Origin of the sequence: Arcicella gelida (genome assembly GCF_034931025.1) — a bacterium.
Classification (GTDB): Bacteria; Bacteroidota; Bacteroidia; order Cytophagales; family Spirosomataceae; genus Arcicella; species Arcicella gelida.
Window position 1 is genome coordinate 115343 of sequence record NZ_JAYGIL010000010.1, and the last position, 57671, is coordinate 173013.

General features: G+C 34.2%; 38 protein-coding genes and 2 pseudogenes (2 of these 40 running past the window's edge). 24 read left to right on the top strand and 16 right to left on the bottom strand.

The annotated features are described in order from the left end of the window. The 3 genes from VB776_RS10170 to VB776_RS10180 all read right to left on the bottom strand — a co-directional run. Positions 1–1240, bottom strand: partial view of a glycoside hydrolase family 43 protein gene (locus VB776_RS10170; protein WP_323328745.1) — the 5' portion only. It extends 371 nt beyond the left edge of the window; 1240 of the gene's 1611 nt are visible here — the first part of the coding sequence; it begins with the start codon at positions 1238–1240; the stop codon falls past the left edge of the window. A gap of 182 nt (positions 1241–1422) precedes the next feature. Further along, entirely contained in the window at positions 1423–2439 is a 1017-nt protein-coding gene (locus VB776_RS10175; RefSeq protein WP_323328634.1) for a pectinesterase family protein, read from the bottom strand. Between the two features lie 25 nt (positions 2440–2464). Then, positions 2465–4120: a glycoside hydrolase family 28 protein gene (locus tag VB776_RS10180; RefSeq protein WP_323328636.1), complete on the bottom strand. Its 1656-nt coding sequence runs from the start codon at positions 4118–4120 to the stop codon at positions 2465–2467. A gap of 456 nt (positions 4121–4576) precedes the next feature. Here VB776_RS10180 and VB776_RS10185 point away from each other — a divergent pair, with 456 nt between their 5' ends. From VB776_RS10185 to VB776_RS10215, 7 genes and pseudogenes are all read left to right on the top strand, one after another. Beyond that, entirely contained in the window at positions 4577–5605 is a 1029-nt protein-coding gene (locus VB776_RS10185; protein ID WP_323328638.1) for an alpha/beta hydrolase, read from the top strand. Positions 5606–5620: 15 nt separating this feature from the next. Continuing rightward, positions 5621–6916: a CitMHS family transporter gene (locus VB776_RS10190; RefSeq protein WP_323328747.1), complete on the top strand. Its 1296-nt coding sequence runs from the start codon at positions 5621–5623 to the stop codon at positions 6914–6916. A 2-nt stretch (positions 6917–6918) separates the two neighbouring features. Next, positions 6919–8184, top strand: a pseudogene (locus VB776_RS10195) (acyclic terpene utilization AtuA family protein); the annotation flags it as partial. A 62-nt stretch (positions 8185–8246) separates the two neighbouring features. Continuing rightward, positions 8247–8545: pseudogene (locus tag VB776_RS10200) on the top strand (AtuA-related protein). A gap of 329 nt (positions 8546–8874) precedes the next feature. Continuing rightward, the gene (locus tag VB776_RS10205; RefSeq protein ID WP_323328642.1) at positions 8875–11916 is read left to right on the top strand and encodes a SusC/RagA family TonB-linked outer membrane protein; all 3042 of its coding nucleotides are present in this window, start codon (positions 8875–8877) and stop codon (positions 11914–11916) included. An 11-nt stretch (positions 11917–11927) separates the two neighbouring features. Beyond that, positions 11928–13430, top strand: coding sequence for a SusD/RagB family nutrient-binding outer membrane lipoprotein (locus VB776_RS10210; RefSeq protein ID WP_323328644.1), 1503 nt, complete (start codon positions 11928–11930; stop codon positions 13428–13430). A 126-nt stretch (positions 13431–13556) separates the two neighbouring features. Next, entirely contained in the window at positions 13557–14546 is a 990-nt protein-coding gene (locus tag VB776_RS10215; RefSeq protein WP_323328646.1) for an FAD:protein FMN transferase, read from the top strand. An 86-nt stretch (positions 14547–14632) separates the two neighbouring features. Here VB776_RS10215 and VB776_RS10220 read toward each other — a convergent pair whose 3' ends face one another. The 4 genes from VB776_RS10220 to VB776_RS10235 all read right to left on the bottom strand — a co-directional run bounded on the left by VB776_RS10220 (position 14633) and on the right by VB776_RS10235 (position 18954). Next, positions 14633–15433 (bottom strand): lipid II flippase Amj family protein, encoded by an 801-nt coding sequence (locus VB776_RS10220; protein ID WP_323328648.1) that lies wholly within the window; start codon positions 15431–15433, stop codon positions 14633–14635. A 78-nt stretch (positions 15434–15511) separates the two neighbouring features. Continuing rightward, entirely contained in the window at positions 15512–16147 is a 636-nt protein-coding gene (locus tag VB776_RS10225) for a cupin domain-containing protein (protein WP_323328650.1), read from the bottom strand. A gap of 361 nt (positions 16148–16508) precedes the next feature. Continuing rightward, positions 16509–17540, bottom strand: a complete 1032-nt coding sequence (locus tag VB776_RS10230) for a DUF1593 domain-containing protein (protein ID WP_323328652.1) — start codon at positions 17538–17540, stop codon at positions 16509–16511. Between the two features lie 10 nt (positions 17541–17550). After that, entirely contained in the window at positions 17551–18954 is a 1404-nt protein-coding gene (locus tag VB776_RS10235; protein WP_323328654.1) for a DUF1593 domain-containing protein, read from the bottom strand. A gap of 77 nt (positions 18955–19031) precedes the next feature. Between VB776_RS10235 and VB776_RS10240 the strand changes: the two genes are divergently transcribed. The 8 genes from VB776_RS10240 to VB776_RS10275 all read left to right on the top strand — a co-directional run bounded on the left by VB776_RS10240 (position 19032) and on the right by VB776_RS10275 (position 31230). After that, positions 19032–19883 (top strand): helix-turn-helix domain-containing protein, encoded by an 852-nt coding sequence (locus VB776_RS10240; RefSeq protein WP_323328656.1) that lies wholly within the window; start codon positions 19032–19034, stop codon positions 19881–19883. A gap of 465 nt (positions 19884–20348) precedes the next feature. Beyond that, positions 20349–21389, top strand: coding sequence for a serine hydrolase domain-containing protein (locus tag VB776_RS10245; protein WP_323328658.1), 1041 nt, complete (start codon positions 20349–20351; stop codon positions 21387–21389). Positions 21390–22347: 958 nt separating this feature from the next. Next, positions 22348–22983, top strand: coding sequence for a response regulator transcription factor (locus tag VB776_RS10250; RefSeq protein WP_323328660.1), 636 nt, complete (start codon positions 22348–22350; stop codon positions 22981–22983). A gap of 9 nt (positions 22984–22992) precedes the next feature. Then, positions 22993–23400 (top strand): response regulator, encoded by a 408-nt coding sequence (locus VB776_RS10255; RefSeq protein ID WP_323328662.1) that lies wholly within the window; start codon positions 22993–22995, stop codon positions 23398–23400. Beyond that, positions 23390–25306, top strand: a complete 1917-nt coding sequence (locus tag VB776_RS10260) for a sensor histidine kinase (RefSeq protein WP_323328664.1) — start codon at positions 23390–23392, stop codon at positions 25304–25306. Before VB776_RS10255 ends, VB776_RS10260 begins: the two co-directional genes overlap by 11 nt. Next, positions 25284–26372 carry an ATP-binding response regulator gene (locus tag VB776_RS10265; protein WP_323328666.1) on the top strand — a complete coding sequence of 363 codons (1089 nt, stop codon included), beginning with the start codon at positions 25284–25286 and terminating at the stop codon, positions 26370–26372. The genes VB776_RS10260 and VB776_RS10265 overlap by 23 nt, the downstream gene beginning before the upstream one ends. A gap of 977 nt (positions 26373–27349) precedes the next feature. After that, a complete protein-coding gene (locus tag VB776_RS10270) occupies positions 27350–29164 on the top strand; it encodes a sensor histidine kinase (protein WP_323328668.1) in 1815 nt (604 codons plus the stop codon). 227 nt (positions 29165–29391) lie between these two features. Continuing rightward, entirely contained in the window at positions 29392–31230 is a 1839-nt protein-coding gene (locus VB776_RS10275; RefSeq protein ID WP_323328670.1) for a sensor histidine kinase, read from the top strand. Between the two features lie 279 nt (positions 31231–31509). Here VB776_RS10275 and VB776_RS10280 read toward each other — a convergent pair whose 3' ends face one another. Genes VB776_RS10280 through VB776_RS10295 form a run of 4 tightly spaced genes read right to left on the bottom strand, consistent with a single transcriptional unit; the run spans position 31510 to position 37484 of the window. Then, positions 31510–32862, bottom strand: coding sequence for a DUF3526 domain-containing protein (locus VB776_RS10280; RefSeq protein WP_323328672.1), 1353 nt, complete (start codon positions 32860–32862; stop codon positions 31510–31512). A gap of 1 nt (position 32863) precedes the next feature. Beyond that, complete coding sequence (locus VB776_RS10285; protein WP_323328674.1) at positions 32864–34312, bottom strand: ABC transporter permease; 1449 nt, start codon at positions 34310–34312, stop codon at positions 32864–32866. A 4-nt stretch (positions 34313–34316) separates the two neighbouring features. Continuing rightward, on the bottom strand, positions 34317–36767 hold the full coding sequence (locus VB776_RS10290) for a TonB-dependent receptor (protein ID WP_323328676.1): 2451 nt from the start codon (positions 36765–36767) through the stop codon (positions 34317–34319). A gap of 21 nt (positions 36768–36788) precedes the next feature. Then, positions 36789–37484, bottom strand: coding sequence for an ABC transporter ATP-binding protein (locus VB776_RS10295; RefSeq protein ID WP_323328678.1), 696 nt, complete (start codon positions 37482–37484; stop codon positions 36789–36791). Between the two features lie 420 nt (positions 37485–37904). Here VB776_RS10295 and VB776_RS10300 point away from each other — a divergent pair, with 420 nt between their 5' ends. The 5 genes from VB776_RS10300 to VB776_RS24565 all read left to right on the top strand — a co-directional run bounded on the left by VB776_RS10300 (position 37905) and on the right by VB776_RS24565 (position 44197). Further along, the gene (locus VB776_RS10300; protein ID WP_323328680.1) at positions 37905–39404 is read left to right on the top strand and encodes an ankyrin repeat domain-containing protein; all 1500 of its coding nucleotides are present in this window, start codon (positions 37905–37907) and stop codon (positions 39402–39404) included. Between the two features lie 228 nt (positions 39405–39632). Continuing rightward, on the top strand, positions 39633–40124 hold the full coding sequence (locus VB776_RS10305; protein WP_323328682.1) for a DUF2271 domain-containing protein: 492 nt from the start codon (positions 39633–39635) through the stop codon (positions 40122–40124). Positions 40125–40138: 14 nt separating this feature from the next. Then, positions 40139–42328: a PepSY domain-containing protein gene (locus tag VB776_RS10310; protein ID WP_323328684.1), complete on the top strand. Its 2190-nt coding sequence runs from the start codon at positions 40139–40141 to the stop codon at positions 42326–42328. A gap of 470 nt (positions 42329–42798) precedes the next feature. After that, entirely contained in the window at positions 42799–43689 is an 891-nt protein-coding gene (locus tag VB776_RS10315; protein ID WP_323328686.1) for a DUF5677 domain-containing protein, read from the top strand. A 358-nt stretch (positions 43690–44047) separates the two neighbouring features. Then, a complete protein-coding gene (locus VB776_RS24565; RefSeq protein WP_407653815.1) occupies positions 44048–44197 on the top strand; it encodes a PD-(D/E)XK nuclease family transposase in 150 nt (49 codons plus the stop codon). A 120-nt stretch (positions 44198–44317) separates the two neighbouring features. On the opposite strand, the gene VB776_RS10320 is transcribed toward VB776_RS24565, so the two are convergent. From VB776_RS10320 to VB776_RS10340, 5 genes are all read right to left on the bottom strand, one after another. Beyond that, positions 44318–45541, bottom strand: a complete 1224-nt coding sequence (locus VB776_RS10320) for a cation:proton antiporter (protein WP_323328688.1) — start codon at positions 45539–45541, stop codon at positions 44318–44320. Position 45542: 1 nt separating this feature from the next. After that, the gene (locus tag VB776_RS10325; protein ID WP_323328690.1) at positions 45543–46853 is read right to left on the bottom strand and encodes a TIGR00341 family protein; all 1311 of its coding nucleotides are present in this window, start codon (positions 46851–46853) and stop codon (positions 45543–45545) included. A 379-nt stretch (positions 46854–47232) separates the two neighbouring features. After that, positions 47233–47553 (bottom strand): hypothetical protein, encoded by a 321-nt coding sequence (locus VB776_RS10330; protein WP_323328692.1) that lies wholly within the window; start codon positions 47551–47553, stop codon positions 47233–47235. A 316-nt stretch (positions 47554–47869) separates the two neighbouring features. Further along, positions 47870–48082, bottom strand: a complete 213-nt coding sequence (locus VB776_RS10335) for a transposase (RefSeq protein ID WP_323328694.1) — start codon at positions 48080–48082, stop codon at positions 47870–47872. A gap of 174 nt (positions 48083–48256) precedes the next feature. Further along, the gene (locus VB776_RS10340) at positions 48257–48994 is read right to left on the bottom strand and encodes an NUDIX hydrolase (protein WP_323328696.1); all 738 of its coding nucleotides are present in this window, start codon (positions 48992–48994) and stop codon (positions 48257–48259) included. An 843-nt stretch (positions 48995–49837) separates the two neighbouring features. Between VB776_RS10340 and VB776_RS10345 the strand changes: the two genes are divergently transcribed. The 4 genes from VB776_RS10345 to VB776_RS10360 form a co-directional block, all read left to right on the top strand. Beyond that, on the top strand, positions 49838–50257 hold the full coding sequence (locus VB776_RS10345) for a hypothetical protein (protein ID WP_323328698.1): 420 nt from the start codon (positions 49838–49840) through the stop codon (positions 50255–50257). Positions 50258–50388: 131 nt separating this feature from the next. Beyond that, the gene (locus tag VB776_RS10350) at positions 50389–53319 is read left to right on the top strand and encodes a TonB-dependent receptor (protein WP_323328700.1); all 2931 of its coding nucleotides are present in this window, start codon (positions 50389–50391) and stop codon (positions 53317–53319) included. Between the two features lie 145 nt (positions 53320–53464). Beyond that, on the top strand, positions 53465–55915 hold the full coding sequence (locus VB776_RS10355; protein ID WP_323328702.1) for a glycoside hydrolase family 2 TIM barrel-domain containing protein: 2451 nt from the start codon (positions 53465–53467) through the stop codon (positions 55913–55915). Between the two features lie 68 nt (positions 55916–55983). Next, positions 55984–57671, top strand: partial view of a TolB-like translocation protein gene (locus tag VB776_RS10360; protein WP_323328704.1) — the 5' portion only. 55 nt of this gene lie beyond the right edge of the window; the window shows 1688 of its 1743 coding nt (coding positions 1–1688); the start codon lies at positions 55984–55986; its stop codon lies off the right edge, out of view.

The following is a 57671-nucleotide window of genomic DNA, read 5'->3' on the forward strand; positions in this document are numbered from 1 at the left end:
AGGCTACTTTTTCAGAATCTATTTTGGGATTAGGCTTGAACGTTAGCTTTGTTGTTACCATGAATTCTTCTGTCGGGAATTTTTGCAATAGAATATTAGGAATTTCCCAACAGTTTTTTGCTTCGCTAGGTGCTTGATAAGAATACAATCTTAAAAAGCCTTGTTTACTTGTGGTATGCCAAATGCCTTTTGGATTAGCCTGCCATTGCCATTGCAAACCCAAAGTAGATTCGTCAAATTCATCTGATTCTGCGGGAGTACTTATTGGATAGTTTTTTCCAACATTGGGTTTTTGATACGTTAAAACTGGCTCCCCTGTTCCATCGCCATCTTTGTCGATGCCAATTACTGGCCAGTCGTTCAGCCATTTCATCGGTTGTAAATGAACTACTCTGCCATAAACGCCTTTGTCTTGAAAATGAAGAAACCAATCTTCGCCTTGCGGAGTATTTACCCATGCACCTTGATGTGGGCCATTGATTGGCGACGAGCCTTGGTTCATCACTACTTTACGTTCATAAGGGCCATAGACATTTTTTGAACGCAATACCAATTGCCAACCTGTAGAAACGCCACCTGCTGGAGCAAAAATGTAGTAAAATCCATTGCGTTTGTACATTTTTGGTCCTTCAATGGTTGGATCAGTTTCGTGTCCGTCATAAACGATTACGCCTTCATCTAATACTTTTGTGCCATCTGCACTTAATTTTTTGATGGTTAAAATACTTTTGATACCCGCACGACTTCCAGCCCAGCCGTGTGCCAAATAAGCTTCGCCATTATCATCCCAAAATGGACATGGATCGATAAGTCCTTTTCCTCCTTCAATTAAAAGAGGTTCAGACCAAGGGCCAGTTGGATTTTTACTTTTGGTTAAATAAATACCAAAATCTGGGTCTGGGTAATAAATCATAAATTCGCCATTACGATAACGAATGGCAGGTGCCCATACGCCATTACCGTGTTGGGTTTTAGAAAAGTGTTCGTAAGGCGGTTGGCGTTTTAGGGCATGACCGATAATCGTCCAATTGACTAAATCTTTAGAATGTAAAATCGGTAAACCCGGCACCGCATCAAAACTTGAGGCTGTCATATAAAAATCTGAACCAACCCGACAAGCGTCTGGGTCGGAGTAATCGGCATCAATAACAGGATTTTTGTATTTGCCATTTCCTAAATCAGCTACCCAAACTTTAGAAATCGCATTTTTCGTTTGTGCATTAATATGGCTGATGCTCATTCCCAGATTTAATACTAGGATTGTTACAATTTTTAGATTCATAGTTTTTTTAATTTTGAGAGATAAGTATGAGTACTGAATTGCGATTTTTAATTTAAAGTGCTTAATTTAAGTATGTTATAATGTTTTAAAATCTAAGATGATTAAGCATCAATACTTTAGAATAATAAAAATTAATTGATTTATTCAATGATAAACCAATTGGCTGATTTAGCATTATCGCTCGCAAAAATGTTTGCCAGAGAATATTGTTTTAAGATTTTATTAGTAAGTTGTTTAGACCAAGTAACTCTTTTTTCTGGGTTCGCTCCTTCGCCAGTAGATTGATATTCAGCATAAATAACTGTTTTTTCATTTTCGCTATTCCCCCAATTATCCCATCCAGCGGGAGTAATATGTTTCTCCATCGTAGTTCTGATAAAAACAGTTTTAGCGTATGGTCGCCACGGACGCCCAAGATATACTTTTTGGGCAGTTGAATCAGCAATCAGTTTACAATCAAAAAATACAAAACCAAAAGCTTGATAGGGCGGAGTAGCCGCTGCCGTTAAATAGGAATTTGATAAACTTTTTAGGGTACAGGATTGAAATACAGCAGTTGATTTGCCAAAAATAAAATCTACAGTTCCTTCAATGTGACAATTTTGGAAATACTGATTTGTACCTTCTCTGGCAACGTAAAGGGTATCTTGATTTCCTAACAAAATACAATTTTTACAAACAAATCGGTCGCCTTCTATATGAAGTGCTACCGCTTGCCCTACACGTCCAGCCGTATTTTGAATCGTCAAGTTTTCAATAATAACATCCGGTGCGTCAACCAGTACAGTGTACGAAGTATAAGTACTGAATTTATCTTTTCCTGTAGCGTCTTTTAAACTATTTGGATATGACTTTCCAGAAAAATCATTTCCCGTAATCATTACGCCATCTTTGCTTTCGCCAATGATATGAATATTGGGTTTCCATGATGGAATGACCACTTTTTCTTCATAAATACCATTTTTGATATACAATTTTACTCGTACTTGCGAATGATCTCGGAAGCTATTAACAGCCTCTTGAATACTTTTAAAATCGCCGCTGCCATCTTTGGCAACAGTAAAAGAAGTTGGATACTTAGGAGTATTTGCCGTTTTATTTTGGGCAAATACTCCGATAGTACTCAACAGAAAACCTAAATAAATAAGGATTTTCATAAGGATAGATTAAAGACAACTTTTATTATTTTCCTGTGGTTGCAGTGATAGCTTCCTTGGTAGCACCTTCTGTAAATTCAATTTGTTTTTGAGCTTTACTGCTATCAGTTTGTAGGATTTGGATAGCCTTGCTACGCTCGCCAGCGATAGCAAAAAGTAATGCTGCATTGGCTTTATATTGTATCGTATTGAAGGTTAAGCCATTACTATTATTAACAGAAATAACAGGATTTGTATTTTCTGAAATAAGTGTAACTTTTTCAAGAGTAATATTACTTGCATCGGTGAATTCTGCTCCAATTTTAGTGTCTAAAACAATGTTACTCATTTGAATATTCTGAATAGGCATTTCAGATAATCCACGTACAAAAATGCCTTTATTCGCTCCTTTGCAAACAATGTTTTCAAATTTCATATTTCTGAAAATTGGCGTTCCTTCATTTACGACAGGGCGTTCGTCACGTGGACTATCGGTAGCAAATTTTACAAAATAGTACATATCAAAGAAAATAGCTTCTTGTGCGATGTCTTTCATAAAGATATTTTTGGCATAAATATTCTCAACAATTCCACCTCTTCCTCTAACAGATTTGAAACGTAAACCCTTGTCAGTACCAGCAAAAGTACAGTCATATACAAAAATATTTCTTGCTCCGCCACTCATTTCGCTTCCTACCACAAAGCCACCGTGACCATTGTAAACGATACAATTTCTGATGATTCCGTTTTCTGTAGGCATGCCTCTTTTACGACCTTCTTCGTCTTTACCAGATTTAATACAAATGGCATCGTCGCCAACATCAATGGTACAGCCATCCACTAAAAAGTTTTTACAAGATTCAATATCCATACCGTCGCCATTATGGGCATATTCTGGATTTTTAATCGTCAAATTGCGAAGGGTAAGGTTTTCGGACATCAATGGATGTAAACACCAAGCAGGCGAATTTTGGAAAGTAACGCCTTCAAGCAATACCTTTTTGCATTTAGTGATTACCAACAAATTAGGACGAAGAAAATCTTTTATATCAACAAAGCTTTGAAGAGATACACCTTCTTTCAATAACATGCTTTTGTTTTCTACACTAGCTTTCATAAATTGTTCGCTAGGATACCAAGTAAGCCCATTTGCTTTTAAAACGCCTCCCGATGCTATCTTTTCTTTCCATTGAGATTCCGTTAATTGAGCTTTATTTACTGCTCGCCAAACATCGCCACTTCCATCAATAATTCCTTGACCAGTAATGGCTATATTTTCTTGATTGGTTGCAGAAATTGGCGATTGATTTCTTGCCGCACTTTTACCTTCATAGCTTCCTTCAACCAATGGATATTGATTTTTATCTTCCGTAAATAAAAGCGTAGCGGCTTTTTTAATGTGCAGGTTTACATTACTTTTTAGCACAATTGGTCCCGTTAGCCACATGCCATTTGGCACAAGTACTACGCCACCACCTTTTTTGTTGCAAGCGATAATGGCATCATTAATTGCCTGAGTATTTAAAGTAATACCATCGGGTTTTGCCCCAAATTTGGTGACATTGAAAGTATCTTTTGCAAAAGTAGGTTGGATTATTTTCGGAAGATTTTTCCAGCTATAAGTTGTTGTTTTTTGTGCAATAATATTATTACAAAACATTGCCGATGAAATGGCAATTAACAAAGAGACTCTTTTTTTCATGATGTTATATTTTACGATACTTATGCAAATAATCAAAATTTCAGGAAGTGGAAAGGTGAAAATATACAGATTTTTAGCTTAGCAAACTTCAATATTCAGTCGGTATATTGGATTTAGCAAACAAAGTTTTATCTTTTTTTGTGCAATCGTTGCCGGCAACGTTGCCGAAACGAAATATTTCAAATGAGGAATAAGCCAAATTGACACATTCTAGCAATTTTTGATTTCTTTATAAAGAGAAAACCAATTAAAGGATAATCTCCAATTTTATTTTTATGATTTTCAAGTGATGTAAATCCTTGTAGGTTTAATTAAAAACTTCTGAATACTTAGCTTCAAATATTTCCTAATACTTTCTTTTATTTTCGATGGCTTTGTTTCACTTTTGTGAGAATTATTTGTATAATACAAATATTGATACAGGAGTATTCAGCATATTATCCAAACTATGAATAGATGAAAAAACTCATTTTTTTAATTATCATTTTTCTTTCATGCCATTTATCCAATGCACAAAACAGTGTAGGAAAAATCGTCAGTCATGTTATTGAATCTAAAGCTTTGCAAAATACTGGTGGCGAAAATCCCAATCGAAAGATTTCGGTTTACCTTCCTCCAAATTATGAAAGTACGAAGGAACGTTTCCCAGTCATTTATTATTTGCATGGCTTTATGGGAAAAGATAGCATTTTCGTCAATATGAAAAACATTTTGGACGAAGGCATTCGTAAGCATAAAATTCGTCCGTTTATTTTGGTACAAGCCGATAATTATACACTTTATGAAGGCAGTTTTTATAGTAACTCTTCTTTAATAGGAAATTGGGATGAGTTCACAGCAAAAGAGTTAGTTGGTTTCATGGATAAAAATTTTAGGACTTTAGCCAACCGTGAAAACAGAGGAATTGCAGGACATTCGATGGGTGGTTATGGTGCTTTTAAAATAGGAATGCTTCATCCAGAAGTTTTTAGCAGTATTTATGCCATGAGTCCTGGTTTGTTGGCAATGGTCAAAGAATTTGGTGCAAATAGTACTTCATTTAAAGAGGTTCAAAAAATTAAAACGCAAGAAGAATTAAAGAAGACTTATTATCCAAAAGTATTAGTGGCAGTGGCAAGAGCATGGTCGCCAAACCCGAATAATCCGCCATTTTTCTGTGATTTTCCATTTAGTTACGATGGCGATAAAATGATTATTAATCAAGCTGTTTTAGAAAAATGGGAAGCCAATATGCCAGTATATATGGTTGATAAATATGCAGATAATCTTAGAAAAATAAAGGCGATAAAATTGGATTGGGGTAGAAATGATTCTCCACGTTTTCCAATTCAAATAGGAATGCTGAGCCAGCGATTAGAAAATTTAGGCATTAATCATTTTGCAGAAGAGTACATTGGCGACCACGGGAATAAAATTTGGTCAAGCGATGGGCGAGTACTGAATGATTTACTGCCATTTTTTAATGATTATTTGAAATTTGACTAACTCTGCATATTTATGATACTCGCACTTTTAGGATTTTCAACGATTGCGGTTTTTCTTGTTTTAATCATGACCAAACGCATGTCGGTAATGACAGCTTTGGTTTTAACACCAATTATATTTGGATTGATAGCAGGTTTCAATCCTACCGAATTAGGAAAATTTGGTTTAGATGGCATCAAACAAGTAGCACCCACAGGTATTTTATTGATGTTTGCCGTATTGTATTTTGCCACAATGCTCGATACTGGTTTATTCGACCCTGTAATTGCCTTTATCATCAAATCCGTAAAAGGCGACCCGCTAAAAGTAATTATTGGCACTGCCATTTTAACGATGATTGTACATTTGGATGGCGACGGAACCGCCACTTTCATGATTGTACTTTCGGCATTTTTACCTATTTATAAACAATTAAAAATCAATCGTTTAATACTTACAACCATTGTAGCTTTGAGTGTTGGTCTTTTGCATTTAGTACCTTGGTCTGGCACTTCAGCAAGAGCAATTTCCACCCTTAAAAGCGACGCTGTTCATATTTTCAATCCTAATATTCCTGCCATTATTGGGGGAATTATTTGGGTACTTTTTGTGGCTTATCACTTCGGGAAAAAAGAACGAAATCGACTTGGAATTATTGATTTTGAATATAATCATCAAGATGAATTGAATGAGGAACAACGCCATCTAAGAAGACCCAAATTGCTGATATTCAATGCAATATTAACGATTTCGTTGATTACGATTCTTATCAAAGGTTGGGTTCCAGCTTCAGCATTGTTTGTTACAACAAGTATGATTGCGCTGCTGATTAATTATCCTAAAATTGCCGACCAACAAAAAGTATTGAAAGGACATGGCACAAACATTTTCTTGGTATCAAGTATGATTTTTGCCGCAGGGATTTTTTCAGGAATTTTGACGGGTTCAAAAATGATTGATGCAATGGCGAATAGTTTGGTCAGTTTAATTCCTGAACAACATGCCAATTTATTGCCAACTTTAACCGCTTTAACCAGCTTGCCAGCTAGTATCCTTTTCACACCAGATGCCTTTTATTTTGGCGTTGTGCCAATTTTAAGTCAAACAGCAAACCAGTTTGGTATTGATTCACTAGAAATTGGAAGAGCGGCTTTACTTGGACAAATGACTGTTGGTTTTCCGATAAGTCCGCTGACGGCCTCTACTTTTTTGTTGGTAGGTTTAGCCGAGGTTGATTTAGGCGAACATCAACGTTTTACTTTCAAATGGGCTTTTGGAACGACGATTGTAATGACGATTGTGGCACTTTTAACGGGTTCAATCCATATTTAATGATGAAACAAAAAATTAGAATTGGTTGTGGTGCAGGCTTTTCGGGCGATAGAATTGAACCCGCCATTGTACTTTCCGAAAAAGGAAATTTAGATTATTTAGTACTTGAATGCTTGGCAGAAAGAACGATTGCTTTAGCCCAAAAACGCAAATTACAAGACCCAAGCAAAGGTTATGACCCGCTTTTGGTGCGTAGAATTACATCACTTTTACCCATTCTAGTAAAAAACAAGATTTGTTTAATTACAAATATGGGAGCAGCTAATCCTGTAGAAGCTTCCAAAAAAGTAAGTGAAATTGCTCAACAATTAGGTTTAAAAGTAAAAGTGGCGGCTGTAAGTGGCGATGATGTTTTTGACAAAATTGATAAAAATGCCTTAGCGATAGAAACAAATGAACCTTTGACTACTTCGGGGGAATTGATTTCTGCCAATGCTTATTTAGGCGTAGAAGGCATTTTAGAAGCCTTGAAAAACGATGCCAATATCATCATTACAGGCAGAGTAGCCGATCCATCGTTGTTTCTCGCACCGATAATTCATGAATTTAATTGGGCAACAGACAATTATGATTTGATGGGAAAAGGAACGGTAATTGGACATTTGATGGAATATGCAGGACATATTACTGGCGGATATTTTGCCGACCCGATTAAAAAACCCGTTGAAAATATGGACATCCTCGGTCATCCATTTGTAGATGTTTTTCAAGATGGTTCAGCCATTATTAGTAAAATTGACGGCACGGGAGGTATGGTGAATTTACAAACTGCCAAAGAACAATTATTATACGAAGTAATTAATCCTTATGAATATTTTACACCCAATGTAATTGCAGATTTTACGACGGTGAAATTGCAAGAAATCGCTAAAAATCAAGTACAAGTAAGTGGTGGAACTGGGAAACAAAGACCTAATACATACAAAGTAAGTGTTGGTTATAAGGCATTTTTCTTAGGAGAAGGAGAAATTTCTTATGCTGGATTAGGTGCTTTTGAAAGGGCAGAATTAGCAGGAAAGACACTTGAAAAACGCTTGAAAAATCAATTTGATGATTTTAGAGTAGATTATATCGGTTTAAATGCTGTTCATCGTCAAAGTATTGATACTATTTCTATTCCCAAAACAATTCCTGAAATTCGTTTGCGAGTGGCTGGAAAAGCAAAAACAATTGATGACGCAACTTCAATTGGAGAAGAAGTAGAAGCCCTTTATACCAATGGTCCAGCAGGTGGTGGTGGCGTACGAAAGTATGTGAATGAAGTAATATGAATTATTTCTGTTTTAATAAATCGAGAAAATATTTTACCCAAAATAAGCATTTTTGAAGTATGAAATTATACAAAATAGCCCACAGCCGAGCGGGAGATAAAGGCAATATCTCTACTTTATCGCTAATTCCTTTTGACGAAAAAACTTCGAAATGTTATGCCAAGAAGTAACCGTTGAAAAAGTAAAGAGTCATTTACATGAAATTGTTTCAGGCGAAATTATTCGCTATGAAATGCCTAATGTCTCCTCTTTACTTTTTGTTTGTTACGGTGCTTTAATGAGTGGGGTCACGACCTCGCTGGCAATGGATACACATGGCAAAGCTTTGAGCTATGCTTTACTTGAAATGGAGATTTAGAGTAATTTGTTAAAAGTTAAAAAGGGTCAAATGAGCTTTTAAAGGCAATTTTGACCTTTTTTTATTTCCTGAGATGCGTCTTCAATTTTGAAAAAAATTACCTCAAAAATACTATTCAGCAACAATTCAATATGCAGTATTTGAGTGCGTAAAACTTTTGTGGGTTTTTGATAAAAATTGACAAAAGTACAAAGATGTGTCAAAAAAAGGGTGTTAAATTTTCTTAAAAAACCTTTGGTATTTTAAAACTTCCAACACTACCTTTGTTCTTTATTTAAACTTAGTCCAAATAAGATTAAATAAACAATCACATACAAAACTCATACATTATGAAAGTACAAGTATATTTATTTAGCTTGTTACTGTTGCTCTTATCCATTCAATCTACACTAGCACAAGATAGAATATTAAAGGGGAACATTGTAATAGCAGAAACAGGAGAAGCACTTGCAGGTGCGAACATCAAAATCAAAGGTAAGGATAGAGGAGTAAGCTCTCATAAAGATGGTAGCTTTAGGATTGATGCTAAAGTTGGCGAGGTAATCGTTGTTTCATTTGTTGGGTATCAGAAGAAAGAAGTTGAAGTTGAGAACAAGCATTTTACTCAAAAATTGACTATTCAGTTACTTAGTGAAGTCAATCAACTTGAAGAAGTTGTTGTAACAGGAGCTTTAGGTATCAAACGTGCATCCAGAGAATTTGGTGGTGGTGCGCAAGTGGTAAGTAATGAGTATTTGAATCAAGGGAAAACGGTTAATCCACTTAGTGGGCTAAACAGTAAAGTTGCAGGATTACGTATAAATACATACGACAGCAAAGTTGACCCTCAATTACAAATTGTGATGCGAGGAAGTCGTTCGCTAAATAGAAGTAAAAATGCACCGATTTATGTTGTTGACGGTGTGCCAGTTCCAGAAATTGGGCGACTTAATCCAAACGATGTTGAGAGTATCACCATCTTGAAAGGAGCAAATGCGGCGGCTTTGTATGGTTCGGAAGGAGTAAATGGGGCAATTATGATTACCACCAAAACAGGTTCTAAAGAAAAAGGCAGAGTTACTTTTGGGCATACAACTACTTTCTCGCAAGTATTTATGTTGCCGCCAGCACAAACCAAATTTGGACAAGGCGTTAATGGTGTTTACAGCCCAACACAATATGAATCATGGGGACCAAGTTTTGATGGTACTTTAAAGCCGATTGGAACAGCCCTTCCCGACGGAACAATTCCACAAATTACTTATGGTGCTCCTTCAAGAGACAACAGACTTGATTTATTCCAGACTGGCGTAAATATGCAAAATGATGTTTCTTTTTCTGGTGGAGACGATAAATCTACCTACTTTTTTTCATTGCAAAATGTTGATATTAAAGGAATTATACCCGAAGATGTAAGCAGAAGAACGAATGGGAGATTTAACGGAACACGTAGTTTTGGAAAACTTAAAACGTCATATAACGTCAGCTATTCAGATTTTTCTAGTGAAACTACTCCTGATGGACCTTGGATTACTGCTTACCAACTTCCTGCCAACATAGACTTTAATAGTTTGGTAAACTGGCAAGAAACAAATAGTATGGCGAACCCGCTTTACTTCTTTACCGACCTTCAAAAAAATCCATATCATCAAATAGATGCTTATCGTAATAGTGTAAAACAAAAGACTTTCAATGGTAAATTAGAGTTTGAATACCCAATTATGCCTTGGTTGTCGATTATTGAAAGAGTTGGTTTATATACTCGTAATGCTGAAACAAGAAATACTGTAGCGAAGTTTGAAGCATCAGGCAGAAGAAATGTGAATGGTTCGGTAACAGATGGAAATGAAAATTTTAGTCGTGTTAATAATGATTTAATTCTTTCTTTTCAAAAAGAAATTGGTGATTTTTCTACAAGAATGATTGTTGGGCAGAACCTAAGAGCAGACGAAACTAAAAGTACTTCTGTGGGTTCAAGCAATTTAACTTTACCAGATTTGTTCAATCCTGGAAGCCGTATTGGGGAACTCACGGGAAGTGTTGGCATTACCCAATATCGTTCGATGGCTGCTTATGGGGAATTGACAACAGGGTACAAAAATTACTTGTTTCTTACCCTTACGGGAAGAAACGAATGGGTTTCTGTTTTAAGCAAAGAAAATAGATCTTACTTTTATCCGGGCGTAAGTACTTCATTTGTCTTCACAGACGCTATTCCGGCTTTAAAAGAACAATCAACATTGAGTTTTGGGAAACTCTTTGCTTCGTATAACCGAACAGGAAACGTAACTTTAGACCCTTACTCTTTAAACAATGCTTATAGCCAAATCAATGGTTTTCCTTTTGGAAACCTTGTAGGCTTTACGCCAAGTTCACGGTATCCAAATCCAAATATTCAACCAGAATTTGTAAAATCTATTGAAGTAGGTGCTCAGTTAGCATTTTTCAATAATCGTCTTAATATTGAAGGTAGTTATATCTATTCGGATTCAAGAGGACAAATCTTTAATGCTACTACTTCTAGGGCTACAGGTTATAGCAGTGCCCTTGTAAATGCAGGACGTTTAACCAATAATATTGTCGAATTAACGATAAGTGGAGATATTATCCGAACTAAAAATTTACGTTGGAATACAGGATTTACTTTTGCCCATATCAACAATCAGGTAAAAGAATTATACGAAGGACTTACCTCATTTAATATCTTCCGCCAATCTTATGCCAATATTGGGCAATCGTACCCAAGTCTTCAAGTAAGTGATTATCAGCGTGACCCACAAGGACGTGTCGTAATCAATGCGTCAACAGGAGAACCTTTGATTGCATCAGACCCTGTACACCTTGGCACAATGGTACCACCTTACCAAATGGGTATCAATTCAATGCTTAAATTCAAAAACTTTACTTTGAATGCTCAGTTCGACTGGAGAATGGGAGGCTGGTTGTATTCTGAGATTGTACCACGTATGTACACAGCAGGTACAGATCCAAGAACAGCAGAATTTGACAGACAACCATTTATTTATCCTAACTCTGTGATTCAAAATGCAGATGGTTCTTATTCAGAAAATACCAGTGTGTATTCAAAAGGAGATAAGGCATATTGGACAAAACAAGGTGAAGTTCAAAGTAATACAGCTGCTAAATCTGATTACTTTAAACTGAGAGAATTGAATATTAGTTACTCTATTCCATCTAAAATATTAGGAACTAGACGCTTCTTCAAAGAAGCAACAATTGGTTTTGTGGCGAATAATTTATTCATTATCAGACACAAAGATAATAATTATGGTGACCCTGAATACTTATACAATACTACGGATGGTTACATTAGTTTCAGACAAGTACCTCCATACAGAACGTACGGGTTCACATTTAACATTGGATTCTAATTAAAAGGAAAATGAAAAATATACTTAAATTATTTTTAATAGTTATCTCCGTATCACTATCTGGATGCAGTGATTTCTTGGATGTGAATGATAATCCAAATTCTCCTGTTTCGGAAAATTTAAGCTTGAGTGCAAAATTACCTGCTGCTTTAGTAAGTTCTGTTAATCAGGAAACCATTCAAATAAACCAAATTGGTGCTTTTTGGGGTGGATATTGGGGTACAAGTAGCGAAGGTGTAAACCTTTTCCCTGATATGAAAAATTATAATGGTCCCGCTATTCGTCACCAAAGAGACGGGATTCCTGTTTGGGAAAATGCCTACACGAATATCCTTTATTACCAACTTATCAGAGAACAAGCAATAACTGAAAGAGCATCATTTTATGCAGGAATTGCTAAAATAATGCAAGCTTGGCATTTTTTGAGATTGGTCGATTTCTATAATAATATTCCATTTGACGAAGGACTTCAAGGTACAAAATTCCCAACGCCCAAATACGAAACAGGAAAAAGTGTATATGAAAAGTCTATTGCTTTAATTTCAGAGGGAATGACAGATATAAAGTCGTCAGCGGCTGGTAGTCAGCCCAATGCAGATGATATACTTTTCAAAGGCAATAAAGTATCTTGGTTGAAATTTGCCAATACGATTAAATTACGAGCATTATTACGTCAGAGCGAAGCGAATAATTCGGCATACATCACTACTGAAATGCAAAAAATTACGCAAGAAGGAAGTGGATTTTTGGGTGTTGGAGAATCAGCAACAATTCAACCTGGTTATTTATTAACTGCTGGGAAAATGAATCCTTTCTGGGAAAATTATTATCGTAATGTACAAGGTGTTACTACGGCTAATTACACAGATATTAGACCGACAAGCTTTGTTATCCAACAATATCAATTGCGAAATGACCCTAGACTAGCACAATTGTATGTAGCCGTAAATGGTGAATACAAAGGAGTATTGTTTGGAAACCCAAATGCTGAAAGTCAATATAACAGAAATGTTACATCTGCTTTTAAAGGGCCACAAGAAAATACAAATCGTGCTGCGGGCCTTTTCAAAAGTGCAACTCAGGCTTCCGTGATGTTAAGTTCTTTTGAAAGTTTGTTTCTTCAAGCAGAGGCAGCACAGCGAGGATGGTTAAACCAATCGGCTAAATCATTATATGAACAAGCCATCTCAGAATCATTTGTTTATATGGGTGTTGCTACCGCACAATTACCTGCTTATTTTGCCCAAACAAATGTTGCATTCAATGAAACCATTTCAAGAATTATTGAACAAAAATGGCTTGCTATCAACAGTATAAGCAGTATTGAAGCTTGGAATGATTTCAGACGTTTAGGGATTCCAGCCATTCCAAATTCGTTGGATGCAGCGTCTCCAAATGACCGCCCTTTGCGTTTTATGTATCCTGAAACAGAGCGACAAACCAATAATGTTGAAGCATCAAAACAAGGAAGTGACGATATGATTTCTGCTCGTGTTTGGTGGGATGTTAATTAAAATAATACTTTAAAATAGGTTAAAAGGGTCTCTATAAATGGTATTTTATAGAAACCCTTTTTAAGTTTTATAGATAGGCAAGTAAAAATTAACTGCTTAACTTTGCTATCAAACATTCTTTTTACAATGAAAAAAATATTTATCCTTTTACTCCTGATTATTGGCTTCAATACTTCTGCTCAAGTACTTCGTAAAAGAGCCGTTAAACTAATGGGAAGTCGCTTTGATATTACGATTGTTGCCAACGACGCATTATCTGCCGAGAATAATATTGATAGTGTCATTGCCGAAGTTACAAGAATAGAAAATCTAATTTCTGATTGGAAAAGCGATACGCAAGTATCGGAAGTAAACCGAAATGCAGGCATAAAACCTGTACGAGTTGATGCAGAAGTTTTTGCCCTGACTGAAAGAGCCATTAATTTATCTAAAATAACAGGTGGAGCTTTTGACATTAGTTTTGCGGCAATGGATAGAATTTGGAAATTCGATGGCTCAATGAAACAGATGCCAAGTCCCGAAGCCATCAAAAAATCGGTGGAAAAAGTAGGCTACGAAAACATAGAATTGAACAAGGAAAATTCTACCATTTTCTTAAAACGTAAAGGTATGAAAATTGGCTTTGGAGCATTGGGCGAAGGCTATGCTACAGACAGATGCCGAGATATGATGTTGGCAAAAGGTATTAAAGCGGGCATCGTAAACGGTTCGGGCGATATGAGTACTTGGGGGAAAAATCCAAACGGCAATACGTGGTCGGTCGGCATTACAAATCCAATGAAAAAAGATACACTTTTTGCTATCATTCCATTGGTACAAAGTGCGGTAGTAACGTCGGGAAGTTATGAGAAATTTGTGGTTTTCAATGGTAAACGATATGCACATATCATCAACCCCGTAACGGGCTATCCCGCCACGGGACTTTGTAGCGTAACCGTATTAGGCCCAAGTGCCGAAGTTGCCAACGGTTTTAGTACTTCTATCATGGTTTTGGGAAAAAAGGCAGGCTTGAAACTCCTAAAAAAATATCCAGAATACCAAGCCATTTTAATTTCAGACAACGGCACGATTTTTTCGACACCCAATATTGATGTTTCAAAATATCATGTGAAGTAGGAGTAATACTATTTGCAGAAAGGGGTTGCATTTGATTTGTAGTTCAAAGTTCAAAAATTTGGAGTAGCGAGTGTAGTCTCTTTTATCTAAATGTGTGTCGCAGTCCATGCTAATAATTGGGCACTTGGTAAAAATAATAATTGAGCTAAAATTGTCCCTAAAAGTCGAGCGATGGTCATATATACAATGTATTTTCTGAAAGTGTTTTCTGAACATTTTCCTAACGTTACATCATCGGTCATTGCAGATAAATGAGGGTCGATAAAGGCAAACATTAATATTGTTGCAAAACCATTGATAAAAGCTGATAAATTACTCGCTGTTGTCCTGTATTCTGGATTTAAATATGATGCGTAAACAGCAGATAATACACCAATTGTCAGGATGGCAACTGCAAAAATGTTTAGCAGAAATATTCTCCAAGGAAATTCACTGTCAAGTTTAATTTGAGAAATATTGTCCTTGTGAGGAATCGTCAAATTATCTCTGAAATAAAGAATACCTGCCTTAGAAAAACCATGAAGAATTAGTTTCCCCATTGATTTATGAATGCTGAAATTGATAACAGCTTTTGACAAAACTCTCTGAAAGGAAGGAATGAGCAATGCCCCAAAAATTGTCGCAATTGAACATGACAAAATAATGAGTCGAAATACTCCAATATTCTCGAATACACCATTTTTTATATCATTCTCAACTGTCTTTGCTAAAAGTGGGGCTTGAAAACCATTTGCTGTTCTTGAAACTAAAACAAGAATATTGAACAATGCAAATGAAATGGCAACTCGCCCTGTACGAATACCGACAATTCTCACTGAATAAGAAAGTGTAGTAATAAGGTTTATTATAAATGTCAGAATTAAAACGATTAATATTTGTGTTGTCATTGTTTGACTTGCTGGAAACGAACAAGTAATTATGAAATAAGACCCTTTTCATAATTACTCTGTTGGGCTGTAGATTTTCTATTTCGGTCTGTAGTCTTCATTGTAATTTTTGTAGCCAATTAGCCGTGCAGTCGGTGCCAGTAAAAATTTCAATGTCTTTAAAACTGCTTTTGGTGGTGCATCTGCTGTTGGATAAGAATCGAATTTGTTGCCTAATACTGCAAGTTGAAAAAGAACTTTTGGGGGCTTAGAATTAGCTTCATTTTCATCCCAAAATGGATAAATCTGAGAGAGACAAAAAGCAAAATCCAGTGGCATTACACTTGTTACTACAACAACAGAATCTGTTTCATTAAATGGTTTATGTGGTGTGTCTTTGGGGATGACAATTGTTTGTCCAGTTGTAAATCTTTTTATGTCGCTGCCATATAGCATTGAAAGTGTCCCACTTTTTACAACGAAAGTCTCCTCGAAGTTTTCGTGTACATGTGGCACAGGTCCATTTGATTGGGCTTGAATAGTTATGTCTGTGGTAAGTAGCCCATTCTCAACTTTTACGATTGTTTGGGTAAGTCCTTCTAGTTTTGAATGAAACGATTGTCCCACTTTGAAATAGTCGGTTAAATCTGGGGTTTTAATTGGAAATATCCAATAGTGTATTACAAGTCCACCGATGAAATAACCTGCAATAACAGAAACTGTCCATACTACCATTTTTCGTACTTTTATTTTCATTGTATCGATTGATTTTACATTCTGAATCGTTTTAAACTTACAGCCAACACGCTAATATTCAAATGTATTGTAGTATTTTTTGTGTTGTTGAAATGGTTAATATTTCAAATGCTAAAGTATCAAATTAAAAACTAACATTACTCTTTCAACCCAAGCTTTCTTCCAAAAAATTATCAAACGGTATTTTTTGCGGATTTCATCTAAAACGTAAGTAGCATGGAATCTGCTGTATAAGGGATAAATATTCCTTTTGCCTTGCAACATTTAATATATTCAATAAGCCCTTTCAAGCGTGATGCTCTTCATTGTTTTAGGTCTTAGGAAACCCTAAGATCTAAAACTAAGGAAGCATCCACGTTGCCCTAGTTGCAAAATCTTCCTGAACTTGGCTTCGCCATTTCCAAACAGATTGAGCTCCAACAGGGTCATCAAACCAATGGTTCTTCTTCGAATCAATTTGTATAAATTTTCCACCCCAACTATCTTGATTGGGTTTTTCAGGATTATTGATGCCTTTGATGGCGCTTACTAGATACAAGAATGACGGTGAATCACCTTCCCATACGCCAGGTGTTTCTGGGTAAAAACCACTTTCTGGATATATCGCACCGAGTAATCCATGTCCTTTACGGATATGCTTATTAATCCAATTTAAGTCTGATAACTTAATATCTGCTCCTTGTGCATTATTAAACATACCCATATAATTTCGACTCGACATAATGATAAATAATTCTGGAAATGTATCAAGTAACCACTGCCCAGATCCATCTTGAAGTCCAACCATATAAATACGTATTTTTTGTACGATTCTTCTTAAATCTGAAGCGCTCTTTGTCTCTTTTATAGTCCATAATGCTTGAGATAAGTCTGAAGACCCCCCCCAAATACAGAACCAAATCGGGGTATCGTCTTCTTTTTCTAATAGCTTTATTAATTGCTCTGAAGCTTCGCTTTCTCTACCTTTTCCAATTACTTCTGACGCTGGACGTCCATACGTTCCAGAAAGCCCTTGCCATGTGACAGCACGTAATTGTTTGGCTGTTGGATAGCGACTATCCTTTTTTTGAAGATTGCTACGAACATAATCATACAGGTATAGCATATCGAAAATATGCTGTTTGTTAGCTACATTGGCAAACGTTGCCGATGTGGCCACAAGAGCTTCTACTTTAAATTCGTTTGCATATAGTAAAAACCTAACCATAGACTGTAGGTCATCTGAATCACTTCTTTTTTCAGGCACGCCAAAGCCCATTCCTCCTGGTATTACATCTATAGGAGGAAAATCTGACATGATAACTACTCTTGGTTGGGAATAACCATCCCAAATTCCTACTACAATTAAAAGCAATGTTATGTATATTTTCATGATTGTAATGTTATTTGATTGGCTCCAAAATAATTCTTCTATAACTTGTTAAATGGGGTTCACCGTTGTCTTTTACCTCACAGATAATGTGAATACTTGTCCCAATAGCATTGGAAGGAACATTTACGCTAGCTTTTGCATCATTAGCTCCAGTAATGTTAAGGTTACCCGTATAAGTACTTGCCTCTGATAAAAACCACCACTTATAATTAAGTTGATTATTATCTAAATCTTTTGATTTTGAAGCATCAAGCGTTAGTGTAGTTCCACTTTTGGGTTTTAATTTTATTATATCTGTTCCTTCAGATTTATTGATAATGACAGTTGGATTACTGTTCCCACGACCATCTTTTGCCCAGTCCATTCTTGCTGCAAAGTCGTTAAAAATGGCGGGATAGAAATATGAAGCATACTTCGATGCAATTTCTTTCGCTTTTCCTTCATGATTTGTGTATGAATAGCTTGTATTATCAGGACCAACTCCCCAATTAAAATATCCTCCCCAACCAACATCGCTAGGGTTGCTTGGAACATTTAGACCATTCGGAAGTAAATACAAGAATGAAGGAGTATCGCCCTCTACACCATATTTATATTTGGGATATACTTTTCCTAGATTTCCATGACTTTGAATATTTTTTTCATATTCTTCCCAATTTTTCTTCCCTGTACCATTTTGGTATAACCATGCGCTTTCATCCCACAAGTAAACAAGGCTTTTCTCAAAGTCTTTCCGTAACCATTGCTGAGCACTGATTTCAAAAGGTGTTCCTTTCTCATAAGACCTATCTTGGTCTGTAATTGCATAAGTTGGAATTTTTTGTAAGAAAGTTCGTAAGTCTTCTGTACTTCGTTCGTTTTTTACTTTCCAAATAGCTTGTGCCAAGGTATTACCACCGCCCCATAAACAAATCCACAAAGGTCGCTTGTCGTCTGAGTCAGCCTGCTTAATTATTAAATTGCTACCATCAGAATCATAGCCTTGACCAATATTAGCGATGCCTCTTTTTTTACTCCCAAATACGGTACGCTCCCGTAGGTAGTTTGCACTTGGCCAATAACCAACTGTTTGCTTATTTTCATTGGATAGGTGACCATTTTGATTTGAACGCTTCATCAAATTAGGTAAATCCTTTTCATAAGCATCAATAGTATTATGGATTAAGCCGAAAAAATCATCTCTTGTTTCGTCTAAACTCCAACCTGTAGTATAGACAATACCTTCTATTTCGAACATATCTGCATAAGCAAACAATCTCACTAAGGATTCGCTGTCATCGGTTTCCCATGTTGAAACATCTGTCAGTACAATTATTCGAGGTTTTAATTGGGTTGATTGAGCATTAACTTGAGCGTTTGACAATTCAAAAAATACCATCCAAAATATGACGGTAAAAAGTAGTTTAATTTTCATGGTTTATATATTTAGATTTAATATCGTAAATTTAAATCTTGTTATTAGGTTAAAACAATCTATTTTTCGAGATAAACATGATGAATACCGAGATTTTAAATAAATACAACGAAAGTCGGCAAGAATACAAACCTTATGGTTTGACTTGTGAGTTGTGGACTCCTAATTTGATGTCTAAACCTGATAGACACAACGAAATAGAATTAAATTATTTTGTAGAGGGTAATATGACCTATTTATTCAACGATAGAAAAATAGTGATTCCAGCAAAAAGAATTGCCGTGTTCTGGGGGCTAACACCACACCAAATTATTGATTGTAATACCACATTGCCCTATTATGTATGTACAATCCCTTTCTCTCAATTTCTATCATGGAATCTTCCCTCTTCTTTTGTTGATAAGATTTTAAGAGGAGAAGTAATTGTAGCGTCAACTGAAAAGTATGCTGTAATGGATGAATTTATGTTCAAAAATTGGAATGGAGAAATCAATCAATCTTCAAATATGGAACTTATATTGTTAGAAGTTCATGCAAGGTTGTTGAGATTAGCGCTTGAAACCACATATAATCATCATGAATTTACATCAACTCAAAAATATGATTTTAGTGTAACAGAACAGATAGTAGTTTATATTACTCAAAATTACTTACAACCAATTAGTATTGCGGATATTGGCACAGCCGTTGGGCTACATCCTGATTATGCAAATTCAATTTTTAAGAAAGCCTTTGGTTGCACACTACATGAGTACATAATTCAAGAGCGAATTTCACATGCTCAAAGAAAATTAACAATCTCCAACCAGAGTATTACTGAAATAGCTTTTGAATGTGGGTTTAATTCAATTAGTCGTTTCAACGCAACATTTAGAAAAATGAATGGCTGTACACCACGAGAATACCGAAAGACCAATATTCTTCTTTGATTAGTGCCTCTGAGAAAACCCTTATTCAGTTCCACAGAATTTCATCTTAGCTGTTAAGTACCCATTTCCAAAAGAGTTAAATATTGAAATTTATAGAATTGATTTTGAAAAAGTCATTCCTTCATATTTCTGGTGAGTATCTTGAAATAGCTCAAACTTCAAACTGTCCGTGGTTTGTTCCTTATACCCAAAAATGTTAAAGAGCGACACGCTCGCAAATGTATCAGGGATAAATATTCCTTTTGCCTTGCAACATTTAATATATTCAATAAGCCCTTTCGAGCGTTAGGCAATTTATTGTTTTAGGAAACTTATAAGACTAGTTTAGGATCTAATAATAGCTTTGTTTATATCTATTACTTAGTTTTAGGGAAAAAACAGCAAACATGCGTATGTTTAAGAGTTGGTGTCAATTATGACAAACCGCTTGATTAAAACAAGACAACAAAAAATAAAGACATTTTAATGACACAAACATTCAGACTTTTAATCCTTTTTTTAGCAATCCTTCTAATAAGTAGTGGTAGTTATGGACAAGAAAAAGACGACTATTCTTCCAAAATAGATAGTTTAATCAAAATGACAAATCCGAGAAGTTTCAACGGAGTAATTTTGATTACTCAAAAAGGTAAAACAAAATATAAGAAGGCGTTTGGATATTCAAATTTGGGAAACAAAACTCCTTTAAAAACCAAAGACAATTTTATTATTATGTCAAACAGTAAACAAATTACAGCTGTTTTGACTTTAAAAGAAGTTGAAAAAGGGAAAATAGATTTACAAAGTCCAGTTAGAAAATATTTACCCGACTTGCTCCAAACTTGGGCAGACACTGTTACAGTTCATCATTTATTGAACTTCTCTGCTGGAATAGCCGATATTGACAAACCCTTGATTTTTAAACCAAGTTCTGACTTTAAATATGGCAACACGACTTATATAATGCTTGGAAAGATAATAGAAAAAGTTACTGGCAGAAGGTATATTGATGTAGCAAATGACTTGTTTCAAGAATTAAAAATGAAAAACACATTTTGTTTCGAGCAAGGAAAAGAACAAAATCGAGTTCAAGGTTATCGTAACACAAACAATAATTTTGCAATAGTAGAAAAGCCAATTGAAAATAATGATATGGTTTCTGCGGCTGGAATTATCTCAAATGTAATTGACTTAAATACTTGGGACGAATTATTACACAAAGGAAAAATCCTAAAACCAGAAACCTACAAACTAATGACAACTTATAGTATTACTGCACAACATAACGCTTTTGGAAAAGAAAAAATAGGTTACGGTTATGGCATAAGAATAAGTGACAAAACTCCAATCAAATATGTAGGACACACAGGTGGCGGTTCAGGTTTTGTATCATTTAAAGTGTACTTTCCCAAAACAGACGTGGACGTAATTGTATTAGAAAATCAATCTAATGAGAACATAGACTTATTTTATGAATTCGAAATTAAAATTAGAGAAATAGTAATGAATAGTAGCTTAATGAAATAATAGCTGCCGCCAATAACATCGTCTTCTTGGTGGCTGAAAGCAAAGCCATGAAGGCATACGGTTAGTCTTGACCTGAGCGGTCGGCTTCGGTGGTTTCTTTTATGGTTTATAGTTCGGTTTGAAGATATTGGGAAGAGTAGGTTTTGCCTGCTTTTTTGTTTTTAGTGCTTTTTAGAGTTTAATGAGCTATTTTGTTCTATTAGGTATAAAACTTACCTTAACCATAAATCAACATTTATGGATTTTTTTGTTTTGGTTCTCCTCTGTTCATTCCATCTTTTTGTATAGTCAGTTTTTTCACAAACTGCCATTCTTTTTGGGTTGCCTGTCAAATATTCAATCCCAACTTATGAAGAAATTGAATAAAAGCGGTTTGGAAACACAACTTTCGCCCAAGGAAAAATCAATCTTTATGATTATACAAAATCATCACAACATTCAGTAGGGAGAAATTTCTGAAAAATTGGTGATACCATTACCTACTGTAAAACGTATTCTATCGGAATTAATCAATAAATGATTGATTGAAAAACAAGGTAACAGGCGAAATGTGAGTTCCACAATAAAATAGATAAAGAGAAAAGTTATATTAAAGATTACCCTTCATTTCCTAAAAATGACTCTATTATAAAAACCCCTATTTTAAGGGATTGTATAACGATATAATAAAAACTTACTTTGCAATGTCAAGTTTAATGTTTACCTAACCATGTGCTTGAGGTTCGCAACCATGAATTTTAAGAAAGTAACAACTTGATATTTATTAATACAATTAAACTAACGGTGAGTCGGGCGGATATTGCTGTTGGTTTAATTGTATTATGAATGTTCCTGAGCCATGAAAGTAACAGAAAAAGTGATGATTGTCATTTTTTTTTAGAACCTTCATTCTCTATGCTCATTTCAAAGGGTTTTACCTTTGGCTGAAAGAACATTTGAATCATAATAAATTTAAGAAATGGATTTGTTAATAGGAATCATCGAAGATGATCATAATTTAAGAGATAATATAGAGAAGTTTTTCTCATTATACCCAGATATAAAAATTGTTTTTTCTGTGAATAGTATAGAGAAATTTTTTATTGAAAATAAATCATTAACGCAAGAGCCATACCTAATCTTTATTGATATTGGTCTTCCGGGTATCTCTGGAATAGAAGGTATCAGCTTGATTCGTAAAACCTACCCTAATGCACACATAGTGATGATAAGTGGTACTTGCAATGAGGATTCTGTTTGGGAAGCGGTAAGTGTTGGTGCAAATGGATATTTATTAAAGCCACTTTCGCTCAAGAAAATTATAGATCAAATAGATATTATTAAGAATAATGGAGCTTTGATTTCGCCAGAAGTAGCCTCAATGTTGTTTTCTAAGATTGCTCAGAAAACAAAAGAAAAAGAAGCTAAGATAGAAGGTGTTCTTACAAAACGAGAACTTGATGTGGTTGATTATTTACTTAAAGGACAAAGCTACAAAGAAATAGCAAATCAATTATTTATCAGTTACTCCACTGTAAATGACCATATTAAAAAAATATATGCAAAGCTAGAAATTAATTCGAAAGGTGAATTATTAGCTTTATTCATCAACTAAAAAATAATTATGACCAAGCACCCATTCATTTTAATTGTAGATGATAATAGAATGAACAGGCTTGTGTTGTCTAAACAATTGAGTTCTTTTAGAATGTCAATTGGAGAATGTGAAGACGGACAGCAAGCTGTTGATTTTATCAAAGAAAGTAGTTACCAGCATATAATTGTTCTATTAGACTTAAATATGCCTGTGATGGATGGCTATAAATTCTTAGTCTATTTAAAAGATAACAAGGTAGAATTTAGGGGAAAACAAATAGAAGTAATTGTAGTCTCTGCATCAGAATATGCAGTATATCAAGAAAGAAAATTAGAGGTAGAAATTGTAGCGTATTTACAAAAAGTAGTAAGTAAAGTAATGCTTATTGATGCAATAGAACTTGCTATTGGAAAATTTGACTTCGATGGTTTTTAAAAAGAATGACATAGCCTTGGATCTCCGTTTTATCTTAAATGAAGTTCCCTTTGCAGTTTTATTAGAGGATAATCAAAGAAGGTTACAATTTGTAAATCCCAATTTTTGTAAACTATTCAATATTCCTCTTGAGCCAGAGCAATTGGTTGGTTTCAACTGTGAACAAGCCGCTGAATCTGCTGCGCCGCTTTTCAAAGATTCTCAAGAGTTTTTAGAAAGAGTAAAAGAAATTCTTGAGAAAAAAGAACCCGTTAGACAAGAAATCCTTGAACTAGCTGATGGAAGAGTTTATTTAAGAGATTACTTACCTATTATCAATAATAATTTTTTTGAGGGACAAGTATGGATTTACTATGATTATACCTACGCTCATAGTTTAGAAATGAAGAAGAATAATCAGAAGAAATTCTATGAAAGTATTTTGTTGAATATTCCTGCTGATGTTGCAGTTTTTGACAAAGACCACAAATATTTATTTGCCAACAAAAGAGCTATCAAAAATGATGAAATCAGAGAATGGATTATCGGAAAAGATGATTTTGATTATGTGAAATTCAGAGGAAGAGACGTTAGTATTGCTGAAAAAAGAAGAGAGTTATTTAAGAAGGTCGTCAACCAAAAAGAGTTCAATGAATTTTTGGAAGAAAACATCACTCCTGAAGGCAATATCCAGTATCATCTTCGCAGAATGCACCCATTTTATGCTGATAACAATGAATTAGAGTTTGTTGTTGGCTATGGAATGGATGTTACTTCTATCAAAAATGCAGAAGAGAATGTTAATCGCAGAGAGAAAAATTTGGCTCAGATTACAGAAATTCTAAGTATTGCTGTAATTGTGATTGACCAATCCTTTAATGTTATTTATACAAACTCTTCTTTTGAATCTACTTTTGGTTATGCTTCTGACGATATTATAGGGAAATCAATTGATGAAATTGCTATTGAAAATATTTCTTCTTTGATAAAGGAAATAGGGCTTGCTAAGAGGAGTAATAGTTTTGAAGGTTCGACCAAAGAATATCGTTTTCAAGATAAGTATGGTTCAAAAAGATATTTAAGTATTTCGTTTGTTCCATATAACACGGCTGAAAGCAATGAAATATTTTATGCAATCTTTTTTAGTGATGTAACAGATCAACATCTTGCCGTTTCTGAATTACAAAAAATCATAGAAAAGGAGAAAAGACTGAACGAGCTTAAATCTGGTTTTGTAAATATTGTTTCTCATGAAATGCGAACACCGCTTTCTGTTATCCAGTCGAGTGCGCAAATTATGGAAATGCTTAACGAAGCTAATAAACTTGACAGAGATGCTGTTGATTTCCATACTAAAAGGATTGTTAGCGAAGTGAATGGTATGGAGAGCTTGATGGAAGAATTACTCTTGATAAGTAAAATAGAAAGTGGTAAAGTAGAATTTAGGCCGTTCCCACAAGATTTAGAAAGTTTCGTAAAAGTAATACTTCATGAAAAATATACACAATTGGCTGATGGAAGACAAATGCAAGTAATTGTAAAAGGAGTAAAACAAGAAGTAGAGTTTGATAGAATGATGATGAATCATATTCTGAATAATGTTATCAGTAATGCTTTTAAGTATTCAGAAGGAAAAAGAGATCCAATATTACAACTACATTTTAGGCATCATTCTGTAACTATAATGGTAATGGATTATGGAATTGGGATACCTGAAAAAGACTTACAAAATTTATTTAAAGCTTTCTCAAGGGCTTCAAATGTAGATTCAATTAATGGAACAGGGTTAGGTTTACATGTGATGAAATATTTCACAGATTTTCATCAAGCGAAAATTTATTGTAAATCTCAAATAAACAAAGGAACATGTATAATGCTTGAATTCACCTATAAATCATATTTGAATGCCAAAAATAGTATTAATTGAGGATGAGATACAATTAGCAGAGAACACAAAAATTATCCTTGAAATTAATGGGTTTAATTGTTTTGTTGCTAATAGAGGACAAGAAGGAATAGATTTAATAGCATCTATTAATCCGAATTTGGTTATTTGTGATATTAATTTAGACGAAATTGATGGTTATGAAATATTAAGACAAATAAGGTCAAACCCTCTATTTCTAAATTTACCCTTTGTTTTTTTAACTGCCAGAGCTGATTTTGTGGATAAAAGAAGAGGAATGAATGCGGGTGCAGATGATTTCTTGACTAAGCCTTTTAATGCAAAAGTGTTAATTGAAACCATTCAAGCACGCCTAGCAATGAGTAGCCAAAAAAAGGAATCAGTAGGTATCGAAATCAAAAAAAATGCGATAGATGTATTTTATCATGTTTCTAATCATGAATACCTAACACCGCTTAATGGTATTATTAACTTAAGCGAGATTGCTTTGGATATGGTTAGGAATAAGCAAACTTCCGACATAGAATCTTTATTAGAAGGTATTTATTCTTCTGGTAACAGGATGTTGAGGACGACCCGAAAACTATTATGGTACAACCAATTATCAAATTCGGTAAATCCTTGGAAAAATGTGTTAGGAGCTAATAGCCAAATAAACGCCATTAAGTTCCTACATGAAATTGTGGATAGTGTAACTAAAAGTTCATTGAAAATATTTGACATCAATATAAAGTCAAACGTTACTTATTTATATGGATATGATGAGAATTTAATTCAAATTATGTTCACGGAGTTAATTCAAAATATAGTCAATTTTGCTGACCATAATCGAAAAGTATATATAAATGCAAGATTTGAGAATGATTTTTTAGTTTTAATTATCAGAAACCATTATTTAGATAATTATACTATAACAACTGAAGATATAAAGCCATTTTATCAAGCACATAATCCCAAAGATATGAATGGCACAGGCTTAGGCTTATATATTGTAAAGGAATGGATTGAATTAATAAGTGGTGGTTTTGAAGTAAAAGGTGAAAATCAATTGTTTGATGTCATCATAAAAATTCCAGTGAGTTTGTAAAAATACTGATTTGGGAATAACCATAGTTAATAAAAAGATAATTAAATGCTTAACCCTAATTTTAATTCAATTACATTTCCGATAGCAATCATTTTGAGTTGTTTAATTATCTTTTTTTTGATTTACAATATTAAAAGAACAACTCAAAAAAAATGCCCAAACTGTGATAATAGGTTTTGTACAGTAATCAAAACTCCTTTCTACTTAAAAGTACTCTTATTTTATCTGAATAATTTTGAATATTATAAATGCAACCATTGCGGTAATAGCTTTATTCTCATCATAAAGCTATGAATAATCTAATACACAAGTCATAGTAGTAATTTAATTCACTTTTAAACAATAGTTTTTTTCACTAACACATTACAATCATGCAACAACCTTACATTTTTGTATTATTGGTTTTACCAATAATACAAATCATCATGCTCTTATTTTATACTTTTAGAAAGGCTTCTACAAATTGCTGTCCAAAATGCAAGAACATTTTGAGTGGTGAACGAACTAGAAGACCCTTCATGGTAAAACTTTTTTTATCACCATTTTTTAGCTTTAAATACTATCACTGTTTGAGCTGTTACGCTGGCTTTTTTATCCCTATATCCGAGCTGAAAAAAGAAAAGAGTACCAATGAAGAACTGACTGCAAAATAGATTTCAGATTAAATATCTTGTTGATTATTTCGATTCCTTAAAGATTCTTCAAAGCAATACTTGTCTTATGATCGGTATTGCTTTTTTATTTCCTTCTATTAGTAAAATAATTTGTCTTACCCCTTAAATTAGGGAAAAACCCCTACTTTAAGGGATTGCACAGACCTTAAATAAACTGTTATTTTGTATTGTAAGTTAGAAAGATTATGATATATCAAATTATTAACATTCACTAACACACTGAATTGTTTACAAATAGGCTAACCTTTTTCGAGGTGCACAACTTGACTTTTAAAATGACTTACCCAACAACACTAACAGCTTATGATATTGAACAATCAATTTCTCGACGCATTAGATGAATTTGTATTTATTGTTGATACAGAATATAAAATACTGGCATTCAATAAATCTTTCTCTTCACTCTATTTTTCGCATTTTAATGTGTATCCCGAAATTGGAAAAGAAGGGCTAATGAACAATAGTCCAAATCTTGGAGAAATTGTTAAAAGTTCATTCCAGAGGGGATTTAGTGGAGAGCGTTTTAAAATTAGCAAGCAAGTTAATGGTGTATATCTGGAATTTACGGTTAGTCCTATTTTTGATGTAAACCAAAAAGTTGAGTCTTTAGTAGTTTCAGCTCGTGAAACTACGCAGACGAATAACCTGATTAAAAAAGTTTCGGCTCAAGAAGAAAAATATCAATATGTCGTTGAAAATATTCATGATGTAATTTTTCAAACCGATGCTGTAGGTAACTGGACATTTTTAAACAAAGCTTGGACTGAGATTTTCCAATATACCGTTCAAGAATCTATTAACACTCCGTTTTATTCGTACTTACATCCAGATGATGTCAGGAAAAATGAATTACTTTTTGAACCACTTATTAATCGTAAAAAAAAGTTTTGCCGTCATGTTATCCGTTACATTACCAAAGCTGGAAAGGTAAGATGGATTAAAGTTTTTGCTACGCTTTTAATAAATGAAGAAAATGAAATTATTGGTACAACTGGTACTTTAAGAGATATTACTGACGAAAAAGTCAATGAGCATTTCAACGAGCTATTATTAAACAATGTCCGTGACCTTATCTGTATTCATAACCAAGATGGCACTTATCTTTTTGTTTCGCCCTCTATTGAAGATTTAACAGGATTCAAACCTTATGAATTAATTGGTAAAAGCCCTTATGATTTTTTTCATCCTGACGACCTTAAACTCGTCGAAAAACGCCATCAAGAGATTTTAAAAGTACGAGGAGATAGTACGTATATATCATATCGTTTTTTAAAGAAAAATGGAGATTATGTTTGGGTGGAATCTAATTCCAAGATATTCTTTGATGAGTATGAAATTGAAAATAGGATTATCACCTCAACACATGAAATTCAAGAAAGAAAATTGGCTGAAGAGAGTATGATGAAAGCTCTTCACAAAGAGAAAGAGCTAAATGAGCTAAAATCTAGGTTTGTGGCGATGACTACTCATGAATTTAAAACACCACTTTCAACTATTTCTTCATCTGCTGAAATAATTGAAATGTATGCTGAACGCACGCTTAATGTTGATACTGAAAATATTATCAAACAAGTAAAAAATATCAATGTAGAAGTACTTAGAATGACTGATATGATGGATTCTTCTCTATTTTTAGAAAAAATAGAAGCCAATAAAACAGAAGTAAACAAAGAAGAAATAGCTTTAGTAAGCTTAGTTCAGTACATTATTGACAGACAAGTAAGACATCAAAAAGATAAACGTAAATTATATTTTGAATTAAGAGGAACAGTAAGAAAAGTATTTGCTGATGCTCAACATTTAGAGCATATTTTAGATAATTTAATTTCAAATGCTTTTAAATACTCTCAAAATAAGCCAAACCCAGTTTTAATTTTAACTTTTAATGAAAATAATTTCACCATCAATATTATAGATTATGGCTTGGGAATTCCACAAAATCAGCATAAAAAAGTTTACTCATCTTTTTTTAGGGGAGATAATGTAAGGGATATTAAAGGTACAGGACTAGGTTTATTGATTGTCCATAATTTAGTGAAAATGAATGGTGGTAAAATCACTTTCGAAAGTGAAGAAAATCAAGGAACTACTTTTACTTTAGAATTTCCGTACTTCTAAAAAACGCTCCAGCATCAAAAAATAATAGATATAATTTTAAAAGTGCAAAAAATGTTTAAATTTATGATTATTGTTAGTGTTTTATTACTTTTCTTAAAGGATATTTACTGACAATTCTACCATTTCATATCAATAGAAATTTTGAATTAGTTCAATAATCATTAACTCCAATCAATAAAGATGGGTGAAAATGTTTTTTACCATTATCTATTAAACTCATTTTAAAGATGACTAAGCAAAACGACCTGTTATTATTAAGCCAAGAAGCATTAGATATTCTGATAGATCCTGTTTGTATATTAGATGCAGCATGTAATTTTGTTTTTTTCAATAAAGCTTATTCTACTTTTTTTAAAGAATTATATGGTTATTCCCCAGTAATCGGAAGTAAAAGACTTACTGATACTGACACTTTGTTTTCATCTGTTGCTCCAAATAATATTAGAAGAGGTTTGAGTGGAGAAAGATTTAGGACTACTCATGAAGCCAAAGGAAAATATTATGAGTTTTATATCAATCCAGTTTTTAATACCGAACAAAAAGTGACTCATCTTATCATTTATTCAAGAGATGTTACTGAAAAACAACAACTGATTCTAAAAGTATCTGAACAAGAAGAACAATATAAACATGTAGTTGAGAGTGTACACGAAGTGCTTTTTCAAACAGATAATGTTGGAAATTGGACTTTCCTGAATAAGGCTTGGAGTGATATTTTAGGTTATTCTATTGAAGAATCTATCGGAAAACCTTTTTATACATTTCTACACCCCGACGATATCAAAAAGAATGAATTACTTTTTGAGCCTTTAATTAATCAGCAAAAAACTTCATGTAATCATTCTATTCGTTATATCAGCAAAGCTGGTAACATCATTTGGATCAAAGTTTTTGCTACCCTTTTAACGAATGAAAAAAAGGAAATTTTAGGTGTAACTGGCACTTTAAGAGACATTACTAACGAGAAAGCGAATTCTCATTTTAGTGAGTTATTGTCAAGTAATGTGCGTGATTTAATCTGTATTTACAATCTTCAGGGCGACTATCTTTATGTTTCTCCTTCAAGTAAAGATGTTTTGGGTTTTGAACCAGAAGAACTAACAGGCAAAAATGTGTATGATTACTTTTATCCTGATGATATTGAAGAAGTACAAAGAAAACATGAACTTTTACTTTCGGAAGATAAAACAGAATCATTAATTGAGTATAGATTCCTGAAAAAAGATGGTGAATTTGTTTGGTTGCAAACGTCCTATAAAATGTTTTTTGATGAATATGATATTGAAGATAGAATTATTAGTTCAAGTAGAGAAATAACGTTGAAGAAAAAAGCTGAAGAAAGTATGATGATTGCTCTTCAAAAAGAAAAAGAGCTAAACCAGTTAAAGACAAGATTTGTGGCAATGACAGCTCATGAATTTAAAACACCACTTTCTACTATCTCTTCTTCCGCTGAAATTATAGGAATGTTTCTTGAACAACAAAACAATGATATTTTTAGGGAGAAGTTAAACAAGCAACTTGATAATATTCATACTGAAATTGTTAGAATTACTAAATTAATGGATGAAACCTTGTTTTTAGGCAAAATTGAAGATGAAACTACTGATATAAAAAAGATAGAAGTAGATTTGGTTTCAATTGTAAATTATGTCATGGAAAGACAAAACAGGCATCAAAAAGATGGAAGAAAATTAATAGTGAAGCAAATCGGAGCGGCAAGAAAAATACTTGCTGACCCACAGCATTTAGAACATATCATTGACAATTTGGTATCGAATGCTTTTAAATATTCTCCGAAAAGAGAGAATCCAAAATTAACCTTTTACTTCAATGAAAATGACTATGTCATTGAAGTAAAAGATGCTGGTATCGGCATTCCAAGAAATCAGTATAAAAAGGTTTATTCTTCTTTCTTCAGAGGCGAAAATGTTGGAGGAATAAATGGAACAGGTTTAGGATTATTAATAGTACATAACTTAGTAAAAATGAACGGAGGTATTATTACTTTTGAAAGTGAGGAAAATGTTGGAACGACTTTCAGGTTAACTTTTTCGTATGCTTAATTCAATAACGATAATCGGCTAGCTTTTTAATAAGGTAGTCGTTTGCTGATTGCTTGAAAAATATTATAACAAACAAAGAGCCAAAGTCATCAAATTGACTGAAGAATGTGTGAAAGTGCTACAAAAAGCATTGATAGCTATTGAAAATGCTAACCTTGATTTCTGCCTGACTATATTCCGTTCTCTTACTTTTGGAATTACTTTACATTGGTGTACTCATCAGTCACGTCAAAAAATGGCGGAACTGATGGAGTAAAATAATCTATTCTTCCTAAACAACTATAATTTATTAATACTCTTCCTAAAATTCACCCAACCGAATCCTCCAAAAAGTAAACTAAAAACGATCAATGATAGATATGTTTGTAAGCTTTCGTTTGTCGTCTGATTCTTAAATATTTCTGCCTCAAACTTTTTCCAATTTTCACTATTGACAGGCACTTCAGCGAATATTTTTGGGTAAAAATATAATCTTATTTTTTCGTGAAATTCGCCCGTCTCGTCTAAAAATGCTAATTGATTGCTCAATCCGGCTTGTGCAATTTCATTAAGTTGTAATTGCGTGTGAATCGTCGGAATAAATTGTGCGATAAGCTTGCTTGCATTATTTCGCTGAATCAATTTTTGTTTGAAAGCAGTAGCCTGAGCCGCTGCATCGTCGTCGCCAATTTGTTGCATGGCATAATACCAAAGCCAACTAAATTCTTTATCAGGTAAAGGGAATTTTTTAAACTGAGGATAGCGTGCGTAAAACCTGTTCATTGTTAAGGTTTTGTCCATATCCCATTTTTCATGATAACCTTTTCTTTGTTTGAGTGTGGTGGACAAAGCTTCGGGTACAGGGTATTTATTTACCAAATAATTATTCAAACTGGCGGGTAGAATAATGATTAGGACTATCCAAATTGACAACAAAATAACTGCATTGGCATTAGAATTTTTCTGCAAAGATGCTACCCAAAAACATATTCCAAACCAAAATAAAATGTACAAAATGGAAATTCCGACAAAAGAAAAAAAGATGCTTTCTAAAGGTATTTTCAAGAAAAAAACTGACAAGAATAGGATAAAAAGTAAGACGGCTATCACAGCGATAAACCTGATAAAAAAGAGTTGCAAAATATATAAAAACAAGTTTTTACTCTGAATCGCCACAATTCGCCAAGTGCCAGATTCTTTTTCTTCTGAAATAATATTGTAGGTAAATGCAATGATTATCAATGGAAACAAAAAGATAAGTACAAAGCTAAAATCAATATTTCCGAGCAGAAGATTGGTCGGATTGTTCAAATCTGCATCGTACTTCTGGGCTTCTAAACCTCTGATGGTTAGGCTCTGAATGGAAGAGTTGACATCTCGCTGACCAATCGACAAACCATTGATAGGCAATGTTTCGTTGACAAAGGCAAACTTCAAATAGTACAATAATAAACCTATTTCGTCTTTGTGATAATTGACATTTCGGGCAATGTACTCTTTTTGATAAACCGCTGTTTCTGTAATATTTTGTTGTTGTTTTTCTATAAATTGTTTGCCTACAAAAAGGCTAACGATTCCTGCGATGAGTAAAAAACTTAAACCTATTTTTACGCTATTAGACCGTATAAAATTCTTGAATGCTAAGACTATCATATTAAATTGCTTTTAAGGTTTTAGACAGTATTCTGATGAAAAATAAGAGTAATCCAACCCAAAAAATAAAGGCTAAAACAGAAATGATTTCGTGGCTAAAAACCGAACTTACTCCCGAAGGTTGATATTCAAATTCGTGCATTTCTTCCCAATGTTTTTTGTCGAGGGTATGAGGTTTTTCACCTATTGCTGGCTTTTTATTACTGATATATTTTATCTGTAATTCATTCATTTTCTGAGCCATTTCGTAGCGATATTGTTCTGCTTGCTCCTGAAAATTGATGTATGAAGCAAAATCAGTACTTGCCAACGCCATTGATAAGTTTTTAATCGCCATAAATGGATTCAAAAATGCCATGACTTTTGAAAAACTATTCTGTTTATCATAGATTTTTAGTAGCTCGTCTAAATGATGATTATAAATATTAGCACTTATTTTTTCGCCTTCTGCCATCACAAAACCGCTATAATTGAAGGGCAGTTTTTGTACTGAATCTACTTGATAAACTGTCAGCAGTGAATCTTTCAAGTTTTTATAATGTGGGTCGTCGGGGTTGTGGCTATCGCCTTCTTTCAGAATATCATTTTCTATATCGGCATTAAATTGTGCTTTTGATGGCGTCGAATAAAGGTAAGCTCCCAACGCCTGCGAACCTCTCGGAAGTACAATCGTCAGCATCAACCAAATGCCAATAAGTGAAGTAAGTGCCGTTTTTGAAGTTTTACTAATGGCAGAAATCAAGACAGCAATCACACAAAAAATAACTAAATAGACAAAATAAACGAGTATAATCAAGAGTAAACGAATACTTTCGTCTATTGAAATAGTCATATTTTGAAGTAAAGCCCAAAGTAGAATCGTAGCTACGATAATCGGGATAAAAAGCATCATTACTACGCTAATAATTCCAAGACTTTTACCTACAATTAGTTCTTTCCAGCTTACTCCTTGGCTCAACAATATTTTAAGCGTTCCGTTTTCTCGTTCGTTAGCAATACTGCTAAAACCCAAAAAGAAAATTAGCAATGGCAAAAGTACTTGTAGCACCATCGCAATACTGATTTCACCAAAACGCAACATTCCAGTTGAAAAACCTGCTTCCGAAAAGTTGACAGTATTTTGTTTATGAGCTTCAAGAAAAATGGTATTGCCCAAAAAACTTTCCATGCCAAAATCAAAAACACTTAGCGGAGCTTTTGGACGAAAAGCAAAATGACCAAAATGTGCCATTCGATGCGGATGCTTGTCGGGATTACTCAGCCAATCTTTTCGGGCTTGTTCTTGGTATTTTGCTCGTATTTCGTTTTGTTTCTGAAAATTTATCCAGCCCGAAAAAGCTGCATAAATCAGCAGTAAACCGATAAAAACCGTTAGCAGAAATACTCCCTTATTTCTAAAGGCAGTATTTCTAAAATGCTTGGCGATAAGAATTTCTGTATGTGAAAACATATTGTTAAAATTTGTACGTCAATGTAAGGGTCATATTTCTTGGTGCAGCAGGGAACAAACGCAAGTAGTTTTGTGCACCTAGCCAATAAGTAGTATCAAATATGTTCCCAGCATTCAAGGCTACTTGTACGTTACTGTTGTTTGGCGTGTAATAAAGTGCTGCATCAAAAGCGGTGAAAGCAGGCACTTCAAAAGCACGAGTAAACCAAGGAATTTTACTGCCTTGGTGCTGAACGCCCAAACCCACACCAAGGTCTTTGAGGGCTGAAGTAGCCAGAAAATTATAGCGAGTCCAGATATTAAAGCTGTTTTTGGGGGTATTTTGCTTTCTTGCACCAATCAATGATTCGTCGTTATCTTTAAGGATAATGGCATCAATGTAGCTATATGATGCGTTGATTTGCCAATTGGGTAAAATATAACCCGCAATATCCCATTCAATACCTCTGCTTCTTTCTTCACCACGAGTAACCAGAAGGTCAGGATTTGTGGAGTCGTTGGCATTCATCAAAATATTTTTCTGCTTGATTTCATAAAAAGCCACATTCAATCTTACTCGGTTATTGAACAAGTCAGTTTTCATACCCAATTCTTTCAAATCACTTCTCAGCGGGTCAAATTGGCTACCCGCAGGCAATGAACCCGTTTGTGGCATCAACGTTACAGTATTGGATTGCGGCTGGAAACCTTCCAGATAAGTACCGTAAACATTGATAGATTTATTGATGCTGTATGTCAAACCGATTCTTGGTAATAATGCCGTTTTTTCTACCGTCAATGGATTATTGGCTTTGTAGTTGGTGATGTCTTTGAACCATTCGTTTCTTAAACTCAACAACAAAGTAAATTTATTCCATTGTAATTGCTCTTGAATATAAATGGCATTGGTCGTAGTAAGTGCCGATGGTAAAGCCGTGCGAACATTTAAAGTATAATCTTCTACATTACGAATGGTATAAGTTGGATTCGACAAATCGAAGTGATTTACATTTGGTTTTGGTAATACTTTTCCCCCAACAGTAATAGTCTGGTAATTGGCGGCATTGGCTAATACAAACGAACTTGCCACAGAACCGTCTTTTAACAAATAGCCACGAGCCGCATTTTGTCCGCCACCTTTCAGTTTTTGCCAACTGTTCAAATCGTAACCTACTAATAATTTATGACTAACGTTTCCAGTTTTAAAATCAAAATTGAAGTACGAATTAAGGTTATCAATATTCCAATATTGCTGACGTTGAACAAATTGCATCGCTGCCAAGCTTGTTACAGGTTGGTTGGTAATATCTACGGCAAAAGCATTGGTGGTGCGGTGTTCTTGTAAATTTTCTGTCCAAGATTGTTTCATGTACGAAGTATTGAAACCAATATTTTGGCTAAACTTATGAGCAATATTTCCCATAATGATTACTTCTTTAGATTTGAAAAAATCATTGGAAGCACCCAAATTCAAACTTATAGGCGTACTGTTCAAATCTGTTTTACCAGCCGTCGCCCCGAAAATTGGCTGACCTCTGTCCAAATTTCCCGTCATATTACTAAAAATCATTTCGGCATTTATGGCAGTTTTGTTGTTAGGAATATAGCTAAACGAAGGCGAAATCAATACCGATTTATTTCCGACTAAATCTCTGAAAGAACGGGCTTCCTGATACGCCGCATTCACACGATACAATAAAGTTTTAGTATCGTTTAAAGGCCCCGTAAAATCTAACGTTCCTCTGAAAGTACTAAAACTACCTACACTTATACTTACTTCTTTTCTATCAATCGCCAAAGGTTTTTTTGTCACCAAATTGATACTTCCCCCCGGGTCAACCGATGAAAAAGTAGCACTGGCGGGACCTTTGATTACTTCTACTCTTTCAATATTACTTGTCAGTGGTTGTAAGAAATAATACTGACGAGTACGCATTCCATTAATAATTTGTCCTTCTTCGTTCTGACTAATTCCTCTAATCGAATATTGATTGTAATAACTTGAAGGAATTACTCCACTAGCAATTTTTACGGCATCCGCCAAATAAAAAGCCTGTCTGTCGGCAATTAATTCTTTCGTTACAGTTGAAATCGACTGAGGAATGTCTTTATTCAAAGCAGAAATTCTCGTTGCCGAAAAAGAGTATTCGCTGTTATAATCTTTGGCTACTCTACCCAATACTTCAACTGTTTGTAATTCTTTGTTTTCGGGATTCAATTCAATTTTCAAAAAAGTACCATTGGCTTTTACTTGATAGCTTTTGTACCCTACCGAAGAAACCTTGAGTATTCCTTTTCCTACAATTTCAAAATTACCTTCTGCATCAGTAACAGTTCCTTGTTGCGTATTTAAAAATTGAACATTCGCCCCTTTGATTTTTTCTCCAGTACTTGCATCGTTTACTTTTCCTTTGATGGTTTGTGCTTGAAGGTAAATAGAGGTTAATACAGATAAAATGGTAAAAAAGTACTTCATAATATTTTTGTGTGTTAGTTTTTATACCGTTTGTAAATACAATTGTTCTAATTCATTCGCTGATATATCTTTTGCCTCTATCACCGAAACTAGATTTCCTTCTTTCATAATTCCGATGCGGTGGGCTACTTCTTTGGCACGAAAAATATCATGCGTTGCCATCAAAATAGCAGTTCCGTTAGCAGAAAGTTCTTTCAAGATTTCTGAAAATTCATTAGAAGCTTTTGGATCTAATCCCGAAGTTGGTTCATCCAAGAGTAAAGCTTTAGCATTTTTAGCAATGGCGATGGCGATGCCAACTTTTTGTCGCATTCCTTTTGAATAACCTCCTAAATTTTGCTGATGAGCCTTTTTTTGTAGTCCAGCTTTACTTAAAAATGACCCAAGTTCTTCTTGAGAATATGAAAAGCCAGCCAACGCACTAAAAAACTCAAGGTTTTCGATGCCCGTCAAGTTCGGATAAAGCATTACCGTTTCAGGTATATACGCTAAGTGTTGCTTGGTTTCATGGGTGTTTTCTACTACATCAATATTATTGATGGAAACTGTTCCTTCGCTTGGTTGAATAAAGCCCAAGAAAAGATTAATGGTTGTGGTTTTGCCCGCTCCGTTTTGTCCTAATAAGGCGAAAATCTCACCTTCTTTGATGGTGAGATTCAAACGGTTTAGAGCAACATGATTACCGTATTTTTTAGTAAGGTTTTTAGCTATTAGCATGTCGAAATAGTGTTTATTCTTTTGCAATGATGTTGCAAATATAGATGTTTTATTTTACTTGCAATGATGTTGCAAATAAAATAAACTAAGAGATTGACTTAGCTGATTAAATTTCAAGCAATATTCTAGCACATTAAGCTGGGCTGAGATGAAAAGCTGGTACTTTGCTTGCAGTCCATTTTGGTGGATTGCCATAATGTACTTGTTTATCTTGATAAGTATTAAAATTGCTTGTACTTCTTAGATTTATGCCATTTTAATGCGATTCTTTTTCAAATTCAATTTTTTAATAAAAAGAAACTCACTACTTTTACGGTAATTTATAATCAGTCTAAATAAATGACCTTGATTTTACTATTTAATTGTTGAGTAGTCTAAGTCGTTCTAATTATCATTAAACAAGTATTTCAAAATATTATCATGAAAAAACTAATCATTGCATTATTTACAGTTGTTTCATTCACAGCAAAATCGCAACAAAATGTACTGTTGGATCAGTCATTCTGGAAAAACCAACCTAGTGTAAGTACGATTAAGGCTGAAGTAGAGAAAGGCAATAATCCTTCGCAACTCAATGCTATGTCTTTTGACCCAGTAGTGATGGCAATCAACGCTCAAGCACCTAATGAATCTATTAAATTTTTATTATCTCAGGCTGGAAATACAACCGATAAATTAACTCATGATGGTCGTACTTATTTGCACTGGGCTGCTAGTAAAGGCAATGTAGAAATTATGGAGTTTTTAGTAGCGAAAGGTGCAAAAGCAAATGTAGAGGATAGTCACGGTTTTACACCCTTGAACTTTGCTGCTACAGGCGGACAAACGAATACTCAAATTTATGATATTTGTTTGCGTAGCGGTGCTGATTTGAAAAAAGACCTTAATCACGATGGAGCGAATGCACTTCTATTGGCTGTGGCAAATGACAAAGACCTTGTTTTAACCAATTATTTTATCTCAAAAGGACTTGATTTAAAAAGTACTGATGCAGAAGGAAACAACGCATTTGCTTATGTAGCCAGAAGTGGAAATATAGCAGCCATGAAAACCTTGATAGAAAAAGGAGTAAGTGCTACTGACCAAGCGTTTATTATGGCGGCACAAGGTAGTCGTAGAGGAGCAAATAGCATCGAAGTATATCAATTTCTTGAAAGTTTGAAATTAAAGCCGACTGCAATTAGCAAAAGTGGAGAAAATGCTCTTCATTTTATCGTGCGTAAACCTAAACAAAATGATATTATCGCTTATTTCTTAGCAAAAGGTGTTGATGTTAATAAAGCTGATAATGATGGAAATACAGTATTGATGAATGCTGCTTCGTCGAGTCGTGATACAAGTGCTTTGGGCTTGTTGCTTCCTCATGTAAAAAATATTAATCAAGGTAATTCAAAAGGTGTAACAGCTTTAGCGATGGCTGTTCGTAGTAATTCACCAGAAATTGTACAGTATTTGCTAAACAAAGGTGCTTCGGTAAAGGTAACTGATAAGAATGGTGATAATCTTGCGGCTTATCTTATCCAGTCGTACAGTAGTGGAGAAGGTCGCCAAGCATTTGGTGGTCCCAAACCAGAAGACTTCGATACGAAATTAAAAGTACTTCAAGAAAAAGGGTTTGATGTAAAAACGCCACAAAAAAATGGCAATACTCTGTTTCATTTAGCGATTGCTAAAAGTGATTTATCTTTGTTGAAGCGTGTTCAGGCAATGGGCGTGGATATAAATGCTAAAAATAGCGAAGGACTTACCGCTTTGCACAGAGCTGCTATGGTTGCCAAAGATGATGCCATTTTAAAATATCTTTTATCAATCGGTGCTTTGAAAGAATCAGTTACCAATTTCAAAGAAACAGCTTTTGACTTAGCAAGCGAAAACGAAACTTTAGCTAAAAGTAAAATATCTATCAACTTTTTAAAATAAATTGGAGAGATTGTGAATTTTCATTTACAATTAGTGCTGTATGAATGTATATTCAAAATATTTTTGACCAATAATTTGTGGTAGCGGCAACCCTTGCGGTTGCCACGCATGAAATAAAAGGCAACCGCAAGGGTTGCCGCTACTTTGTGTTAAAAAATAATTTTAAACCTTCAATAGTACTCATTCACGATTCACAACTAACTCATTCACCAACTCACTCAATAAATTATGCGTAATTTCTGTAAAATTGGCTTGTTTATTTTCATGTTAAGCCTTGTTCAATCTTTTACTTCATCGGCTCAAACGGCTACTACCAAGTACAAATGTATGATTCAGATGACCAACTACATGGGCGAAGGTGCTTATATCGTCGTATCTGTTGTTGATGCAAAAGGTGCTTATGACAAAACCTTGTATGTATTAGGTGCAGACAAAAAATGGTATAAAAGTTTAAAAGAATGGCATAAAGCTTATTCTAAAAAACCAAGTAATATTAGTGCTATTACAGGAGCTTCGGCGGCTGGTGGCGATAGAAGTGTTATCGTTTTTGAAATAGAAAATTCAAAACTTAACGCAAACTATAAATTACGCTTTGAAAGTGCAGTAGAAGACAAACCATATTATGTTAAAGACCTTGAAGTGCCTTTGACTACAGAAGGACTTGCTGCCAAAAGTGAAGGTACAGGCTATATTCGCTATGTACGTTTTAGTGCTAACTAATCAGGTATCAATCTATGACAATTTCAATCTGGAGATACAGCCACTTAATACTGGCTGTATCTTCTTTTTTATTCCTTGCTCTGGCTTCAATAACGGGTGTAATTCTTGCTTTTGAACCTATCGCCGATACCGTAAATACACATCAAGTTGCTGATTTTAAAAGTATTACTTTGTCGCAGACACTTCCACAATTACGGAAAAAATATCCTGATATTAGTGAATTAAGTGTGAATGCTCATCAATCAGTTATCATCAAAGGCAGTAACATCGACGGAAAAAATAAAGAGGTTTATGTAAATCCGATTGATGGAAAAGTACTCGGCATTCCTTCGCCCAAAAATGAGTTTTTTCAGTGGACAACCGATTTACACCGTTCTCTTTTCATCCACGAAACGGGTCGTTTTTTGATTGGCTTAACGGCTTTTTTATTACTCCTAATTAGCATTTCGGGAACGATACTTATCATTCAAAGACAAAGAGGTTTAAAGCGATTTTTCACCAAAATAGTCAAAGAGAATTTTGCTCAATACTATCACGTAGTGTTAGGACGCTTGTCGCTGATTCCGATATTAGTGATTGCCCTGACGGGAACGTATCTTTCTTTGGTAAGATTCGAGCTTATCAAAAGCGAAAAAGTATCTTTAGACATAGACTTTGATGCCATCAAATCTTCGCCTGAACAAAAGCCAGAAGATTTTGCCATCTTTAAAAACACCAAACTTTCGGAAGTAGAAAGCATAGAATTTCCTTTTTCGGAAGACGTAGAGGATTATTACACTTTCAAATTGAAAGATAGAGAGCTTGCGGTCAACCAAATTACAGGAGAAATTCTGGCTGAAAAACAGTATCCTACGGCTCAGTTATTGACCAATCTTAGCCTTGATTTGCATACGGGCAGAACAGGTTTTCTGTGGGCAATTATTTTGGCAATAGCTTCTTGCAATATTCTTTTCTTTATTTATTCAGGCTTTGCGATTACTTTTAAACGAAGAGCAAAGGGCATCAAAAACAAGTACAGTGCCGAAGAAAGCAAATTTATCATTTTGGTAGGTTCTGAAAACGGAAGTACTTTACAGTTTGCTTCGTCGGTGCATGAGCAATTGATTCAAAATGGCGAAAAATCATTTTTGGCTGAAATGAATCAATATCAGATTTATCCAAAAGCTGAATATTTGTTGGTGATGACCGCCACTTATGGCTTAGGCGACGCTCCTACCAACGCCCAAAAGTTTACTTCATTATTGGCAAAATATCCACAGACAAACCCCATTCGTTTTTCAGTGTTGGGTTTTGGTTCGCACGCTTATCCAGATTTTTGTCAGTTTGCTTTTGAAGTAAATCAATTATTGACTCAGCAAAATTGGGCAAAACCTTTGGTGGGCATTCATACCGTTTCCGACAAATCGCCAAGTGAATTTGGTTTGTGGGCTGAGGCTTGGACACAGCAAACAAATTTGCCAATTTCCTTGAAAATTGAGCGTCCTAAAGTAGAAGAAATGAGTACTTTGAAAGTACTTCAACATACAAAAGATACTTTTTCGGAAGATACTTTTATGCTTCGCTTTGTTCCGCAAGAAAGAGTAAAAGTTACTTCGGGAGATTTATTGGCAATTTATCCCGCCAACGACCACCGAGAAAGATTGTATTCGATTGGATTGATTGACAAAGAAATTCAGTTGAGCGTTAAGCTTCATCCCAATGGTTTAGGCTCAAATTACTTGTACAATTTGAATGCGGAAGAAACGATTTCAGCTAAAATCGTCAGAAATAAAGCTTTTCATTTTCCTAAAAAAGCAAGTGCCGTAATGATGATTTGCAACGGAACGGGCATTGCTCCTTTTCTGGGCATGATTAGTCAAAATAAAAAGAAGATTCCTTCACAGCTTTATTGCGGTTTTCGAGCCAATACTTCTTTGGAAATTTACGAAGCATCGCTTAAAGCATTTCAAGAAAATCAGCAATTGCAACAACTAAATATTGCTTTATCCAGAGAAGGAACGAAACAATATGTAGGCGATTTAGTAAAACGAGATGCCGAACAATTTGCTGAAGTGTTACAAAACAAAGGCGTAATTATGATTTGTGGCTCGCTGGCAATGCAAAAAGATGTAGTTGAAGTACTGGATAAGATTTGTCAGGAAAAAATTGAGAAAAGTGTAAGCTACTTCCAATCGCATGGACAGATTTTGATGGACTGTTATTAATGGTGATTGAGTGAATTGTGAATGAGTGATTTACAGAATATTCACTTGGCATTACCCCACTATCCAATGTTATTAGCATTGGATAGTGGGGTTTTTACTTTGCGGTTTTCTTCATATTTATACGGGAAATTGCGTGAAAAAGATGGGTAAACCTATCTCAGAGATAGGACATCCTATCTTTTTCACGCAAAAAACCGCAAAAAAGACCCGTCAATCTATCATTTAGATAGCTCATCCTATCTAAATGATAGGCTCTCCCATCTCCGAGATGGATTGATGATTCTTTTAGATAGATCGTCCTCTCCTAAATACTCATTGCGTACCTTCACTTCATTTGGAAAATAAACAAATCTTTGATAATGCTATGAGTATATTTGTTTTTAATTTGATACTTTGAGGCTTGAAAGATTTTCTATTTAAACAATACAAAAAGAACTACAATTTCCCCCCACCATAATTTAACCATTCAATTGAAAATATTGAAACATCCGTTTGAAAGTAATCCAGATGAATTTTACGAATATTTATTACTTGGACCTTTAACTGCAATTTATTTAGCCAAGAAAAAAACTCAGTTTAATATCATAAAAGAATTCTCCAACCTACTAATTGATAAATTTGCTATTCACTCTTCTTCTTTCTTTCACTTATCTAAAGGTATTATAGAACTGAAAAAATCTAACGAAAAGATAAAAATGAAAGGTTTCGACTTATTTACAGTCAACTCTACATTTAGGACTATGATGGAGAGTTATGCTACGTTCAATAATATTTTCGTAGAACCAAAATCAGAGGAAGAGGAAGAATTTAGATTTCTACTATGGAAACTTGATGGTCTATTTGATAAAGAAAAGTTTGATATTGGAGAAAATGATTTTCCTGAAGCAAAAGAACTACTAGAAAGAGATAAAAAAATATTAGCTGAAACTGTTGCTAAAATTGAAGCCTGTAATTTCTACAATGTTTTGCCAAAATTGGAATTAGAAAAAGTTTATAAACCTGATAAATCAAAAACAAATTGGAGATTCCTAATTGATGACAATTTAAAAGTTACACCTTTAAAAATTACAGACTTAATTAAACATACTTGTAAAACAAAAGGATTTATAAACAACTACAGATACACTTCTACTCATGCTCATACAAATTATTTATCGATTGAACATTTTAAGCAAACTCGTGGAATTCCAATACCTGATGAATATGTAAATCCTATAACGAAACTTGCAATTTATCTTACCTGTTTAATGATTTCTGATATTACTCTTATTGATGATAATGCAAAAAAGGTATTTCAGAATCTTCCAAATGAAGTAAAAGAATATGTAACAGGAATAACTAAAGCAATTAAAAAACAATAAAAGTAGCCACCTTTGTTACTCTAAGTCTTTTCAACTTGAAAAATAAATAAAATACAGGGTGAACCAAAGACTAAAAACAACAACCGCACAAAATATGACTGACCTAACCAACATTTACAAATTTGTTTAAAGGTTTTAGATACAAAACGATGCGACGATTCGCCAGAATTACTTTAAAGAAAGAACTATTTATTATTCAACTTTTCCAATTCGTGAACAAGCTGAAAAGGGCGAATGGAACTATAGAAAGCGGTTTATTGTGTTGGCATTTTGGATTTTACATTTGACGATTACGAAAATGAACCTGAAAAAAATGAAGTAGTTCATACCATTAAGCTCAAAAACCCCAAACGGCAAGATTTTCTACGACAGATTGACTTATATTTATCTTGAAATGCCCAATTTTAAGCAGACAGAGACTGACTTACAAATCCGTTTGGATAAATGGCTGTATTTTATCAAACATTTAGAGGATTTTCAAACTATTCCAACAATCATTCAAAAATGAAAAATCCACCCAAAACTTGAGTGGATTGTATAGTAAATCTATTTAGAAAAATAATTTCTAAGGAAAGCCTACATGGCTTTCAGCCACCACGAACCCTTAGCTATTATAGGCAGGCATTCGTTAGCCTGACTTTGCAAGTTTTTCAATTGTCAAACCTTGTATTACAATACTGAACAGTACACAAAAATATGTTGCTATTAAGAGAATGTTCTTTGTTTCACTGTCTGGCAGTGATAGAACCAATGCTAAAGAAAGTCCGCCACGCAAACCGCCCCAAATAATAAGTTTAGCTTCTTTGTTGTCAAGCTTTAGAAGTTTAGGAAACAGTAAATGAGGAAAATAAACAATGATAGTTCTTGAAAGTAGAACTATAAAAATTGAAATTAATCCTAAAAGGATATAGCTTCTTTTAAAATCAATCACAATCAATACAAATGCAATTAAGATAAAAAGAATAGCATTTAGAATTACATCAACTAACTCCCAAAACTTATGTACGTATTCCTTTGTCGTATCACTCATTGCAAGGTTTTGTTTATAGTTTCCAACCATTAGCCCCATTACAACCATTGCCAATGCTCCTGAAATATGAATGTAATTACAAAGAGCATAACCTCCCATTACAAATGCAAGCGTCAATAGTATTTCTGTTTCGTAATGGTCTATAGATTTTAAAAATAAATGCAAACAATAGCCTAAAATTAATCCCGCTACTATACCTCCAACCGCTTCTTCAAGAAACAGCAGTCCAAAATGTGAAAAACTAAAATTGCCTGAATTTAACGTGTCTAATAAAGCAATAAAAACGACAACACCTACACCGTCATTAAATAGGCTTTCGCCAACTATTTTTTCTTCCGTTTTTTTAGGCACATTTGCTTTGGTCAGAATACCCAATACTGCAATTGGGTCGGTTGGGGAAATTAATGCACCAAAAAGTAAGCAATAAATAAAATCCAAATGCAATTGTAATAATTGAGATATACCGAAAAGTAATCCTGCAATGATTATCGTTGAAAGCAAAACGCCACCCAATGCAAATACAGCAATTGGTTTTATTTGCTTTTTTAAGCCTTCCCAATTAGTGTGCATTGCACCTGCAAAAAGTAAGAAGCCCAATAAGACATCTAAAATTATCTTATCTATTTTTACATTGGCTATTGCCTGTTTAATATCATCGTAAGGTAAATTCAGCCAAAGCCTTGAACTAAATACAATGAGAGATAAAATTGTAGAAAGCAAGAATAAGCCAATAACAAAAGGAAGTTTTAAAAACTTTTGATTGATATAAGCAAAACCTGCTGATAGGCAAATAAGCGTAACTACTGCGAAGTAAATATTCATTTTATTTTTCTGTTTCTATGATTTCAATGCTGTCAATACTTAATTTTTTAAGCATCCAAGTTTTTAATTTGTCTTTATCGGTATCAATTAGTTTTGGTTTTGAATTATAAATTAATAAAGTGGAAAGTCTTGTACTGTCTTTTAATGCTATATTTTGTTTGGAAACTGAAACAGAACTTATTGTTGGGAAAAATATATTTATTTCTGCAAGTAATTGCTTATTGTCAAAAGTGCTTTCACTTAGTTTTTGCTCCAAAAGTGCAATACTCTTGTCTTTTTCGCTTAAGGCGTTATCTTTTTTATTTACTTCATTTAGAATATCGTCTTTAAGGCTTTGTAAATTGTCAGAAGAGTTCTGCCTGATGAAGAGTTTAGTATTGGATAGCCCTGAAACTTTGAGTTTTTCATTAAGTTGTTGTACTTCGGTTTCAGTAAATACTTTTTTTAAAAAAGCTAATTCAATTATTTTAGAAGTCGTGGAGTAGTTTATCCTTTTATAAACCAAAGTACTTCCATTCTCCACAAATTCCTTTTCAATAAAATTATTAGCTAATTGTTTAAACTGTTGCTCTTTGTATAGAGTGAAAGCAAAGAACGCACTTGGCAAAAGCATTAATAAGACAATTGCCGTTACTCCATATCTAACTTGCTTTTGATGCTTAATGTCTATTTGTTTAGAGGCTGGATACTTTAAATACTTAACAATGCTATAAGTTGCAATGCAAATAAAAACGCAGTTGATACTATACAAAAACAAAGCACCTAAAAAGAATTTCCAATTTGCAGTCGCAAGTCCGTAACCTGCTGTGCAAAGTGGCGGCATTAAAGCAGTAGCAATTGCAACTCCTGGAATTGGGTTTCCTTTCTCTACTCTTGTTATGGCTATTACACCTGCTAAACCACCAAAGAAAGCTATAAGAACATCATAAATATTAGGGGAAGTCCTTGCTAATAATTCTGATTGAATTTCTTTGAATGGGCTTAAATAAAAATAAAGTGTCGCCACAATTAAGCTGGCGACTGTTGCAATTAAAAGGTTAAACAATGATTTCCGCAAAAGAGTGAAGTCATAAATACCCAATGCAAAACCTGCCCCAACGATTGGTCCCATTAATGGCGAAATTAGCATTGCTCCAATAATTACGGCTGTTGAGTTTACATTCAGTCCGATCGAAGCAACCATAATTGCACAAGCCAAAATCCAAAGGTTAGAACCTGTAAAAGAAATATTGCCTTTTACATTGTCTAAGGTTTTTTGTTTGTCTTCTTCGCCTTTATTCAGGTTAAATAAGTCAGTTATAAAATTTGTCATATTGTTGTCTCTTCAAAGGTTATAGGGTGTCCGCTATGCTTGCCTATAATGTTCGTATTAGCGAAGTAGTTAGCATCGCTGTTTATTTCGCCAATACAAACTTAACGGGTTTCGTTCTTAATATGTAATTTTTTGAAATGTCTTTCTTATCGTTTGTAAGCCGTCTTATCCCAGAAATCAGTAATTTGATAACCTGCTTTTTGAAGTATCTCAGCTACAGTGCGAAAAGCATCAATTGTTGTTCAAAGATTAGCCTTAATTTCCTCAAATTAAGTGCATTGTCAACTTTACTATTAATATCTGCAAGATTAGATGTTATACACTTTTGTAAATACTGTAATGATTTGAATAAGATGCAGATTTCTGTAGTAGAAGCCGTTTAAACTTTTATTTTTTTACTAATTTTTCGTATTAAAATGATTGAGAATGCCATAAAATGCAGAGAAATCCAATTTTGTACTAAAAATTCAAACCTAACCAGAAGAGCTTTAAATCCATCTAACCAAGCGTTTGTACGTTCAATCACATACCTCCCCTTGTTAAGCTCTTCATCAAAAATAGTTGTTTCAGCTTTGGGTAAGGTATCTTCTCTTTTATTTCTCGAATTAGATTTAATATTAGCGATGATATCTTCCTTAAAACAAGCTTCTTTTAATTCTTTTGAGCGGTTCGACGCAGCGATCAAAACCTCTGTCTGCATTTAAAAATAAGCCATCTAACTTTATCTCTGTTTCTTTTAGCATATCACATAATTCTTTAAATAAAGTAGTTATTTCATACAAATCATGATGATTTCCTGCTTGAAGAGTACACATTGATAGCACAATCCATTGATTATCAGCCAAAAACAAGGCATTCATTGTCTTACATGACTTTCTCCCTTGATAAGCAACTGACTCTCCTCCATTATTAGCAGGCGTATGAGAATCATCTAATGCAAGGCTTGATAAATCAAGATATTGTCGATTTTCTTTGAGTAAATTAATGAAAACTTTCTGCCAACAACCTAATCTACTCTATTTATTATAGTGGTAATAGACAGTATTCCATGATAAAATAGTATTACTAAAGAATTCTTTTGTCGGTAATTCCCGCCACTGACAGCCCGTTTTTAATCTATATAAAATAGCTTCAATTAATTCTGACAAAGGTATTGTGGGCTCAAAATCACTACTTCCTACTGATAAATATGGGATAATCCACTTCTCTATTGTAGTTTTACTTAACATTCCCTCTAGGCGATATTTAATGATTCGATACCACAGAATTCGCACTTAGTTGGGAATGTTTTGCATTTGTTTAAACAGCTTCGTTATCAATTCTTTTTCTTGAGTTTTAAATTTCAAAATCTTTTGTAGTTATTTTTTGGTAAGGGGGTAAATGTGTTTTGTTAATTACACGAGCTAACTTTTAAATTTATATAAGTATGGTGCTTTATTTTTTGCACCAGTATATTTTTTTTCAAGCCTTTCTAATACGTTCATTTCTAATATTTTCTTCTGAAAATTAGTTCTCACGAACTCTTTTTCATAAATAGTTTCATACAACTCCTGTATTTCTTTAATGGTAAACGTTTCTGGTAGTAGTTTAAATGCACTTATTTTTTCGTCTAAATGTACTCTTAGGGCATTCCTTGCTTCCATAATAATTTGTTCATGATCCATAATCATTTCAGGGATGTCTTTTATATTGAACCAACTAATAGATTGGTCTAATGAGCTTTTTTGTGGGACCACTTTATTAATATCCACTAAAGCATAATATCCAATAGAAATAAATCTTTTAGTAAACCATTCATGTTCTCTAGCGGCAGTATTTTGGTCACTCACAATATCAGGATTGAGTGCCGTTAATTTATCCAGAAAAGTAGTGCTATTTCTTTTAGCTTGTCCAAATACTTGAAATTGCTCTAAATACACATTTTCCAGTCCAGTTCTTTCATGAAGAATTCTTTTTGCTGCATCATTTACATCTTCGTCTTGAAAAACAAACCCACTTGGTAGTGCGAAAAAATCCCCATTAAATATTAGTTTAGGAACTAATACCTTTATCTCTTTATTAGAATACCCCAGAATAACACAATCAATGGTTATTTGATGAATATAATTTAGTTTACTAGGGGCATAATTTTTTAATTCCATGAAGTTTTAAATGTTTTATTTATATGTATGAATTGGAGATTCTCTATCAACTCATCTAAGTTAGATTCTAGTTTTTGACTAATTATACACTTTTAGTGTGTGTATTTTTATGTTTTGGAGTACTTATTAATATTCAAAAAAAATATTACATCATTAGATCTTATCACGGTTTGATACAGTAGAAAACTAAACCGTAAATTAATGATTTTGGATCACTGGATAATTCATATTTTACGCAGAGATTCACATTTTAAATGTTATAGATTGATTTGTAAAATATCGATACACAATAAACCGTGATAATGTCTATTAAATGATTATTAAACTGCATTTCAATTTGATGGTGATATCGCACAAAATTACACTTATTTAGATTTTTTTCTTGTCGTTATTTTAATGACTCACATCCTCAAAATTTAGCTCTCTGATTTTTGTGAAAATCCTTACGACTACAAATGTATTAAAAAAATAAAATTTATAGTATAAAAAATATACAATATAGTTTTTTTATATAACTTTGTCATGGAATAATTAAATATATAACAAAATGACTATAGATATATTCAAATAAACCTATTTCCAATGGGTATAAACAGCTTATACAGAGAATTTTTCGTTGAGACTTCATAATCCTTTTTGTGTCTCTGTTGACACTAGAGTGGTTACGTATATTGTAAAAAGGTAGGAAAAGCTGATGCCAATAAGAGAGCTGAAGATTTTGACGAAGCACAACTTAGATAAAGGATACTTTCGACAGAATGTCAAGTTGATGCCTCTCTTTGAAAGAGAATTTATGTTTAAATAATTTTTGCAATCAATTTTTAACTTTAACTAATCAAAACAATGAACAAATCAATTATTATTTTATTGACTTTATTCTTCGGAATTACTCTTAATGGCTTTTCTCAAAGCACTACTCCAAAAGATTTTTTTGTTGGTAAATGGGAATTCACAGTTATGGGAACGCCTAATGGAGATGCTAAATTTTCAACCAATTTAATTCGTAAGGATGGGAAATTAACAGGAGAATTATCTGATCCAACTAACCCAACCAAAGAAAAAATAGCCATTACTAAAATTGAAGATAGTGCTGATAAAATCACTATCTACTTCACATCAAGTGGTTATGATGTAAACTTGGAAATGTCTAAAACTGATGAAAACACCTTAAAAGGAAGTATGATGGGAATGTTTGATGCTAAAGGTATAAGATTAAAAGAATATGATAAACTATCCCGGATTAAAATTTTGAGTACAAATTAAATAGTGTTTAGTGTTAAAAAATTAGTCAATGGTATTTTGACCATTGACTAATTCTGAGTGTGGGTATGGCCACTCACACTCAGAGTAAAATGTTTCATTTCGATTTTCCCTAAAACAAAACGTACAAAAGTATGAAGAAAAATTATTACTCTTTTATGAAATCCTTTAAAATATCATTTTTACAAGGATTAATACTGATAGGTACTGCATTTGTACCTAACGAAGTTCAAGCATCAGTTGGACTTACGTCAATTAAGTATGAGAGAAAAATGAGTGTTTCCATCACAGGAACTATTCTTGGCGAGAAAAAAGAACCTGTAGTAGGAGCAACGATTATGGTGAAAGGAACAAAACAGGGTGTAATTACGGATTTATCGGGTCATTTTAAAATAGATGTGATAGATCCTAACAGTACACTTGTCATCTCTTCGGTCGGTTATGTTACAAAAGAGGTTACTTTATCTGGTAGAACGTCCTTGATAATTGAACTTCTTGAAGATGTTGATGCTTTAGAAGAAGTTGTTGTAACAGGAGTATTCGACAAACGTAGCCGTATGGAGTCATCTGTTGCAATTTCTGTGTTAAATACAAAACAAATACAAATGCAAGCCCCACTTAGTGCGGCAGATTTACTAAAAAATATATCAGGAGTTTTTGTCAATTCAGCTCCCGGAGAAATCCGTAATACTGTTACTTCTCGTGGTGTGACGACGGGAGGAATTGATGGCTCAAGTGGTTATTACTATGTTTCAATGCAAGAAGACGGCTTGCCTGTATTTAATGGAACTTTTGGGACTTTTGGTCCAGATTACTTCTTGCGTTCTGATATTACTATTGGGAAACTTGAAGCAGTAAAAGGTGGAACAGCTTCTATTTTGGGCAATAATGCCCCCGGAGGAATCTTTAACTACGTATCAAAGACAGGAGGAACTGAATTTGCGGGCGAAGTAAGGGGAAAATATGGGCTAGAGGGAAATGGAATAAATCCTTACTATCGTTTCGAAGCAAATTTTGGTGGACCTTTATCAAAAGATAAGACTTTAACGTATAATATCGGGGGTTTTTGGAGACAAAACGATGGTGCAAGATACCCAGGGTATCCGATGAATGAAGGTGGACAAGTAAAGGCGAACGTGGTAAAACATTTTAAAAACAGCTCGTTAAAGTTTTATGCAAAATATTTGAACGATAGAAATACATGGTTTGAATATTTACCAACAATAGGCTTCACGAATCCTCAGTTAGTACCAGGTTTTAAACAAACTAACTCAGTAATGATTCCACCAGTTACAGCTGAATATACAATCAATGATACTGGTGAAAAACAGACCTTTGATTCACGGGATAAAATTCACTCTAAAGAGCTGTCTTTTTCATTAAATTATGATTTACATTTTGGAACAGGATGGACTTTTGAAAATAAATTCAAATACTCTGATAAATCATCTTTTTGGAATGCTACTTCAGTTCCTTATCCTATAGCTGTGGATAACGTAATTTTCTATGGATTAAACAATTTAGCAGGAAAATTTGGCACCTATGATTTCATTGATTTAGCTACTGGACAGAATTTATTAAAGGTAAATCAAGGGCTAAATTTCGTTAATGGTGTACCAGCTGGGATTAAGTTTAGTGTGTTGAATGGAAGTTTGCCGGGGGCTAATGCTTCTCCTAATTCTTTAATTTTCAATCCATTAGTTGTCTTTGATAATAAAGGGAATGAATTTATAGAAAATGCTACTTTATCTAAAAAAATTAACCACATGAGTTTTACAGGGGGTATTTTTTATAGTGTTTCAGATATTAGCCGTAAAAATCCTAGTGGAGTGGGTACAATGTATAATCAAATGACTTCTCCACGTATAAGCCCTACAGCTATCACCTATACAGACGCTAAAGGTGTGGTTTACCAAATCACAAATCCAGATGGTATAACTGGAGGAATGGGAAGAAGTGTTGCAACATCCATTTTTAATGTTAAACAAAGTCAATTAGCAACTTTCTTTGGACATAACTGGGAAATTTCGCCAAAATTGAACTTGGATTGGGGAGTACGTTATGAGACAATTCGTGTAAAAGGAACAAACCAAATAGCTACTCAATTTGCTGCAACAGATGGCGGTACAGATAAAAACCCTTTAACATTATATGATAACTACTCTGCTAAAATTACCAAAAAGTATTCTTATGATAAACCAATTGAAACATTCTCGTTTTCTGGGGGATTAAATTATAGGTTCAATGATGGTTTAGCAATTTACGGTCGTTATTCGCAAGGAAGTAAATCGCCAGATTTAAGCATGTTCTTAAATGTAAGTGCTGCGGCTGATGAGCGTTTTATCAACCCAATTGCACAAAAAATACAACAACTTGAGGCCGGTATTAAACTGAAAAAAGGCAATGCAAGCTTATTTATCACGCCATTTTATAGCTTGTTAAGTAATGTTCCTCAGCAAGTTCAAGGACAAGAAACCGCAGATGTATCAACACTTTATGTTACGCCAGTTGTATATAATAAATACCAAACTCAGGGAATTGAATTTGAATCAAATTATGCTTTTACAAAGAAATTCAGTGTACGAGCGGTAGCAACATTTCAAAAATCAGTCGCTCTTGATTATGGTACTTGGGACTTAGGAGCGAATGGTAATGCAGATGATAAAGTTGTTTATTATTCAGGTAATGAAACCGATAATAATGCACGAGTGATATTACGAGTATCACCATCATACACGACAGGTAAATTATTTGCTTCAATAGATTGGTCTTATATGGGTAGTAGAATGGCAAATGTTGCAAATACATTTAAACTACCTTCATTCAATCAGTCAAATCTTAACGTAGGCTATACAGTTAACAAAAACATTTCATTACAAGCCAATATTAATAATCTCTTTAATCAAAATGGTGTAATGTCATGGTCTGCTCCGGGTTCATTCCCAGCATCATTGAATACGCAAGGCTTTACAAAGGCGAACTTAGAGGCTAATCCCAATGCCGTGTATTATACACTAAGTTTACCTCCAAGAGCTTATTTTTTAACGCTCAGTTACAAATTTTAACATGAGTAATTTAAAGGGCATGATATGAAGTATCAGTATCATGTCCTTTATTCAAAATGCACACGTAAAACTGTACCTATTTTATTTTATCCAAACCATTACACCAGTTATCGTCTTTTCAAAATCTAATTAAACAGTTTAAGAAATGGTATCAAATAAAAACTTAGGGGCTATTATAGGAGGATTTATAGCGCCATTCTTATTTTTATGTCATTCATCCTTGGCACAAGGAGGGAAAAAAACAATTGAGTCAAGAAGAAATATTCCTTTTGATAATGATTGGCTTTTTAGTAAAGATAAAGTTGCTAATGCTCAGCAAATAGCATTCAACGATACTCAATGGCGAAAATTAGATATACCACACGATTGGAGTATCGAAGATTTACCAAATCAAAAAAAGGATACTATTATTGGCCCTTTCGATAGAAAAAGTATGGGGTCCATTTTCACAGGATTTACCAAAGGAGGCACAGCTTGGTATCGTAAAAAGTTTAAAACAGACAAAGTATTTCAAAACAAGCAAGTAAGTATCTATTTCGATGGTATTTATATGAACTCGGATATTTGGTTAAATGGGCATCATTTGGGAAATCATCCGAATGGTTATACTCCTTTCTATTATGATTTAACGCCTTATCTAAATTCAATTGGTCAAGAAAATGTACTGGCTATACAAGTAAGAAATGAAGGAATGAATTCTCGCTGGTATAGTGGTTCGGGTATTTATCGCCATGTTTCACTGATTGTAACCGATGCAACGCATATTGCAACGTGGGGCGTCTATATAACCACCCCTTTGATAGACAAGGAAAAGGCTACTGTGAAAATCCACACAACTATTATTAATGAAAGACAAAAGTCTCAAAGCTTGAGTTTAGTTGCTAAAATCGTAGCTCCAAATGGGAAAATAGTTGGGCAAACAACTCAACAAATAAATAAAAACAGTGCAACGGAGCAACAAATAATTGTCAGTAATCCTAATTTATGGACACTCGAAGCACCTACGCTTTATACGCTCATTTCCGAAATTAAAGAAGGTAATAAAATAATTGACCGAGTAGAAACACCTTTTGGAATCAGGAGTATTCATGTGGATGCTCAAAACGGATTTACCTTAAACGGTAAAAGAGTTTTATTGAAAGGAGGCTGTGTTCATCACGATAATGGTCCTTTGGGTGCGGCGGTTATTGATCGTGCAGAGGAACGAAAAATAGAAATTCTTAAAAAGAATGGCTTTAATGCCATACGCCTAAGCCATAATCCGCCCTCAAAACAATTTCTTGATATTTGTGACAGATTGGGAATGTTGGTAATTGACGAGGCTTTTGATGCTTGGGAAAAAGCTAAATTACCGCAAGATAGTCATACTTTTTTCAAAGATTGGTGGCAAAAAGATTTAGATGCGATGCTTCTTCGAGATAGAAATCATCCTTCTATTATTATGTGGAGTATTGGAAATGAGATTCCTGAAAGAGTAGATAGCTTACAAACCGCAAAAAAATTAGTTGATAGAGTCCATTTAATAGACCCTACTCGTCCAGTAACAGAAGCACTTTGCAAATTTTGGGATAAACCTACTTATAAGTGGGACACAACCGCTAATGCTTTCGCTCTTTTAGATGTTGGTGGCTATAATTACGAATGGCAAAGATATGAGGCTGACCATGAAAAATATCCTAATAGAATTATGGTAGGGTCGGAGTCTCTCCCTAAAGATGCTTTAGAAAACTGGAATTTAGTAGAAAAACATCCTTATATCATTGGAGACTTTGTTTGGACGGCTTTTGATTATCTCGGAGAGGCCTCAACAGGTAATGCAACTTACGATAAAATGGAAAAGAAAGTAAGGCTATTGAAGTATCCTTGGTTTAATGCTTGGTGTGGAGATATTGATTTGGTAGGCAACAAAAAGCCACAATCTTATTACAGAGATGTTGTTTGGAGAAACAGCCCTATAGAAATGGCAGTACATGAACCCATTGCTGATGGTATGGTTGAAAATATAAGTGATTGGGGATGGCCTTTAGAAAAACGAAGCTGGTCGTGGCATGGTGCAGAAGGTAAACCATTGCAAGTAAGAGTATTCTCAAGGGCTTCATTAGTACGTTTATATTTGAATAACCAACTTATTGATGAACAAAAAATAGCCCCAAATAGCATTACGGCAAGATTTCAAGTGCCTTATCAAGCTGGTACACTCAAAGCTGTAAATGTAGAAAATGGTATTGAAACCCAAAGTGTTGTATTAAAAACTGTGGGAGTTGCCAATAAAATTCGCTTAATAGCCGACCGCACTAAAATTAAAGCGAGTAGAAACGATTTGTCTTTTGTTGCAGTAGAAGTCGTGGATGAAAATAATCAAGTTGTACCAACCGCCAATGTAGCGATTCAATTCTCAATCAGTGGCGAAGGTGAATTGACTGGTGTCGGTAGTGCAAGTCCAACTGAAATGGCGAGTTTTCAGCAACCTGTACGAAATACTACTAATGGAAAATGTTTGGCAATACTTAGACCTACAGGTAAAAAAGGGAACATCGTTTTGAAAGCATATTCAAATGGGTTAGCAGCTACTCAAATCGTTATTAGTGTTCAATGAAATAGTACTCATTGTACTTTCAATATCAATATTAAAGATGTCTTCAAAATAATAAAATTATGGGAAAAATGAGTTTTAAACTTTTTATAAGTTCAACGATAATTACAATCGTTTCACAGGTGCATTTTAATGTATTCTCACAAAGTAGGAATTTTGATTCTAAAAAATTAGGAACATTCAAGCCTAAAAATTATTCTATTGCTCCTAAACTTCCAAAACCACCAAAACCAGAGGCATTTGAAGTAACAACCATTCCTATACCTAATGAGGTATCCGAAGTATCATTAGTAAATTATTTGCCAGATAATGAACACCTAATAATGGATGTAACCATGAAAGGTAAACATGAATCAGACTTGGCAGTAATGAAAGAAGATGGTAGCGAGTTTAAATGCCTTACTTGTCATTTGAATCAACCAATTGGTGATGAAATGCCTGTTCCATTGCCCGATGGCAAAAGGGTTTACACGCCTAGGGGAATTTTGGAGTGTAGCCCTTCGATTGTAGATTGCAAGGAGGCTAAAATATTGCCTTTAGTTTTTCCAGAGATTCCTGGAGCAAGGTTTCTTGCACGTATTGCTACCAATATGTCGCAAGATGGTATTCATGTAGCATATACCTTGATTACCACCAGACCTACTTCTCTTGTATTAGTGAGTGAGTTGACGAGAGTTTCTGACCAAAAAGGAGAAAGATATGAACTTACTAAGACAAGAGTTATAGCAGGTGATAAAACTCTGGAAACAGACTCATCCTATTTTAGACCTTATTTTTATGGCAATGGTGAAGTGAAAAGTTTTACGGATATGGGGCGTTATCTAAGCACTATTACAACTTTTGAAGCAAATAACTACGACATCTGTAAAATTGACCTTAAAACAGGGGATGTAAGTCGTTTTACTCGTCATTTTAGTTATGACGAAGGTGTCTATCCCTCGCCGGATGGCAAGTGGATAATTTTTCAAACTCAAAGACATCATAATCGTATGGATGCTTTTGGTTTAATACCTCGTCCCTTAATAGCTGGTACAAGCCTAAGTGCTGGAGTTGCAGAGTATCGAAATCAATGGATAGCTCCTCATAGGGAGGGTAAAGATGGTAACGGAAGACATAGAAGATTTTATGGGCTTACTATGACTGACCAATTTGGTGATAGAAATCGTTTGCCCGAAAAAGGTTACACAGGTCAAAACCTAACTGTAGCAAAGGATAATTTAATTGAATACAATCATTTTGGCAACTTCGCTTGGCATAAAAGTAGTACAAAAGGTATTTTTTGGGAACAAAAAGACCATTGGCAATTAAAAGAAGGCGAACAACTTGGTCGTTTGAGATTAATCAAATTTACTTCAAGAAAGCCAACTAATCCACTGCCAGTATATACACCAACATTGGATTGGGCATTGAAATTAGAAGACTTAAAACCGATGGTAAATACGAAGATCCCAACAGAAGGGATACTCAAAGGCAAAGTTTCCGGCTATGCTAATATAAGTTTGGATACTTCAAATCCAAAAGAGCCGATGTTCAAAATAGAATATTTCAACTTTACAGATGATGGCGAATACGTTTTGAATGGTAATGAGAAAAGAAATGCACCGAATCCCAATGACCCATTTTCAAGGACTTCGCACTGGTTTGCTGATTTAAAAGTAAGTGGTAAGCACAAAGGGTTTTTGAAAGTTGATAATGTGTGGTTTTATCCAGATAAAATAGGGTCGGGAACTATCAATGCACAATTAGATAATCGTAAAGT

Bases quoted from the DNA above. Each gene is read 5' to 3' on its own strand.
- VB776_RS10295 (WP_323328678.1), bottom strand. From the start codon at position 37,484: ATGCTAATAGCTAAAAACCTTACTAAAAAATACGGTAATCATGTTGCT.
- VB776_RS10305 (WP_323328682.1), top strand. From the start codon at position 39,633: ATGCGTAATTTCTGTAAAATTGGCTTGTTTATTTTCATGTTAAGCCTT.
- VB776_RS10180 (WP_323328636.1), bottom strand. From the start codon at position 4,120: ATGAAAAAAAGAGTCTCTTTGTTAATTGCCATTTCATCGGCAATGTTT.
- VB776_RS10235 (WP_323328654.1), bottom strand. From the start codon at position 18,954: ATGAAAATTAAACTACTTTTTACCGTCATATTTTGGATGGTATTTTTT.
- VB776_RS10210 (WP_323328644.1), top strand. From the start codon at position 11,928: ATGAAAAATATACTTAAATTATTTTTAATAGTTATCTCCGTATCACTA.
- VB776_RS10260 (WP_323328664.1), top strand. From the start codon at position 23,390: ATGGTTTTTAAAAAGAATGACATAGCCTTGGATCTCCGTTTTATCTTA.
- VB776_RS10220 (WP_323328648.1), bottom strand. From the start codon at position 15,433: ATGACAACACAAATATTAATCGTTTTAATTCTGACATTTATAATAAAC.
- VB776_RS10250 (WP_323328660.1), top strand. From the start codon at position 22,348: ATGGATTTGTTAATAGGAATCATCGAAGATGATCATAATTTAAGAGAT.
- VB776_RS10345 (WP_323328698.1), top strand. From the start codon at position 49,838: ATGAACAAATCAATTATTATTTTATTGACTTTATTCTTCGGAATTACT.
- VB776_RS10245 (WP_323328658.1), top strand. From the start codon at position 20,349: ATGACACAAACATTCAGACTTTTAATCCTTTTTTTAGCAATCCTTCTA.
- VB776_RS10255 (WP_323328662.1), top strand. From the start codon at position 22,993: ATGACCAAGCACCCATTCATTTTAATTGTAGATGATAATAGAATGAAC.
- VB776_RS10205 (WP_323328642.1), top strand. From the start codon at position 8,875: ATGAAAGTACAAGTATATTTATTTAGCTTGTTACTGTTGCTCTTATCC.
- VB776_RS10335 (WP_323328694.1), bottom strand. From the start codon at position 48,082: ATGTTAAGTAAAACTACAATAGAGAAGTGGATTATCCCATATTTATCA.
- VB776_RS10265 (WP_323328666.1), top strand. From the start codon at position 25,284: ATGCCAAAAATAGTATTAATTGAGGATGAGATACAATTAGCAGAGAAC.
- VB776_RS10275 (WP_323328670.1), top strand. From the start codon at position 29,392: ATGACTAAGCAAAACGACCTGTTATTATTAAGCCAAGAAGCATTAGAT.
- VB776_RS10355 (WP_323328702.1), top strand. From the start codon at position 53,465: ATGGTATCAAATAAAAACTTAGGGGCTATTATAGGAGGATTTATAGCG.
- VB776_RS10330 (WP_323328692.1), bottom strand. From the start codon at position 47,553: ATGCAGACAGAGGTTTTGATCGCTGCGTCGAACCGCTCAAAAGAATTA.
- VB776_RS10270 (WP_323328668.1), top strand. From the start codon at position 27,350: ATGATATTGAACAATCAATTTCTCGACGCATTAGATGAATTTGTATTT.
- VB776_RS10290 (WP_323328676.1), bottom strand. From the start codon at position 36,767: ATGAAGTACTTTTTTACCATTTTATCTGTATTAACCTCTATTTACCTT.
- VB776_RS10320 (WP_323328688.1), bottom strand. From the start codon at position 45,541: ATGAATATTTACTTCGCAGTAGTTACGCTTATTTGCCTATCAGCAGGT.
- VB776_RS10325 (WP_323328690.1), bottom strand. From the start codon at position 46,853: ATGACAAATTTTATAACTGACTTATTTAACCTGAATAAAGGCGAAGAA.
- VB776_RS10225 (WP_323328650.1), bottom strand. From the start codon at position 16,147: ATGGTAGTATGGACAGTTTCTGTTATTGCAGGTTATTTCATCGGTGGA.
- VB776_RS10340 (WP_323328696.1), bottom strand. From the start codon at position 48,994: ATGGAATTAAAAAATTATGCCCCTAGTAAACTAAATTATATTCATCAA.
- VB776_RS10300 (WP_323328680.1), top strand. From the start codon at position 37,905: ATGAAAAAACTAATCATTGCATTATTTACAGTTGTTTCATTCACAGCA.
- VB776_RS10185 (WP_323328638.1), top strand. From the start codon at position 4,577: ATGAAAAAACTCATTTTTTTAATTATCATTTTTCTTTCATGCCATTTA.
- VB776_RS10175 (WP_323328634.1), bottom strand. From the start codon at position 2,439: ATGAAAATCCTTATTTATTTAGGTTTTCTGTTGAGTACTATCGGAGTA.
- VB776_RS10240 (WP_323328656.1), top strand. From the start codon at position 19,032: ATGATGAATACCGAGATTTTAAATAAATACAACGAAAGTCGGCAAGAA.
- VB776_RS10310 (WP_323328684.1), top strand. From the start codon at position 40,139: ATGACAATTTCAATCTGGAGATACAGCCACTTAATACTGGCTGTATCT.
- VB776_RS10350 (WP_323328700.1), top strand. From the start codon at position 50,389: ATGAAGAAAAATTATTACTCTTTTATGAAATCCTTTAAAATATCATTT.
- VB776_RS10285 (WP_323328674.1), bottom strand. From the start codon at position 34,312: ATGTTTTCACATACAGAAATTCTTATCGCCAAGCATTTTAGAAATACT.
- VB776_RS10215 (WP_323328646.1), top strand. From the start codon at position 13,557: ATGAAAAAAATATTTATCCTTTTACTCCTGATTATTGGCTTCAATACT.
- VB776_RS10280 (WP_323328672.1), bottom strand. From the start codon at position 32,862: ATGATAGTCTTAGCATTCAAGAATTTTATACGGTCTAATAGCGTAAAA.
- VB776_RS10230 (WP_323328652.1), bottom strand. From the start codon at position 17,540: ATGAAAATATACATAACATTGCTTTTAATTGTAGTAGGAATTTGGGAT.